Genomic DNA, 54,861 nt, shown 5'->3' on the forward strand with positions numbered 1-54,861 from the left:
GCAGGCGCCGGCCAGGGCGACCACGCAGTCGGCGAACTCGGGCAGGGAGATTTCCATGCCGCCGTAGCACTTGGGCTGGAAGGCGCGGTGCATGCCGATGCCCTTGAGCAGGGCGATGTTCTCGGCGGGCGCGGTGCGCGCCTGTTCGGCCTTGGCGGCGTTGGCGGCAATGGCGGGCAGGACGGATTTCAGGTCTTCGAGCAGGGGGTTTGGCTTTTTCATCTTGGCGGCCCTTGATTGTTATTGGAGGCGCGCCGCCGTCGCGAAGTGCTTGGCGACGGGCGGCAGGGCTCTCGTGGCGAGAGTGGCAGGGCCGATTATGGGAGCCGCCCGGCAACGCCTTGAATGCAACTTCCGCGGACTCGATTGCACTTTTCATGGGATTTAGCGGCCCCTGGAAGCGGCGAAATCGGCGCCGGGCCAGGCGCCGCGCGGCTTTCGTTAACATCTGAACGTTCTGACGGAATTTTTCCGTTATCATGACGCCCTTCCCTCATTCGCCCTCCGCCCGAGCGAGCCGCCGATGTCCGCTTCCCGTTCCTGGCCGAACAGTCTGCGCGCGCTGCGCCACCGCAACTTCCGCCTGTACTTCGCCGGCCATGCGGTCTCCACCCTGGGCACCTGGGTCCAGCAGGTGGCGCTGGCCTGGCTGGTCTACCGGCTGACCGGCTCGGCGGCGCTGCTGGGCATCACCAGTTGCGTGGCGCTGCTGCCGCAGCTGTTCATCGGCCCCCTGGCCGGAGCCTGGATCGACCGCCACGACAAGCGCCGCCTGCTGCTCGCCAGCCAGAGCCTGATGGCCCTGCAGGCCGCGGCCCTGGCCGGGCTGACCGCCAGCGGGCTGATCACCCCGGCGCTGATCGTCGGCATGTCGGCGCTGCTCGGCGTGCTCAGCGCCTTCGACACGCCGCTGCGGCAGTCGCTGCTCAGCCGCTTCGTCGACGACCGCGCCGACCTGCCCAACGCCCTGGCGCTGAACGCCTCGCTGTTCACCTGCTCGCGCTTCGTCGGCCCGCCGCTGGCCGGGCTGCTGCTGGGGCTGACCAGCGAAAGCCTGTGCTTTGCCCTCAACGCCCTGTCCTACCTGGCGCTGGTGGCCGGCCTGCTGCGGGTGCGCCTGGCGCCGGGGGTGCGCGCCAGCGGCAGCATGGGCAGCGTGTTCCGCGAGGGCCTGGACTACGCCCTGCGCACCCCGAGCGTGCGCCGGCTGATGCTCGGCGTGCTGCTGGTCAACCTCACCGCCTCCAGCTACGCGGCGCTGCTGCCGGTGTTCGCCCGCGACGTCTTCGCCGGCGATGCGCGCACCCTCGGCTGGCTGTGGGGCGCGGCCGGCTTCGGCTCGCTGCTGTCGAGCCTGTTCCTGGCCCAGCACCAGGACCCGGCGCGGCTGCCGCGGATCATCCTGCTCTCCGCCCTGGCCAGCGCCGGCGCGCTGCTGGCGTTCGCCCTCAGCCGCGATCTGCCGCTGTCGCTGGCGGCCATGGCGGTGCTGGGTTTCGGCGTCACGGTGAACAACGTCGGCACCAACATCGTCATCCAGAGCAGCGCGCCGGAAGCGCTGCGCGGCCGCGTGGTGTCGATCTACACCGCCACCCGCTTCGGCTTCGACGCCATCGGCGGCCTGCTCGCCGGGCTGCTGGCGGCGCGCTACGGCGGGCCCTGGGCGATGGCCGCGGCCGGCGCCCTGCTGCTGGTCTACTGCGCCTGGCAGGGCCTGCGCCGCCCGGCGCGGACGGAACAGCAGCCGGCCTAGCTCAGGCCGCTTCCGCCAGGGGTTGCGGGGCGTGCCGGCGGGCCAGGAGGAAGGCCAGCAGGCAGCCGATGCCGGTGCCGCCGACCACCAGGCACATCGGCCAGGGGCTGCCATCGGAAAGCGCGCCGACCAGCGCGCTGCACGCCGTGCCCAGGGCGAACTGCCCGGTCACCGCCAGCCCGGCGGCGGCCCCGGCCTCGCGCGGGAACAGCGCCAGCAGGCTGGCCACGCAGTTGGCGCCGAGCAGGCCGGTGACGCTGACGTAGAGCAGCACGCCCAGCACCAGCGCCGGCAACCCGCCCCAGCCGGTGAAGCCGCAGACCAATAGCAGCAGCCCCGCCAGCGCAGCCACGGCAGCGCCGCAGGCGAGCATCCGCTGCGGCCCGAGCCGCCCCACCAGGCGCGCATTGAGGCTGGTGGCCAGGATGATGCCGGCGATGTTCAGGCTGAACAGCCAGGCATAGGCCTGCGAGGACACGCCGAAATGCTCGATGTAGACGAAGGGCGAGGCGGTGATGAAGGCGAACATGCCGCCGAACGAAAGGCCCATGCACAGCATGTAGCCCAGCGCCCTGGGCTGCAGGAGGATGCGCCCGTAGGCGTGGAACACCTGCGCCACCGACTGCCCGCGCTGCGCCGCCGGCAGGCTCTCGGGAATCCGCCACAGCGCCGTGAACAGGCACAGCGCGGCAAAGGCGAAGAGCACGGCGAACACCGCGCGCCAGCCAGCGGCCTGGGCCAGCAGGCTGCCCAGCAGCGGCGCCACCAGGGTGGCGAGCATGGTCACCAGGTGCATCAGCGAAAGCACCCGCGCCGACTGCTGCAGGGGGAACAGGTCGCGCACTATGGCCCGCGCCAGCACCGAGGCCGCCGCCCCGCCGAGGGCCTGGAAGAAACGCCAGGCGATCAGCGCCGAAGCCGTGCCGGCGAACAGGCAGCCGAGGGTGGCCAGCAGATAAAGACAGATGCCGCCCAGCAGCAGGCGCCGGCGGCCGAAGCGGTCCGACAGCGGCCCGTAGAACAGCATGCCCAGGCACAAGCCGGCGAGGAACAGGCTGATGGTCAGCTGCACCTCGGCGGCGCCGGCGGCCAGGTCGGCGGCGATCAGCGGCAGGCTGGGGAGGTAGGTGTCGATGGACAGGGGCGCGAAGGCGACCAGCGCGGCCAGGGGCAGGATCAGGCGCTGGGGGTGGGCTGGGGTGGGCATGGGAGGGTCCGGGTGGGGGCGGAGCATAAAGTTAACAAGTTAACCAAAAGACCGGAAGCCACGGGTTTTCTGTCGGGGCAACGGGATGCTTTTCGTAGGAGCGAGCTTGCTCGCGAACAGCGGTGCCAGGTTCAGCAACGGAGCGGGATAGAAGTCCGTAACCCTCTCCCCAGCCCTCTCCCTGAAGGGAGAGGGGGCTTGTCCGTGCCGAGAAGATGACAGCTTCAGCTTGCAGCCACGGTGCTTGCCGGCTGACTCCAAACTACCCAAATGCACCGAACGGTCCCCTCTCCCTTCAGGGCGGGGCGCGCAGCCGAGGGTTAGGGAGAGGGCGCTCTCAAACCCAGCCCCCATAGTCACCGACGAACCCCGTTCGCGAGCAAGCTCGCTCCTACGAAAAGCAAGCAAAAGCCCCTACCGCCAGGCTTCTTCCTTGTCACCCGCCCTGCGCTGCCGGTACTCCCCCGGCGCCATCCCGGCATTGCGGGCGAAGAAGCGGCTGAAGTAGGCCGGGTCCTTGAACCCCAGCTGGTAGCAGATCTCGTTCACCGAGCTGCCGCTGAACAGCAGCAGGCGCCGCGCCTCCTGCATCAGCCGTTCGTGGACCAGGCGCTTGGACGGCAGTCCGGCGACGCGCCGGCAGATGTCGTTCAGCCGCGCCTCGGTCACGCCGATGCGTTCGGCGTAGGCCGTCAGCGGCCAGTGCTCGGGGTAGTGCTGCTCGATCAGCTGGTTGAAGCGCTGGAACAGGCGCAGGTCCTCGCGGCGCATGGGCTGCGCCTTGAGCGAACGCGCCGACAGGCGCAGCAGGCTGACGAAGATCAGCCGCACCAGGTCGGCCAGGGCCAGCTCGCGGCCGGGGCGCTCGCCACGGAATTCCTCGCGCAGCAGCTCGAACAGACCATCCACCCGTGCCACCTCGCCGGCGAAGGTCTCGTCCAGCTGGTCGAAGGCCACGCACACCGGGCCGATGTCCGGCCCGGCGGCCAGGCCCTGCTCCGGCGCCAGCAGCGGCCAGAGCAGTTGCTGGCGCACGGTCAGCACGTGGCCGTCGGCGTCGTTCTCGGTGACGAAGGCGTGGGGGATGGTCGGCGGGGTGAGGAAGAACAGCGGGCCCTGGCGGTGGTAGAGCTGCTCGTCGAGGTACACGCGCACCGAGCCGCTTTTGACGTAGTGCACCTGGAAGAAGCGGTCGTGGCGGTGCACCGGCATGTTGCGGCCGAAGAAGTCGGCCAGCTTGCCCAGCTCCTCGTAGTGCACCTCGGAATCGCTGTAGCGCAGGTCGTAGACCTGGCCGATGTCGATGTTGGGGATGGGTGCGCGGGCCATGGGGTTACCTGCCTGTGGGACTGTAGGAGCGAGCAAGAACCAGGCGTCCCCCTCGCTCCTACACGAAGAGCCTCAGGGCTTGATCTTCTTCAGCTCGTCCAGCAGCCCCAGCAGTTGCTGCAGCTTGTCCTCGCCGAACTGTTCGAGGATACGCCGGTAGTTGTTCTCCATGTCGCCGCTCATGGCCACGAAGCACTGCTGGCCCTTCTCGCTCAGGCACACCAGCACGCGGCGCTGGTCGTGCTCGGACTTCCAGCGGCGCACCAGGCCGTCGCGCTCCATGCGCGCCAGCACGCCGGTCATGCTCGGCTTGAGGATGCAGGCCTGCTGCGCCAGCTGGTAGATCTCCATCTCGCCCTGCTGGCGGAGGATGCGCACGATGCGCCATTGCTGCTCGGTCAGGTCGTGCTGGTTGAGCGAGGGGCGGAAGAAGGCCATGGCGGCCTCGCGGGCCTGCAGCAGGGTGAGGGTCAGGGACGGACGCGGCGTGGACATGTAGATGGGCTACTCGACTGAAAATAGGAAAGATTTTAACCAGCATAGCCCCTGCATAGGCAAACCCTGCGACGATCCGCGCGGCGCCCTGGCAGCGTCGGTCAAGGCCATGGCAGCGCCGGACAATCCCCACGCCGGCACGCCTGCTCCAATGCCCGTAGCGAAACCAGGCCCCGATGGACGAGGCTTGACCATAGTTAACATATTAACTATAACGCTAACATGTTAACGATACCCGGGTATCCACGGCCCGGGTGAAGCAGGAGAACGAAGCCATGCGTCGCGCTATCAGCGAAGCCGCAGCGGGCACCCTGTTCGGCGTCGCGCTGAACTACCAGGGCCTGTTGCACAGCCGGCTGGAGGAATTCCAGCAGCCGCCCTACCAGAAGCCGCCGGTCAAGCCGGTGCTGTTCATCAAGACGCCGAACACCCGCAACGGCGACGGCCAGGCGGTGGTCTTCCCCGCCGGCGTCGAGCGCCTGCAGCCGGGCCCGGCCCTGGGCGTGGTGCTCGGCCGCGACGCCAGCCGCGTCAGCGAGGACGAGGCCATGGCCTACGTGGCCGGCTACGTCATCGTCAACGAGTTCAGCCTGCCGGAAGACAGCTACTACCGCCCGGCGGTCAAGGCCAAGTGCCGCGACGGCTTCTGCCCGCTGGGCAGCGAAGTGGTCGGCCGCGACGAGATCGCCGACCCGCACGCCCTGCCGCTGCGCCTGCTGGTCAACGGCGAAGTGCGCCAGCAGAACAGCACCGCCAACCTGGTGCGCAGCATTCCCAGGCTGATCGCCGAGATCAGTGAGTTCATGACCCTGCACGCCGGCGACGTGCTCATCACCGGCACCCCCGAGGGCCGCGTCGACGTGCAGCCGGGCGACGAAGTGGTGGTGGAGATCGAAGGTCTCGGCCGCCTGGTCAATCACGTCGTGGCGGAGGAAGCCTGAGATGAAACACGCACGCATCCGCTACCAGGGCGAAATCCACGCGGTGACCGTGGAAGCCGACAACGCCGTGCGCCTGGCCGATGGCCGCCTGCTCGGCGAGCACGAGGTGCAGTGGCTGCCGCCGGCCGAAGGGAGCATGTTCGCCCTCGGCCTGAACTACGCCGACCACGCCGCCGAACTGGCCTTCAAGGCGCCCACCGAGCCGCTGGCGTTCATCAAGTCCAAAGGCACCTATACCGGCCACAACCAGGTCACCTGGCGCCCGGACGACGTCGCCTACATGCACTACGAGTGCGAGCTGGTGGCGGTGATCGGCAAGCCGGCGCGCAACGTCAGGCGCGAGGACGCCCTCGCCTACCTGGCCGGCTACACCGTCTGCAACGACTACGCCATCCGCGACTACCTGGAAAACTACTACCGCCCCAACCTGCGGGTGAAGAACCGCGACGCCACCACCCCGGTCGGCCCCTGGATAGTCGACGCCGCCGACGTGGCCGACCCGTCGAAGCTGAAGCTGCGCACCTGGGTCAACGGCGAGCTGAAGCAGGAAGGCACCACCGCCGACATGATCTTCGACATCCCCTACCTGATCGAATACTTCTCCAGCTTCATGACCCTACAGCCGGGCGACATGATCGCCACCGGCACGCCGGAAGGCCTGGCCGACGTGGTGCCGGGCGATGAAGTGGTGGTGGAAGTGGAAGGCGTCGGCCGCCTGGTCAACCGCATCGTCAGCGAGGCCGAGTTCTTCGCGAACCGCGCCCGTCCCTAATCGAGATAGAGAAACAAGCATGATCAAGCACTGGATCAACGGCCGCGAGGTCGAGAGCAAAGAAGTCTTCCAGACCATCAACCCGGCCACCACCGAAGTGATCGCCGAGGTCGCCAGCGGCGGCGCCGAGGAAATCGCCATGGCCGTGGCCGCGGCCAAGGAAGCCTTCCCGAAATGGGCCAACACCCCGGCCAAGGAACGCGCCAAGCTGATGCGCAAGCTGGGCGAGCTGATCGATGCGAACGTGCCCAACCTCGCCGAGCTGGAAACCCTCGACACCGGCCTGCCGATCCACCAGACGCGCAACGTGCTGATCCCCCGCGCCTCGCACAACTTCGAGTTCTTCGCCGAGGTCTGCACGCGCATGGACGGCCACAGCTACCCGGTGGACGACCAGATGCTCAACTACACCCTGTACCAGCCGGTGGGGGTGTGCGGCCTGGTCTCGCCGTGGAACGTGCCGTTCATGACCGCCACCTGGAAGACCGCGCCCTGCCTGGCCCTGGGCAACACCGCGGTGCTGAAGATGAGCGAGCTGTCGCCCCTGACCGCCAACGAGCTGGGCCGCCTGGCCCTGGAAGCCGGCATCCCGCCGGGCGTGCTCAACGTGGTGCAGGGCTACGGCGCCACCGCCGGCGACGCCCTGGTGCGCCACCCCGACGTGCGCGCCATCTCCTTCACCGGCGGCACCGCCACCGGCCGGAAGATCATGCAGACCGCCGGCCTGAAGAAGTACTCCATGGAGCTGGGCGGCAAGTCGCCGGTGCTGATCTTCGACGACGCCGACCTCGATCGCGCCCTGGACGCCGCGCTGTTCACCATCTTCTCGCTGAACGGCGAGCGCTGCACCGCCGGCAGCCGTATCTTCATCCAGGAGAGCGTGTACGACCGTTTCGTCGAAGAGTTCGCCGCCCGCGCCAAGCGCCTGATCGTCGGCGACCCGCAGGATGCGAAGACCCAGGTCGGCTCGATGATCACCCAGCAGCACTACGACAAGGTCACCGGCTACATCCGCATCGGCATGGAAGAAGGCGCGCGCCTGGTCGCCGGCGGCCTGGAACGCCCGGCCAACCTACCGGCGCACCTGGCCCGCGGGCAGTTCGTGCAGCCCACGGTGTTCGCCGACGTGGACAACCGCATGCGCATCGCCCAGGAGGAAATCTTCGGCCCGGTGGTCTGCCTGCTGAAGTTCAAGGACGAGGCCGAGGCCCTGCGCCTGGCCAACGACACCGAATACGGCCTGGCCTCCTACATCTGGACCCAGGACATCGGCAAGGCCCACCGCCTGGCGCGCGGCATCGAGGCCGGCATGGTATTCATCAACAGCCAGAACGTGCGCGACCTGCGCCAGCCGTTCGGCGGGGTGAAGGGCTCGGGCACCGGCCGCGAGGGCGGCGAGTACAGCTTCGAGGTGTTCGCCGAGATCAAGAACGTGTGCATTTCCATGGGCAGCCACCACATCCCCCGCTGGGGCGTATAAAAAGGCGGCCCGATGAGAGCGGCCGCCCAGGCCGCCTGCATCGCCGGCGTGCAGCCACAATCACAAGAATCCGGGCGCCCCAGCGCAGGCGCCCCGCACCAGGAGAATCACCATGGGCAAACTCGCTCTGGCTGCCAAGATCACCCACGTTCCCTCGCTGTACCTCTCCGAACTGCCCGGCCCGCGCCAGGGTTGCCGCCAGGCGGCGATCGACGGCCACAAGGAGATCGGCCGCCGCTGCCGTGAGCTGGGGGTGGACACCATCGTGGTGTTCGACACCCACTGGCTGGTCAACGCCGGCTACCACATCAACTGCGCGCCGCACTTCCAGGGGCTGTACACCAGCAACGAGCTGCCGCACTTCATCGCCAACATGGAGTACGAGTTCCCCGGCAACCCGGAGCTGGGGCGCATCCTCGCCGAGGGCTGCAACGCCATGGGCGTGGACGTGCTGGCCCACGACGCCACCACCCTCGGCCCGGAGTACGGCACCCTGGTGCCGATGCGCTACATGAACGCCGACCGGCACTTCAAGGTGGTCTCGGTCTCGGCGCTGTGCACCGTGCACTACCTCAACGACAGCGCGCGCCTGGGCTGGGCCATGCGCAAGGCAGTGGAAGAGCACTACGACGGCACCGTGGCCTTCCTCGCCAGCGGCTCGCTGACCCACCGCTTCGCCCAGAACGGCCAGGCCCCGGAATTCGCCGACAAGGTCTGGAGCCCCTTCCTGGAAACCCTCGACCACGAGGTGGTGCGGATGTGGCAGCGCGGCGACTGGCAGGCCTTCTGCGGCATGCTCCCGGAGTACGCGGCCAAGGGCCACGGCGAAGGCTTCATGCACGACACCGCCATGCTCCTCGGCGCGCTGGGCTGGTCGGACTATGACGGCAAGGCCGAGGTGGTCACGCCCTACTTCGGCTCCTCCGGCACCGGGCAGATCAACGCCCTGTTCCCGGTCACCCCGCAGGACGGTTCGGCGATCCCCGCCGCCCAGGCCTCCAACCCCGCCGGCAACCCGTCCGCCAGCCGCCTCTGAGGAGCCCGCCATGCCGCACTTCATCGCCGAGTACACGCACAACATCGAAGCCGAGGCCGACCTGCCCGGCCTGTTCGAGAAGGTCCACGCCTGCCTCGGCGCGAGCGGGGTGTTCCCGCTCGGCGGCATCCGCAGCCGCGCCGTGCGCCTGGACACCTGGCGCATGGCCGACGGCGCGCACGACTACGCCTTCGTCCACATGAGCCTGAAGGTGGGCGCCGGGCGCGACCTGGCCACCCGCAGGCAGGTCGCCGACGCGCTGTTCGAGGTGATCAAGGCGCACTTCGCCGGCCTCCAGGCGCGCCGGCTGCTGGCGTTGTCCTTCGAGATGAGCGAGCTGAACGCCGAGCTCAACTACAAGCAGAACAACGTCCACGCCTTCCTCAACGGCCAGGCGGGCTGAAGCCCGCCGCGCCCCCGGCCACTCGCAGAACAAAGACAAGACCATGAGCACCGCCACCCTGCCCTCCGCCGCACAGCCCTCCGCCGCCCTGCCCGCCGGCAGCGACGCCACCCACGCCCGCGTGGTCTGGCGCCTGATGCCGCTGCTGCTGATCTGCTACGTCTTCGCCCACCTGGACCGCATCAACATCGGCTTCGCCAAGCTGCAGATGAGCGCCGACCTGCACTTCAGCGACACCGTCTACGGCCTGGGCGCCGGGCTGTTCTTCGTCGCCTACGCGCTGTTCGGCGTGCCCAGCAACCTGATGCTGGAGCGCGTCGGCCCGCGCCGCTGGATCGCCTTCCTGATGGTCACCTGGGGCCTGCTGTCCACCGCCATGCTGCTGGTGCAGAGCGCGGCCGGTTTCTACAGCCTGCGCCTGCTGCTGGGGGTGGCCGAGGCCGGCTTCTTCCCCGGCATACTGGTGTACATCAACCGCTGGTTCCCGGCGCGCCGCCGCGCCGGCGTCACCGCGCTGTTCGCCATCGCCGTGCCCATGGCCGGGGTGATCGGCGGGCCGCTGTCCGGCGGCATCCTCGAGGGCTTCCACGACTTCCTCGGGCTGCGCGGCTGGCAGTGGATGTTCCTTATCGAGGGCCTACCGGTGGTGCTGCTCGGCCTGCTGGTCTGGCGCCGCCTGCCGGAGAGCTTCGAGCGCGTGGCCTGGCTCAGCGACGAGCAGAAGGCTGGCCTGCGCGAAGAGATGCAGGGCGAGGAACAGCGCAAGCAGATCACCTCCCTCGCCGGCATCTTCCGCGACCGCCAGGTCTGGCTGCTGGTGGCCATCTACTTCGCGGTGATGCTGGCGGTGAACACCCTGGCGTTCTGGATGCCCAGCCTGATCCACGGCGCCGGCATCGGCTCCGACGGCCGCGTCGGCCTGCTCAGCGCCCTGCCGTACCTCGCCGGCTGCGTGTTCATGATCGCCCTGGGGCGCTCCTCCGACCGCCGCCGCGAGCGCCGCTGGCACCTCGCCGTGCCGCTGCTGCTGGCCGCCGCCGGCCTGGCCCTGACGGGCCTGGCGCCAGGCAGCGCCTGGCTGGTGCTGGCCGGGCTGGTGCTCGCCGGCATGGGCGCCAGCGCCGCGCTGCCGATGTTCTGGCAACTGCCGCCGGCCTTCCTCGCCGACCGCGCCCAGGCCGCCGGCATCGCCCTGATCAGCTCCTTCGGCAGCATCGCCGCCTTCGCCGCGCCCTACTTCATCGGCTGGATGCGCGACACCACCCACAGCTCCAGCCTGGCCCTGTACCTGCTGGCCATCCTCATCGCCCTCGGCGCCGCCCTGGTCCTGCGCACCCCGGCCGCCGTGGTCAACCCCCGCTAAAGAGATATCGCCATGCTCGACTCCAGCCTCATCCAGGAAGCCGCCGCCCGCCTCGACGCCGCCGAGCGTTCGCGCCAGCAGGTGCGGCAGTTCTCCCTCGACTACCCGGACATCGCCATCGAGGACGCCTACGCCATCCAGCGCGCCTGGGTGGCTCAGAAGATAGCCAATGGCCGCGTGCTCAAGGGTCACAAGATCGGCCTGACCTCGCGGGCCATGCAGGTCTCGTCGAACATCACCGAGCCGGACTACGGCGCCCTGCTCGACGACATGTTCTTCGACGAAGGCAGCGACATCCCCTTCGAGCGCTTCATCGTGCCGCGGGTGGAAGTGGAGCTGGCGTTCATCCTCGGCAAGCCGCTGAAGGGGCCGAACGTCACCCTGTTCGACGTGCTGGAGGCCACCGAGTGGGTGATCCCGGCGCTGGAGATCATCGACGCGCGCATCCAGCAGGTGGACCCGCAGACGAAGGTCACCCGCAAGGTCTTCGACACCATCTCCGACAACGCCGCCAACGCCGGCGTGGTCATGGGCGGCCGCGCGGTGCGCCCGACCGAGATCGACCTGCGCCGCGTGCCGGCGATCCTCTACCGCAACGGCGTGATCGAGGAATCCGGCGTCTCCGCCGCGGTGCTCAACCACCCGGCCAAGGGCGTGGCCTGGCTGGCCAACAAGCTGGCCCCCTACGACGTCACCCTGGAACCCGGCCAGGTGATCCTCGGCGGCTCCTTCACCCGCCCGGTGGCGGCGGCGCCCGGCGATACCTTCCACGTCGATTACGATCAGCTCGGCAGCATCTCTTGCCGGTTTGGATGAGTTTGAGCTGGAAGCTGGAAGCCTGAAGCTGGAAGTCAGAGCGACTCCGGCTTCTAGCTTCTAGCTTCTAGCTTCTAGCTTCTAGCTTCTAGCTTCTAGCTTCCAGCTTCCAGCTTCCAGCTTCCAGCTTCAGCCTTCCACCAAGGACCTCCCATGCCCCCCCCCTTCAATACCTTCAAACAACGCCTGCAATCCGGCGAAGCCCAGATCGGCCTCTGGCTCGGCCTGGCCGATCCCTACTGCGCCGAGCTGGCGGCCAACGCCGGCTTCGACTGGCTGCTGATCGACGGCGAGCACGCGCCCAACGACCTGCGCAGCCTGCTCGGCCAGTTGCAGGCGGTGGCGCCCTACCCGGTGCAGCCGATCATCCGTCCGGTGCTCGGCGACACGGCGCTGATCAAGCAACTGCTCGACATAGGCGCGCAGACGCTGCTGGTGCCCATGGTGGATTCCGCCGAGCAGGCCCGTGAGCTGGTGCGCGCCATGCGCTACCCGCCGTTCGGCGTGCGCGGCGTGGGCAGCGCCCTGGCCCGGGCCTCGCGCTGGAACAGCATCCCCGGCTACCTCGACGAGGCCGACGCGCAGATGTGCCTGCTGGTGCAGGTGGAGAACCTCGAAGGCCTGGCCAACCTCGACGCCATCGCCGCGGTGGACGGCGTCGACGGCGTGTTCATCGGCCCAGCCGACCTCAGCGCGGCCATGGGCCAGCGCGGCAACCCCGGGCACCCGGAAGTGCAGGCCGCCATCGAGGACGCCATCGCCCGCATCCAGCGCGCCGGCAAGGCCGCCGGCATCCTCAGCGCCGACGAGAAGCTGGCCCGGCGCTACCTGGAGCTGGGCGCGAAGTTCGTCGCCGTGGGCGTGGACACCAGCCTGCTGATGCGCTCGCTGCGCGAACTGGCCGGCAAGTTCAAGGGCGGCGCCCAGCCCCAGGCCCCGTCCGCCCCCTCGGTGTACTGAAGCCCCGCCGCCCGCCAGGCCCGCGCGGGAAGGCGCGGCTGGCGGGCGGCGCTCAGGCAAAGATTTTCCTGGCCCTTGCAAAGCCCCGCCCCCTTTCGGTCATGATCCGCCCCGCCACCTTCCCACTCGGAGTCCCCTCGATGACCGCTCTCGTCCGCCAGCAGGCACACCTCACCCTGAACCTCGCCCAGCAGGCGCTGCAGGCCGCGCTCGCGCGCGCCGAGGAGCTGGGCCTGCGGCTCAGCATCGCGCTGGTCGACGCCAGCGGCCTGCCGGTGCTCACCGCGCACATGGACGGCGCCGCGCAGCCGTGCCGCGAAATCGCCCTGAAGAAAGCCGGCACTGCCGCCGCCTTCGACAAACCCACCGGCGACTGGCAGGCCTACCTGGAACAGAGCGCGCCGACCGTGCGCCAGGGCCTGCCGCTGCAGACCGGGCTGGTGCTGTTCGGCGGCGGCGAGCCGCTGCGCCTGGGCGAGGTGGTCATCGGCGCGGTCGGCGTCTCCGGCGCCTCCGAGGCGCAGGACATGCTCTGCGCCCGCGCCGCCGTCGAGCGCGTGGAGCAACTGCTGGCCGGCTGAGCCGCCGCTGTCAGTCCCGGACAAGTGACCGGGCAGCCAGGGTCAAGACAGGAATGGGCGCCGCGGCCCCTAATAGGGCCATCCGCGCGGCAGCGGCCGCGCCCTTTTCCCTCCGGTTCCAGGCTGCAGTCATGATCAACATCGAGACCCCCACCTACTACACCGCGACCAAGAAATACGACCTGTCCTTCCCCTCCCTGGAGGCGGACCTGGAGGCCGACGTCGTCGTGATCGGCGGCGGCTTCTCCGGCATCAACACCGCCCTGGAGCTGGCCGAGAAGGGCATCGCCAACATCGTCGTGCTGGAGGCGCGCTACCTCGGCTTCGGCGGCACCGGGCGCAACGGCGGGCAGATCATGGCCGGCATCGGCCACGACCTGGAGAAGATCAGGAAGGACGTCGGCGAGGACGGCCTGCGGCAGATCTTCGAGATCAGCGACCTGGGCGCCGACATCATCAAGGGCCGCATCCAGAAGTACGGCATCGACGCCGACTTCTGCCACGGCTACGGCTACATGGGCTTCAACGCCCGCCAGGCGAAGACCCTGCGGGCCTGGGAGAAGGAGTTCAAGTCGCTCAACTCCACCCACGAAATCCGCTACCTGGACGGCTCCGAAGTGCGCCAGATCATCGGCTCCGACGCCTACTCCAGCGCCCTGCTGCACATGGGTGGCGGCCACGTGCACTCGCTCAACCTGCTGCTCGGCGAGGCCAAGGCCCTGGCCAGCCACGGGGTGAAGATCTTCGAGTACAGCCCGGCGCTGGACGTGACCTACGGCGAGCGCATCACCGTGCGCACCGCCAAGGGCTCGGTGAAGGCCGGCAAGCTGCTCTGGGCCTGCGACAGCTTCCTCAACAAGCTGGAGCCGGAGCTGCACAAGAGCACCATCAACACCTACGCCTTCCAGATGATGACCGAGCCGCTGTCGGACGAACTCATCCAGCGCATCAGCCCGATCCGCGGCGCCTACAGCGATATCCGCCCGGTCATCGACTACTACCGCGTGACCCGCGAGAACCGCCTGCTGTTCGGCGCCGCCACGCCCTTCATCGAGCACATCCCGCGCGACCTCAAGGCGTGGAACCGGGCGCTGATGCTGAAGATCTTCCCCTACCTGGAAAACGTGAAGATCGACCTGGCCTGGGGCGGCCCCATGGCCTGCAGCCCCAACCTGTTCCCGCAGATCGGCGCCCTGCCCGGCCGCCCCAACGCCTTCTTCGTGCAGGGCTACTCCGGCTTCGGCGTCACCCCCAGCCACATCATCTGCAAGGTGCTGGCCGAGGGCATGAGCGAAGGCTCGGCGCGCTACGACCTGATCAGCTCGGTGCGGCGCATCCGCGTCCACGGCAAGGACCAGTTCCGCCCGCTGCTGCTCAGCGCCGGCAAGACCTGGCACCAGGTGTCCGGCTACTGGTCCGGGCGCCGCTGAACCCGCTTTCCACTCACTTGCACAGGAGCAAGCACATGGCACTCACCCCCATCAAGCAAGGCATCACCCTCGACCAACTGGACGCCTGGGGCACCGTGGCCGACCTCGGCTCGGAAATCCTCGAAGGCGAGGTCCGCGCCTTCGGCAAGATGACCGCCGGCGCCCCCACCGACCCGGTCAGCGCCGCCTACTTCGGCACCACCGGCGGCAAGTTCCGCATGACCTATCCCTTCAACGAACAGGCCACGGTGGTCAGCGGCGAGGTGCGGCTGACCGACGAAGCCACCGGGCAGAGCCAGCTGTACAAGGCCGGGGACAGCTGGTTCGTGACCAAGGGCACGCAGGTGCTTTGGGAGGTGTTGGGGGAGGGGTTCGTGAAGCATTACTACGCGGTGGTTTGAGGGCTGGTTCGGGAGCCTGAAGAGCACCCTCTCCCCAGCCCTCGGCTGCGCGCCCCGCCCTGAAGGGAGAGGGAGCTAGCCCGTGCCGAGAGGAGGCCTGGCTTCAGCCGGAAGCATTTGGCGTTGCCGGCTGACGCCAGAACATCCAACCCTGCCCAACGGTCCCCTCTCCCTCAGGGAGAGGGTTAGGGAGAGGGAAAACAAGCTACCCTCAGGCACCTCACCCCACCCCCACGCAGGACCCAGCCCATGCCCACCCCCGAACACATCGGCCAACGCTGCCTGCAAGCCTTCCAGCAACTGGTCCCCGCCACCCGCGCCGCCTTCTACCGCATCGACTCTGACCTGCAGGCCTGCGACTTCCAGCTGCTCGGCATGGGCCGGCAGATGCACGCCGACTACCTCGACCACTACCACCGCCTCGACCCGCTGCGCCCCGGCGCCTGCCTGGCCACCGGCCTGCCGGTGGTGCCGCTGGCGGTGGGCATGGCGCAGCAGCCCGGCGACCAGCGCGAGCGCTACCACGGCTTCCTGCGCCGGCACGGGGTGATCGACGTGGTGGAAGTCATCGCCGCCGACCGCGGCCGCCCCCTGGCCGGGCTTTCGCTGCTGCGGCGCGTTGGCGAAGCGCCCTTCTCCAGCGACGAACTCGACCGCCTGCGGGCCCTGCAGGGGCTGCTGGAGCTGGCCGCCCAGGCCCTGCCCCGCAGCCACGACGCCCTCGCCCAACTCACCCCGCGCGAACGCGAGATCGCCCTGCTGCTGCGCGACGGCGCCAGCAACAAGGACCTGGCGCGCCAGCTCGGCCTGGGCCTGGCCACGGTGAAGACGCACCTCGTCCACCTGTTCCGCAAGGCCGGCGTGGCTAGCCGCACCGAGCTGCTGGCGCGGCTGTTCCTGGATCAACCATCCGGTTGATGTTCCGCGCGCGCCCCGCCGCGCAGCATGGGGGCTCCACCAACACAGGAGTCCCACCCATGACCGCTTCTTCCGACTGGATCACCGTCGGCGCCCTCGCCCAGGGTTTCGCCCCCGAGGCCTTCATCCTGCCGCGCCTGGCCGACCTCGCCGGGCAGCGCCTGGAGCTGCACTTCGCCAACGGCTGGCGCATCGAGCACCGGTTCGACGCCGAGACCACCCGCTGGCGCGCCGCCGACGGCCACTCCGCGGGCGAGGCGCCCTACCGCGCCACCTCGGTGCGCCCCGGCATCGTGCTGGTCGACTTCATCAAGCGCGAGGACGGCCAGGCCTGGTCGGTCAGCCTGGTGCTGGACCGCCACAGCCAGTCCTTCACCGCCGTGCTCGGCCAGCTGCCCGGCGCCGCCGAGACCGGCGAAGGCCTCTACGCCCGCGCCCTGGCCGGCAAGGAACTGACCGGCGTGCAAGTGCAGATCCTCCACGGCAGCCTCGACCGCCCCTGGCAGGACGGCGCCTGCCCGCATGCGCCGAGCAGCGAACTGGTGGGCCTGCGCAACCGCTATCGCTACAGCCCCACCGAGGTCTACGAACACATCTACCTGAACGACGGCTTCTACACCTGGCAGTGCCTGGCCGGCGTCGAGGCCGGGCTGTGCGACACCGACCGCTGCCACTACTACAAGGTCGCCGAGCAGCTGTACCTGTTCGTCTGGCGCGAGAAGATCGTCCCCACCCTCGGCCTGGTGATGATCGACCTGCAGCAGCACCGCAGCGACGGCAAGATCTTCGGCTACGCCGGCAGCGGCTTCGACGAGCTGTCGAACTTCCCGGTCGCCTCCTACTGCGACGAACTCAACCGCACGGTGTACCCGTGAGCGGCCGCGTCGTCGTCATCACCGGCGCCGGCACCGGCATAGGCGCGGCCTGCGCGCGGCGCTTCGCCGAAGCCGGCGACAAGGTGGTGCTGATCGGCCGCCGCCGCGAGGCCCTGGAGCAGGTCGCCGCCCAGTGCCGCGGCCTGGTGCTGGCCGGCGACGCCGCCGACGGCGAAACCTGGCAGGGCTTCGTGCAGCGCATCGAGGCGGCCTTCGGCGGAATCGACGTGCTGGTCGCCTGCGCCGGCGGCCACGGCCTGGGCGCGGCCGGCGAGACCAGCGACCAGGCCTGGCGCGACGCCCTGCGCGGCAACCTCGACAGCGCCTTCGCCAGCGCCCGCGCCTGCCTGCCATCGCTGCTGGAACGGCGCGGCAACATGGTGCTGGTGGGCTCCATCGCCTCCCTGGTGGCCGGGCCCGGCGTGTGCGGCTACACCGTCGCCAAGCACGCGCTGCTCGGGCTGATGCGCTCCCTGGCGCGGGACTACGGCCCGCGCGGCGTGCGCGTCAACGCCCTGTGCCCCGGCTGGGTGCGCACGCCCATGGCCGATGCCGAGATGCAGCCGCTGATGCAGCACCATGGCGAAAGCCTGGACGCCGCCTACGCGCGGGCCACCGCCGAGGTGCCGCTGCGCCGCCCAGCCACGGCAGACGAGATCGCCGGGCTGTGCCAGTTCCTCGCCAGCGAGGCGGCGGCCATCGTCACCGGCGCCTGCCTGGTGGCCGACGGCGGCGCCAGCGTGGTGGACCTGCCCACCCTCGCCTTCGAACGCATGGAGAACCAGCCATGACGCGCTTCGACTTCAGCGGCCGGCGCGTGCTGGTCACCGGCGCGGCCCAGGGCATCGGCCGCCGCATCGCCGAGGGCTTCGCCACAGCCGGCGCCTCGCTGCTGCTGCTCGACCGCCAGGAGCAGGCCGTCGCAGCCCTGGCCAGCGAACTGCGCAGCCAGGGCCGCGAGGCCCGGGCGCTGGCGGTGGACCTAGCCGATCCCGCAGCCAACACCGCCGCCCTCGCCGGGCTCGATGGCCTGGACGTGCTGGTGCACAACGCCGCCTACTTCCCGCTGACCGACTTCGCCGCCATCACCCCGCAGCTGCTGCAGCGCACCCTGGCGGTGAACCTGGGCGCGCTGTTCTGGCTGACCCAGGCCGCCCTGCCGCTGTTCGCCGCGCGCGGCGGCGGCTGCGTGCTGGCCACCTCCTCGGTCACAGGCAACCGGGTGGCCTACCCGGGGCTGAGCCACTACGCGGCGTCCAAGGCCGGGGTCAACGGCTTCATCCGCAACGCCGCGCTGGAACTGGCGCCCCGCAACATCCGCGTCAACGGCGTGGAACCGGGGATGATCCACACCCCGGCCATGGCCAACCTGGGCGACGCAGCACTGGAAGCGCGCATCGCCGCCGGCATCCCCCTGGGCCGCCTCGGCCAGCCGGCGGACATCGCCGGCGCCATGCTCTTCCTCGCCTCCGACGCCGCCGCCTACATCACCGGCCAGACGCTGGTGGTGGACGGCGGCGCCACCCTCCCGGAAAGCAGTGCCGCGCTGGCCTGAACCACCCGCGGCAGGCCAGCGGCCTCACGACGCCAGCCAAGCGCCTGCTTGAGGCCGCCGATCCGTTTGTCCAGGCGTGGAGGAAAGCCCGGCTAACCCGTGGTCCAATCCAGGAGAAGGCCGGGCACCCGTGCCGGCCGACGAAGAACTGGAGGCCACGCCATGAGCACCCTGACCATCGAAGGTTGGTACAAGCCCGACCCCGACGCCAAGTCCATGCCCATCGAGGACATCCACTTCTACCTCAGCGGCACCGACCGCCGGCACCTGGAAGACGCCGAGGAAGAACTGCAGCGCACCCACGAGCGCGAGGCCTGGGTGGACGTCGACATGAGCACCCTGGAACTGGACCTGCCCGAGGGCTACGGCCCGCTGTCCGACTGCCGGATGCGCGTCTACCTGGACCAGGAGGAACGCGGCCACTTCCACCTGGTGGGCCACCGCGCCAGCGACGGCAGCCTGATCTACAGCAACGCCGTGCTCATCGACCAGCTGCTCTGACTCAGGCCACGCTCAGGGCGCTGGCGCGGTAGTCCTTGGGCGAGCGCTCGAAGTGCTTCTTGAAGGCGCGGCTGAAGTGCGCCGAGTCGGTGAAGCCCCATTTGTAGGCGATGGTGGTGATCGACTCGCCGCGCAGGATGGGGTTGGCCAGGTCGTCGGCGCTGCGCTGCAGGCGCGCGCGCTGGATGTAGCGGCAGACGCTGTCGCCCTGCTCCTCGAACAGCCGGTACAGATGGCGCACCGAGATGTTCAGGCGCTGCGCCAGGCCCTGGGGGTTCAGGCCCGGCTGGGTGAGGGATTCGTCGATGACCTTCTGCACGTAGCTGCGCAGGTTGCCGCCCTGCAGCGCCTCGCTGCCGGGCGTCTCACCGTGGGCGCCGAGGGCCGTGGGCAGGAGCGCGATGAAGGCGTTCTCCAGGGCCTCGCTTTCGGCGCCGGCGGGGTTCGAGCCGGACTCGCGGCACAGCTGGTCCACCAGCAGGTGCAACATGCGCCCGCTGGCGCAGGCGGCGGAGACCTTGCCGAACTTGCTGCGCCCGGGCAGCACCTTGTCCAGCGCCGCGCGCGGCAGGTGCAGGGAGGCGTGCTCGATGAGGCCGAAGGGGGTGATCTCGCAGCTGCCCACCGAATCCATCAGCAGCAGCTCGCCGGGGGCCAGCTGGATGTCCACGCCGTTCTGGCTGACCTGGGAGAAGCCGCTGCGCTGGCTGATCAGGAAGCAGTGGCGGTCGTCGTCCTGGTCCGCATTGAGGCGCTTGCGGGCGATCAGCCCGGCATTGGTGCGCAGGTGCGCCATGGTCAGGCCGGAGTGCGATTGCGCGTGGATCTCGCCGATGAACAGCGAACGGCTGAAGGCCAGCTGCGTCTCGAACTGACCGCAGATGGAGCGCAGCGCCGCACTCCAGCCTTCCAGCCCGGCCTGGGCGGCATGATGGGCTTGCATACGCACCTCCGTGGGGTGGCGTTGTTGTTGTCGCGAAACAGTTAACATGTTATCGAAATGCCCGCAACGGATTTCTGACAGCCGTTTCCTATGCAGCTGGCATGCCAGTGGGCGTGGATAACCTGTAAATGAAAGCAGCGCGGCAAGCCGCGCTCAGAGCTCGCCTGCGAGGCGCCCCAGGTGGAACAGCGCGCGCAGCAGGTGGTCGCGCTGTTCGCGCTCCAGGCGCAGGTAGCGGCGGAAACTGGGCAGGCGATTGACCACCTCGCTGGCGGCCATGTGCTCCAGGCGGATGCGCCAGCGCCCGGCGCCGAACTCCAGTTCCAGGCGCTTGAAGTCCAGCGGCGGCAGCGCCCGTTGCAGGTGCTCGTCGGCCGCCAGGCGCTCGGCCAGGCGCGCGCCCAGGGCCGGGTCGCCGGCACGCTGGCGGCATTCCACGCCCTGGCGCCGCAGCACACCCTGGTGGCGCAGCTCGAAGCGCGCCTCGCCGGCGTGCGCCGCCGGCCCCTCGACGACGAACTCGGTGAGCACCAGGTGCATGAGGAACTGAGCCTGGGGCCGCTCGCGCAGCTCGAAGACCAACCCGCCGTCCACCGTGCTGAAGCGCCCGGCGCCGGGCTCCAGCGCTTCGAAGACCAGGCCGCCGAGGTTGCGCCGGGCCTGCTCCAGGGTCACCCCCGGGCGGTAGCCCGAGGGCGGCCGGCGCAGCCAGTCAGACAGCCTTGGAAGCATGGCCGTAGAACTCGCTGGAATGGATGCCGGGCTCGGCGCGGAACTCCTTCTCCAGCACCTCTTCCACCGGCACCGGGCGGAACGGGTTGACCTTCTGCACCAGCAGGGTCCAGAACAGCGCGTAGGCGGCGGTGAGGCCGAGCATCACGGCGAAGGGCACGTAGATGTCGGCGGGGTTCATGCCCGGCGGGGTGATGTACCACATGCCGATGAGGATGCCGACGCTGGAGACGATCTGCGGCAGCGGGAACAGCGGCGAGCGGTAGGCCCGCGGCAGGTCCGGGCGGCGGATGCGCAGCAGCACCACGGAGAGGGTCACCAGCAGGTAGGCGGTGCTCCAGGCGCAGACCGCGGCCAGCACCAGGTTCATGATGTGGTCGGTGTTGCCGCGCAGCCACAGGGCGTGCAGGCAGGGGATCAGCACCGCCACCAGGATGCACAGCACCGGCGTCTTGAAGCGCGGCTGCAGGTAGGCGAAGCACTTGGGCAGCGCGCCATCCACGGCCATGCCGTACATGATGCGCGGCACCCCGGCCATCAGGGTGTTGATGGTGGCGGCGCCGGCGAACAGGAAACCCACGCCCAGCCACAGCGGGCCGACCTGGCCCATCACCTGCTCGGCGAAGCGCGGGATGGCCATGGGCGTGTCCAGCAGGTGCACGCCGGCGGCCGGGTCGAGCAGCACGTTCTCCACCTGGCGCTTCATCGCCGCGCCGTAGATGAACATGCACGAGGCCACGCCGAACAGGCCCAGGGCCATGGCCCGCGGCATCACCTTGGCCGAGTTGCGCAGGTCCGGCGCCAGCGGGGTGACGAACTCGCAGCCGACGAACATGAACATGGCCATGCCCACCAGCGAGAGGATGGTCTGCAGGTCGGTGCCCACCAGCGAGGCGCCGAACCAGCCGTCCAGCTGCACCGCCGGGGCGGCCAGCAGGCCGAGCACGCCGAACACCATCAGGGTGCTCCACATGCCGAAGGTCAGCACCACCTCGGCGCGGCCGAAGGCGTTGACGCCGAACACGTTGAGGATGCCGAACACCACCACGAAGCCCACGCCCAGCAGCCAGGAGCCGCCGGCGGACTCGGCCAGGGTGTTGAGGTGCTCGAAGTTCACCAGCGCCATCACCCCGGAAAGGATGGTCTCGGCGGTGCCGGCGAAGACGTGGACGATCAGGTAGGCGGCGATGGTCCCGGTGATGGCGAAGAAGCGTCCCATGCCGCAGGAGATGTAGTCGTACACCGAGCCGCTGGTGGGCAGGATCGAGGCCGCCTCGGCGAAGGTGGTGGACTGCGCCAGCATCATCAGCACGGCGATCACCATGGCCGCGGCGAAGGCGCTGCCGCCGATGCCGAAGCCCATGGTGGCGGTGAGGATGACCGGGCTGGCCATGATCAGGCCGATGGTGCTGGCCAGGGCGGTGGGAAAACCGACAGTGCCGCGCTTGAGGTGCGCGTCGAGCTGCTGCTGGATGGACATGGTGGTGGGCCTCTAAGCAGATGTTCTGGTTTGTTGTGGCTTAGGCATGAAGGGGCGGCGCCCCGTGGTCCGTCGCGGCCGCTCATCGTTGGACTGGCCGCGCCCCACCCTCCCCTCCGCTGGGGCGCCGCAAGGCTCGCGGCGTGGTGGAACATGGCCATCATGCTGCGCCCGCCGCCGGCCGGCGTCTTGCCCAGGGTTGCCGGCGGACTTGTCCAGGGCTGCCAGGGCGGCAGTGAGGGTCATGCCCGCCTGGCAGGCTCGGACAAGCCGCCGGCGCGCGCCGCGGCTAGCCTGGGCCATCGACCATCGCAGCCCAGGAGTTGCCCATGTCCAGCCCGCTGATCCCGATCCTCCCGGAGGTGCAGGCCTACCTCGCCCGCGCCCACGCCTCCTTCATCGACGGCGAACAATGCGCGCCGCGCGGCGACGCCCGCCGCACCCTGCGCAACCCTGCCGACGACAGCCCCCTGGCCGAGGTGCGCCTGGCCGACCTGGAGCAGGTCGACGCCTGCGTGCAGTCGGCCCACCGCGCCTTCCGTTCCGGCATCTGGAGCGGCCTGGCGCCGAGCGAGCGGGAGCGCCTGCTGCTGCGCTTCGCCGAACTGGTGGAGCGCCACACCGAGGAACTGGCGCAGCTGGAAAGCCTGGAACAGGGCAAGTCGATCCACATCGCCCGGGCCATCGAGGTCGGCGCCTCCCTCGGCTACATGCGCTACATGGCCGGCTGGGCCACCAAGATCGAGGGGCAGACGCTGGACGTGTCCATCCCGATGCCGGCCGGCGCGCGCTTTTCCGCCTACACCCGGCGCGAACCGGTGGGCGTGGTGGCCGGCATAGTGCCGTGGAACTTCCCGCTGATGATCGCCCTGTGGAAGGTCATGCCGGCCCTGGCCTGCGGCTGCGCCATCGTCATCAAGCCGGCCGACGAGACGCCGCTGACCGCCCTGCGGGTGGCCGAACTGGCCATCGAGGCGGGCATCCCCGCCGGCGTCTTCAACGTCCTGCTCGGCGGCGCCGAAGCCGGCGCGGCGCTGGTGGCGCACCCGCTGCTGAACAAGGTGTCCTTCACCGGCTCCACCGCGGTGGGCAAGCTGGTGGGCGGCGCGGCCCTGCAGAACATGACGCGCTTCACCCTCGAACTGGGCGGCAAGAACCCCATGCTGGTGCTGCCCGACGCCGACCTGGACAAGGCCATCGCCGGCGCCATCGGCGGCGGCCTGCTGAACCAGGGCCAGGTCTGCGCGGCGGCCTCGCGGCTGTTCGTCCACGCCAGCCGCCACGCCGAGTTCGTCGAGCGCCTGGGCGAACAGGTGGGCAAGCTGAGCATCGGCCCGGGCCTGGACCCGCAGGCCCAGGTCAACCCGCTGGTCTCGCGCCGCCAGCAGGACAGCGTGCTGCGCCACCTGGCCCTGGCCCGGGAACAGGGCGCGCGCTTCATCTGCGGTGGAGGCCGCCCGGACCTGCCCGGCTACTACGTCGAACCGACGGTGCTGGCCGGGGTGAACGCCGGCATGGCCTGCGCCCGCGAGGAAATCTTCGGCCCGGTGCTCTCGGTGCTGAGCTACGACGACCTCGACGCCGCCGTGGCGCAGATCAACGACAACCCCTACGGCCTGGCGGCGAGCATCTGGAGCAACGACCTGGGCCGGGTGATGGACCTGATCCCGCGGATCGAGGCGGGCACGGTGTGGGTCAACAACCACGTGCCGGTGGACCCCAACCTGCCGTTCGGCGGCTACAAGCAGTCGGGGCTGGGACGGGAGTTCGGACGGGCGGCGATCGAGGGGTTCACGGAGGGGAAGTCGGTTTGTATTGCGTATTGAGGTGAGGGGGAGTTTGCCGGGGATATTAGTGTCTTGGGTTGACTCCGCTCCCTCTCCCTAACCCTCTCCCTGAAGGGAGAGGGGACCGTTCGGTGAATGTGGATATTTCGGCGTCAGCCGGAAATGAAGGTTCAGGTTGAAACCATTCCTATCCGCCGGCACGGACAAGCCCCCTCTCCCTTCAGGGAGAGGGCTGGGGAGAGGGCGCTCTTGAACCCAACACCGATACCCCCGGCAAACCCCATTCGCGAGTAAGCTCGCTCCTACAATGGAGTGCCACACCACCCCACGTAGGAGCGCGCCCTGCGCGCGAATCGCGGGCAGGGCCCGCTACAGGTGCGGGAACGCGCGGCTCAGAAACTCAACAACCACAGCGACAACCCCGGCACCAGCACCAGCAGCACGATGCGCAGCAGGTCGGAGGCGAGGAACGGCAGCACGCCCCGGGCGGTTTCCATGTAGGGCACGTCCTTGGCCAGCTTGTTGACGATGAACAGGTTCATCCCCAGTGGCGGGTGGATCAGGCCGATTTCCACCACCATCAGCGCCAGGATGCCGAACCAGATGGACTTCTCCCCCGCCGTCAGGTCGAAGAACTCCAGGCCCATGATCATCGGGTAGAAGATCGGGATGGTCAGCAGGATCATCGCCAGCGAGTCCATCACGCAGCCCAGCAGCAGGTAAATCAGCAGGATCACCGCCAGCACCAGCAGCGGCGCCAGGCCGCTGTCGCGGACCCAGGTGGCCAGTTCCACCGGCATCTGCGTCAGCGCCAGGCCGGAGTTGAGCAGGTCGGCGCCCAGCAGCACCAGGAAGATCATGGCGCTGGCCTCGGCGGTGCCGGTCAGGCTCTTGCCCAGGCCGTCCCAGCGCATGCCGCCGCGCAGCGCCGCCAGCAGGCCGCAGGCCGCGGCGCCGATGGAGGCCGCCTCGGTGGGGTTGGCCCAGCCGCCGTAGATGCCGACGATCACCACCAGGAAGATCGCCAGGATCGGCAGGATCTGCACGAAGGCCGCCAGCCTTTCGCGGCCGCTGGCCTTGGGCGCCGGCTGGCAGGCATTGGGATCGCGGGCGACCTGGATGCGGATCACCAGCATGTAGCCGATCACCGCGACCAGCGCCGGCAGCATGGCGGCGACGAACAGCTTGGCGATGGATTCCTGGGTCAGCACCGCGTAGATGATCAGCGGCACCGACGGCGGTATGAGGATGCCCAGGGTGCCGCCGGCGGCCACCGAGGCCGTGGCCAGGCGCCCGGAGTACTTGTGCCGCGCCAGCTCCGGCAGGGCCACCTGGCCCATGGTCGCCGCGGTGGCCAGGGACGAGCCGCAGATCGCCCCGAAGCCGGCGCAGGCGCCCACCGCCGACAGCGCCAGGCCCCCGCGCCAGTGGCCGATGAAGGCCGAGGCGCAGCGGAACAGCGCCTTCGACAGACCGCCGTGGGTGGCGAACTGGCCCATCAGCACGAACAGCGGGATCACCGCCAGGTCGTAGTTGGACAGGCGCGCGTAGGCGAGGTTGTTGAGGGTATAGAGCAAGGCGCTGAGGTCGCCCTGGTTGATCACCAGGAAGCACAGCGCGCCGGCCAGGAACATCGCCACGCCGACCTGCACGCGCAGCACCAGCATCGCCAGCAGGCCGGCGAACATCCACAGGCCCAGGGCCATTGCGCTCATCGTCCGGCTCCTTCTTCCAGCAGCGCCAGCAGACTGCGGCACAGGGCGCACAGGCACAGCAGCGCCAGGCTCGGCACCACCAGCGCCAGGGGGATCCAGTGCGGCACCGCCAGCAGGGTGCTGCTGTCCTCGTGGGCATGGGCCTCCAGCACCTGCAGGCCGGTGCGCCAGGCCAGCACGGCGGCGACCGTGGCGAACAGCAGGTGCGCCACGGCATCGAGCCCGCGGCGCACGGCCAGGGGCATCCAGTTGGAGAACATCTCCACGCGGATGTGGCTGTTGCGCATCTCGCACAGCGGCAGGAAGGCGGCGATGGCCACCGCCGCGCCCATTTCCAGCAGCTCCATGTCGCCGGTGACCGGCGTCGACCACAGCTTGCGGCCGACGATGGACACCAGCGACATGCCCACCAGGGCCAGCAGCAGGGCGCCGCCAAAGTAGGCGAAGCCCTGCGCCAGGGATTCCAGCAGGCGCACCGGCAGGCCCTTGCCGCGGGCCGGCACGGCGCCTTCGAGGGACAGCATCTCGCTCATCGCGGCCACCCCTTACAGCTCGACGCCGGCGGCCCGGGACAGCTCGCGCAGCCGGTCGGCCAGTTGCCCGCCCGCCAGGCCCTTGCCCTCGGCGTCGGCCACCCACTCGGCGGTGACCTTGTCGCCGGCCTCGCGCAGGCTCTGGTAGGCCGCCGGCTCGAAGCTGGCGACGCTGTCCCTGGCGACCATGTCGCGGGCCCGCGCCAGTTCGTTCTCCCAGGCTTCGCCGAAGCGCTGCACCAGGGCGTCGCCGCTGTTGCGGTCGAGGATCGCCTTGAGATCGTCGGGCATGCGCTCGTAGCTGCGCGGGTTCATCAGCATGCCCAGCAGGGTGATGGAGAAGGTCGGGCGGCCTTCCGGCACGTCGGTGTGGTGCTGCGTCACCTCGTCGAGCTTCAGCGCCGGGATCAGTTCCCAGCTGGCCAGGGCGCCGTCGATCACGCCCTTGGACAGCGACTCGGTGAGCTGCGCCGCCGGCATGCTCACCGGCGCCGCGCCCAGGCCGGTGGCCAGGCGGGCGCTCATGCGCGAGGAGGCGCGCAGCTTCAGGCCCTTGAAGTCTTCCAGGCTGCGCACCGCCTTGCCGGTGGTGTGCAGCTGCATGCCGCCGTCGCTGTGCAGGGCCAGCACGCGGTAGCCCTTGTAATCCTCCTGCAGGGCCTGCTGGTAGAACTGCCAGATGATCTTCGAGGCCTGCACGCCGTTGGCCGGCAGCATGAACGGCAGCTCCACCGACTCGCTGCGCGGGAAGCGCCCGGGCGAGTAGCCGGGAGCGGTCCAGACGATGTCCACCACGCCGTTGCGCACCTGGTCCGGCAGTTGCCCCGGGGTGCCGCCGAGTTGCATGGAGGGGTAGATCTGGCACTGGATGCGCTGCTCCGACTCGCGGGCCAGGGTGTCGCACCAGGGCTGGATGACATGCTGCTGGGCATTGGAGCTGGCCGGGAGGAAGTGCGCGATCTTCAGCGTCACGCGCTCGGCCGCCACGGCCGGGGCCAGGCTGCCACAGGCGAGCAGCAGGGCCAGGAAAGAGGATTTCTTCATGCCGTTACCTCGGTGTTGTTCTTATCGTCGGGTGGACACCTGGCGGCGCCCGGGGGCTAGATTCAGGCACATAGTTAATATTTTAACAATACGCCAAGCGAATCAGGCGGCGGATTGCCATCCGGGCAAATGTGACAAAATGTTATGAGACGTCCCTGAAAGGCCTATGAACACCGGGATGGAGGCTTTCTCAAGCAGGCAACGGCGCGCATTCCGCGGAAAACGGCCGATCCGCAGGAGGAAAGTTCCGGGTTGCTTCGGTATATCGTTAACAAATTAATTATGTGGTACAACCTCTCCCCGCTCGCTCCCGCCGAGGAGCGAAGAACAAAACAAGAACAACAAGGGGAAGAGCATGTCCGCCACACACATTCAGAAGCGCATTCCGTTCCGCCTCGGCCTGTTGGCCACCGGCCTGCTGCCGCTGGCCGCCCAGGCCGATTTCATCGACGACAGCAGCGGCCGCCTGGACCTGCGCAACTTCTACCAGCTGCGCGACTACCGCCAGGACAACGCCGCGCAATCCCAGGCCGGCAACTGGTCCCAGGCCTTCGTCCTGCGCCTGCAGTCGGGCTTCACCGAAGGCCCCATCGGCTTCGGCCTGGACGCCACCGGGCTGCTCGGCGTCAAGCTCGATTCCGGGCGCGGGCGCAGCGGCGACGGCACCCTGCCCTTCGGGCCGAACTCCCGCGAGCCGGTGGACGACTACAGCCACGCCGGGCTGACCGCCAAGCTGCGCTATTCGAAGACGCAGCTGAACATCGGCCTGCTGGAGCCGCAGCTGCCGGTGGTGTTCCGCGACGACGTGCGCCTGATGCCGCAGACCTTCGACGGCGCCCTGCTGACCTCCAACGAGATCGACAAGCTGACGCTCACCGCCGGCCAGCTGTGGAAGTCGCGCACCCGCGAGTCGGCGGGCAACGACGACATGTACATCATGGGCCGCAGCAAGGCCTTCGCCAGCGACGAGTTCAACCTCGCCGGCGCCAGCTACGCCTTCACCCCGAACCTGACCGCCAGCTACTTCTACGGCCAGCTCAAGGACATCTACCAGCAGCACTACTACGGCCTGGTGCACACCCTGCCGCTGGCCGAGGGCCTGTCGCTGCGCAGCGACCTGCGCTACTTCGACAGCGACGACGACGGCAAGGCCATCTCCGGCCCGGTGGACAACCGCAACCTGAGCATGATGTTCACCCTGCGCGCCGGCGCCCATGCCATCGGCGTGGCCTACCAGAAGATGATCGGCGACGACGGCTTCCCCACCCTCAACGGCTACACCCCGCCCTACTCGCACAACCTGATGACCATCCAGACCTTCACCCAGCCGGGGGAGAAGTCCTGGCAGCTGCGCTACGACTACGACTTCGCCTCCCTCGGCGTTCCCGGCCTGAGCTTCATGACGCGCTACACCCGCGGCGACGACATCCGCCGCGGCGCGGGCCTGGAGGACGGCCACGAGTACGAGCGCGACAGCGACCTGGCCTACACCCTGCAGGAAGGGCCGCTCAAGGGGCTGTCGCTGCGCTGGCGCAACGTGACCGCGCGCAGCAGCCATGGCGCGGACATGGACGAGAACCGCCTGATCGCCAACTACAGCATCCCCATCTGGTGAGCCTCAGGCGGCCGCCCGCCGCCGCGCGCGCGGATCGCCCGGCAGGTAGGCGCCGGTGACCAGGCGCCAGGCCTCGGAAGTGCGCTTGCCGGGCACCCCGTCGATCTTGACGAAGACGCCCGGGAAGCTGTTCAGCCAGGTCTGCAGTTCCTCCACCCGGCGTACCTCGGCCGGGTCCTCGGAGAGGCTCATGGAGTAGTTCACCAGCAGCGGTTGGGCAGCGCTCGGCTTCGGCTGGTCGACGAACTCCAGCAGGCCGCGCTCGGCCATGCGCCGCAGCAGCACCGCGGCGCCGCACTGCCTGGATTGGGCGCTATCGGACCAGGTGCCGTCCTGCACGTACTTGCCGCTCTGGTAGTGGTTGCAATAGCTCCACAGGTAGGGCGAGAGCACGTGGGGGTGGTACAGCCGGTAGCCGAAGCCGTTGTAGGCCTCCAACTGGTAGAGGGTGCCGGCCAGGCTCCAGTCGGTGGCGGCGCCCAGGCGCTTCAGGCGCAGGGCGTCCTCGGCACTTTCCTCCCAGGTGAACGGCGGCTTGCCCTCCTTCGGCCGCCCCGCCGGCACCTGCACGGTGCGCGCCGTCAGCGGGTCGCCGTTGTGCAGGTGGCGGTCGAAGCGCAGGCCGCTTTCCATGCAGTGCACCACGCCGATGAAACCCCAGGGGATGCCCAGGGCCTTGCCGACCTCGGCGTAGCGCGGCTGGTTGTCCTCGATGCGTTCGACCAGCGCCTCCACCTCGGCGGCGCGCGCCGGGCGGATCTGGCAGCTGTTGAAGAGTTGTTCGTATTCGCCGCGCAGCGCGGCGGTCAGCAGTACCTTGGCCATGGCAGCAATCCCGTGTTGTGGTCCGACTCCGTTCAGGTCGTACCACGGCACGCGCCACCGGCCCTCAAGTGAAAGTGAAGGCCGCCAGCGGCAGCCGTCAATGGCGGGCGACGAACGCGGTGCGTCACTCGTCGCGGCGCAGGTCCGGCGGGATCGGCACGTCGGGCATCGGCCCGGGGCGCTTGCCCTTGCCGGCGCGGAACTGCCTGAGCTGGTAGACGTAGGCCAGCACCTGGGCCACCGCCAGGTAGAGGCCGGCGGGAATCTCCTGGTCCAGCTCGGTGGAGTAGTAGACCGCACGGGCCAGGGCCGGCGACTCCAGCACCGTGACCTTGTGCTCCTGGGCCACCTCGCGGATCTTCAGGGCGAGGAAGTCGTTGCCCTTGGCCAGCAGGCGCGGCGCGCCGCCGGCCGCGGCGTCGTACTTCAGGGCCACGGCGAAGTGCGTCGGGTTGGTGATCACCACGTCGGCATCGGGCACCGCCTGCATCATGCGCCGCTGCGCCATCTCGCGCTGCAGGCGGCGGACCTTGGCCTTGACCTCGGGCTTGCCCTCGGAGTCCTTGTATTCGTCGCGCACTTCCTGCTTGGTCATCAGCAGCTTCTGGCGGTTGTCCCAGAGCTGGTAGGGCACGTCCACGGCGGCGATCAGCAGCAGGCTGCAGGCCATCCAGAAGGCGCTCCAGCCCACCACCTTGACGCTTTCCACGATGGCCGTCTGCAGCGGCTGGTGCAGCAGCGCCAGCAGGGCTTCCTTGTCCGAGCGCAGCACCAGCATCGCCACCGCCAGCACCACGACGAACTTGATCAGCGCCTTGAACAGCTCCAGCACCGACTTGGCGGAGAACATCCGCTTGATCCCTTCCAGCGGGTTCATGCGGCTGAACTTGGGCGCCAGGGCCTCGCCGGAGAACAGCCAGCCGCCCAGGGAGATGGGCCCGATCAGGGCGGCGCAGAGCAGCACCAGCAGGATCGGCCAGAGCCCCTCGGCGGCCCCGCGCGCGGCGGTGCCCAGCAGCTCCAGCATGCTCTCGCTGCGCATCGCCGTCTCGCGGGACATCTCGAAGCTGTTGCGCATCACCCCCATCAGCACCTCGGCCAGGTGCGCGCCATAGACCAGCAGCGCGCCGGCCCCGGCCATCAGCACGGAGAGGGTGTTGAGCTCGCGGGAACGCGGCAGCTGGCCTTTCTTGCGGGCCTCGCGGCGACGTTTCTCCGTGGGTTCCTCTGTCTTGTCCTGGCCGCTCTCGCTTTCCGCCATCAGCGCGCTCCCACCAGTTCACGCAGCAGCGCCAGGGCCTCGCGGACGAGGTCCTGGTACTGCGAGAGGATTTCGGCGGTGCCGATCCAGACGATGATGAAGCCCATCACCAGGGTCAGCGGGAAGCCGATGGAGAAGATGTTCAGTTGCGGCGCGGCGCGGGTCATGGCGCCGAAGGCGAGGTTCACCACCAGCAGCGCGGTGACCGCCGGCAGGGCGATCAGCAGGCCGCCGCCGAGCACCCAGCCGAGCTTGCCGGCCACGGTGTACAGGTGCTCGCCCGACAGGCCCTGGCCCACCGGCAGGGTGACGAAGCTCTCGGCGATCACCTCCAGCACCACCAAGTGGCCGTTCATGGCCAGGAACAGCAGGGTCACCAGCAGGCTGAAGAACTGCCCCATCACCGGCACCGAGATGCCGTTGGCCGGGTCCACGGTGGAGGCGAAGCCCAGGCCCATCTGCATCGACAGCAACTGCCCGGCGACCACGAAGACGTGGAAGAACAGCTGCAGAGTGAAGCCGAGCAGCGCGCCGATCAGCACCTGCTCGCCCACCAGCAGCATGGCGCGCAGGTTCAGGGCGTCGACCTGGGGCATCGGCGGCAGCGTCGGCACCAGCACCACGGCGATGGCCAGCGACAGGTACAGGCGCACCCGCGCCGGGACCATCTGGTTGCTGAAGATCGGCATGGTCATCAGCAGCGCGGCGATGCGGAACAGCGGCAGCACGAAGCTGCCGACCCAGGCGCCGATCTGCGCGTTGGTGAGTTCCAGCATCAGCCGATCAGCGTGGGGATGCTGGTGATCAGGCCCTGGGTGTACTCCATCAACTCGCGCACCAGCCAGGGGCCGAGGACGATCAGGGTGCCGAGGGTCACCAGCAGGCGCGGCAGGAAGCTCAGGGTCTGCTCGTTGATCTGCGTGGCGGCCTGGAACATGGCCACCACCAGGCCCACCAGCAGGCTCGGCAGCACCAGGATGGCGACCATCATGGCGGTCAGCCAGAGTGCCTGGCGGAACAGGTCGACGGCGACTTCCGGGGTCATGGCGCGCCCTCCTCTCTAGTCAAACGGTGCCGAAGCTGCCGGCCAGGGTGCCGATGATCAGCGCCCAGCCGTCCACCAGGACGAACAGCATGATCTTGAACGGCAGCGAGATGATCAGCGGCGACAGCATCATCATGCCCATCGCCATGAGCACGCTGGCCACCACCAGGTCGATGATCAGGAACGGGATGAAGATCATGAAGCCGATCTGGAACGCGGTCTTCAGCTCCGAGGTGACGAAGGCCGGGACCAGGATGGTCAGCGGCGTGGCGTCGGCGTTGGCGATGTCGGTGCGCTTGGACAGGCGCACGAACAGGTCCAGGTCCGACTGCCGCGTCTGCGCCAGCATGAACGACTTCAGCGGCACCTCGGCGCGGCTCAGCGCCTCCGGAGCCTGGATCTGCTCGTTCAGGTAGGGCTGCAGCGCGGTGCTGTTGACCTTGTCGAACACCGGCGCCATGACGAACAGGGTGAGGAACAGCGCAAGGCCCACGAGGATCTGGTTCGACGGCGTGGTCTGCAGGCCCAGCGCCTGGCGCAGGATGGCGAAGACGATGATGATCCGGGTGAAGCTGGTCATCAGCATGACGAACGCCGGGATGAAGCTCAGCGCCGTCATGATCAGCAGGATCTGCAGGCTGACCGAGTATTCCTGCTGGCCCTGCGGGTTGGTGGTCACGGTGATCGCCGGGACCTGCAGCGGGTCGGCGGCGAAGGCCTGGGGCGCGAGCAGCGCCAGCAGCACGGCCAGCAGCGGCAGGCAGCGGCGCAGTGCCCGGGCGAAGGCGGGGAAGCTCATTGCGGGCGGCCCTTGTCCTTGTTCAGCAGCTCCAGCAGGCGCTGGGCGAATTCCGGCGGCGCCGGCTGCTCGCCGACCTCGACGCCGCGCACCGGCTCCTTGAGCACGTGCAGCGGGGTGATGCGCCCGGGGGTCAGGCCGAGGAGGATCTGCTCCTCGCCCACCTGCACCAGCAGCAGGCGGTCGCGCGGGCTCAGGGCCTGGCTAGCCACCAGCTTGATCGCCTGGTTGCCGCGCGGGCCGATCTGCTGCACCCGGCGCACCAGCCAGGCGAGCAGGAAGATCAGCGCCACCACCAGCACCAGGCCGAACAGCAGCTGCAGCAGTTGGGCCCCGGCGCTGCCGGTGATCAGGCTCGGCGAGGCGCTGGCGTGGACGATGGCCGGCGCCGGCGCGGTGGCCGGCTCCTCGGCGGCCTGGGCCAGGGGCAGCAGCCCCGCCAGCGGCAGGGCGCAGAACAGCGCGAGCAGGCGGGCCATCATCAGCGCAGCTTCTTGATGCGTTCGCTGGGGCTGATCACGTCGGTCAGGCGGATGCCGAACTTCTCGTTCACCACCACCACCTCGCCGTGGGCGATCAGGGTGCCGTTGACCAGCACGTCCAGCGGCTCGCCGGCCAGGCGGTCGAGCTCGATCACCGAGCCCTGGTTGAGCTGCAGCAGGTTGCGGATGGTGATGTCGGTGTGGCCGACCTCCATGGAGATGGTCACCGGGATGTCGAGGATGACGTCCAGGTTCGGCCCTTCCAGGCCGGCGATGGTCGGCGCCCGCGGCGCCATGCCGAACTCCTCCATGGGCGCGCGCGGCGCCACCGGGGCGGCCGGCGCGGCGTTGCCGGCCATCATCGCGTCGATGTCGTCCTGGCTGGCGTCGCCCGCCTCGGACAGGGCCGCGGCCCATTCGTCCGCCAGGGCCTGCTCCTCGGGGGTCACTTTGTCTTCATCTGCCATTGTCGGGTCCTCTGGGGGGATGCGCTCAGCGCGGGCGCTCGAGCGGATCGAGAATCTGGAAGGCCAGGTTGCCCTTGTGCGAACCCAGCTTGACCTTGAAGGAAGGCACGCCGTTGGCGCGCATCACCATGAATTCGGGCATCTCCACCGGGATCACGTCGCCCGGCTGCATGTGCAGGATGTCGCGCAGGCGCAGCTGGCGGCGCACCACGGTGGCGTCCACCGGCACGTTGACGTCGAGGATGTCCTCGCGCAGGGCGTTCTGCCAGCGCTCGTCCTGGTCGTCGACGTCGGACTGGAAGCCGGCGTCGAGCATCTCGCGGATCGGCTCGATCATCGCGTAGGGCACGGTGATGTGCAGGTCGCCGCCGCCGCCGTCCAGCTCGATGTGGAAGGTGGAGACCACCACCACCTCGCTGGGGCTGACGATGTTGGCCATGGCCGGGTTCACTTCCGAGTTGACGTACTCGAAGGTGATCGGCAGCACCGCGCTCCAGGCCTCGGCCAGGTCGACGAAGGCCTGCTCGATGACCATGCGCACCACCCGCAGCTCGGTGGGGGTGAACTCGCGGCCCTCGATCTTGGCGTGGCGGCCGTCGCCGCCGAAGAAGTTGTCCACCAGCTTGAACACCAGCTTGGCGTCGAGAATGAACAGCGCGGTGCCGCGCAGCGGCTTCATCTTCACCAGGTTGAGGCTGGTGGGCACGTAGAGCGAATGCACGTACTCGCCGAACTTCATCACCTGCACGCCGCCCACGGCGACGTCGGCCGAACGCCGCAGCAGGTTGAACATGCTGATGCGGGTGTAGCGGGCGAAGCGCTCGTTGATCATCTCCAGGGTCGGCATGCGACCGCGGACGATGCGGTCCTGGCTGGTCAGGTCGTAGGACTTGACCGCCGTGGGGTCGGAATCGACTTCGGTTTCCACCAGGCCGTCGTCGACGCCGTGCAGCAGCGCGTCGATTTCGTCCTGGGAGAGCAGATCTTGCACAGCCATGGCGGCTTACCTACTGGAGTACGAAATTGGTGAAAAGCACCTGTTCCACGGTCAACTGACCGGTGGCCTTCTTGGCCAGTTCCTGGATGCTGGCGGTCGCCTGCTGTCGCAGCATCTCCTTGCCCACCGGGGTGGTCAAGGCGTCGAAATTCTGGCTGGAGAACAGCATCACCAACTGGTTGCGCACCAGCGGCATCTGTTCGCGCAGGGCGTCCAGCTGGGCCTGGTCGCGGCCCATCAGGGCCACGGCGACCTGCAGGTAGCGCTGCCGCCCGCCCTGGTTGAAGTTGACCACGAAGGACGGCGCCAACACCTCGTAGAGCGCCGGTTTCTTGCCGCTGCCGGCCTCCGCGGCCGGCGCCTCGGCCGGCTTGGCGCCGCGGCTGAGGAAGAACCAGGTGCCGCCCACCGACGCCCCGACCGCCAGCAGGAAGGCCAGGCCCAGGATGATGATGAGCTTGAGCCGGCCCTTGCCGGCGCCGCCCTCGGCGGGTGGAGTGGTCTGCTGATCGTTCTTAGCCATGCCAGAAATCCGTCACTTGCGCGGTCCGTTGCCTGTCCATAAGGATAGGAGCAAGGGCTGTGCCAGGTCATGCCCGGCCGCCGCGGCGGATATTACAGGCTGCCGATGAGCGGAGCGAGGGGCGGCGTGCGGGATGGCGGAAGTGCGAGGCTTTGCGTTTGCGATGCCCATGCGACCGTGGCGATGGGTATCGCTTCGCTCAACGCCATCCTACGAGGGTGCTCCGCCGGCTCGCTCCTACGAAAGCGCTGCCAACCGGTGGCGCAGGAACGGCAGGGCCGGCGTCAGGCGTAATAATCCACCATCCCCAACCCACCCAGCTGCGGCCGCGCGCGGATCTCGCTGACGCCGCTGAGCACCGGCTCGTCGTCGCCTTCCGTGCCCGCCGTGGCCGCGCCGCCGCGGGCGTTGCCCTGCTGCTGGCCCTGGCCCTGCCAGCCGCGGGCCAGGGACTGGTCGGAGACGTTGACGTTGACCTGGTTCATGCCCTGCTGGCCGAGCATCTCGCGCAGGCGGTGCTGCTGGCTGTCCAGAGCCTCGCGCACGCCGGCGCTGGCGCTGGCGAAGGTCACCTGGGTCTGGTCGCTGGTCATGTGGATGCGCACTTCCAGGCGCCCGAGGTCGGCCGGCTCCATCTGGATGTCGGCGGACTTCAGGTTCTGGCTGGACATCCACATCACCCGGTCCACCACCTGGTCGGTCCAGCCGTTCTGCTGCATGGCCACCGGCTGGCCGGGCACCTGCGGGTTGACCGGGCGGCTGGTGAGCGCCTGCTGGGTGCCGTTGAGCGCCTGGGTCATGGCCTCCAGGCGATGGGCGAAGCTCTCGTTGCGCGTCTCGGTCTTGGGCTGGGCCACGTCGTCGGCCAGTTGCCCGGCCAGTTCGCCGGCGGCATCGGTGGCCTTGGCCTCGGTCGAACCCTGGGCGTCCTTGAGGCCGGCCAGCAGGCTGGTCATGTCCAGCTTGGCGTCGCCCTTGCCCTGGTCGTCGGTCAGCTTGAGGTTGATTTCACCCTTGCCGGCGGTGGGCAACTGCAGGGCCTGGGTCACCTCCTCGGCGCCCGCTTCCGGCAACAGGGCCACGCCCTGGGCCTGGTTGAGCTTCTGCAGGTCGCCATCGCTGTTGGCGGCGTTGAGCTGGGCCTGGCCGAGCTGCGCGGCGCTGTCCTGCGCCGGCGGCTGCGCGCCCATGGCCAGCGCCAGCAGCGGGTCGAGGCTGGGGTCGGGCGGCTGCTGGCCGTCGTCCTCCGCCGACGCCTGTTCCTGGGCCGGCAAGGGCTTGCCACCATCGGCAACCTTTGGCTGCTCGCTGCCGGCTTCCGGCGCCTTGGCGCTGTCCTTGGCCGGCGCGTCGTCCTGCCCGCGCGGCTTGTCGCGGCTGGCCTTGGTTTGGGCCTGCGGGCGCTCCTTGGCGGCCGGCCGGCTCTCCTGGGCGTACACGTCGGCGAAGCTGGAACCCTTGTCGTTGCTGGTGTTGGCCGAATCCTGCGCGGCCCTGGACGGGGATGTCCGGGGGCTCGCTGGCGCGGTCGGCGAAAGTAGGATGTCCGGGGCGACAGCCATCGGCGATCTCCGTTCTCGTTTGCGTCGATGACACGGAGATAGCAAGGGCCGGGCCAGTTTCCCGGATCGCTCGTCAGGAACGCTGCAGGCGCTGCTGGCGCAACAGGATGCGGACGATGGCGAACTCGCGTTCGACCTGCTCGATCAGCCCGGCGGCCTTGGCCATGTCGCCCTGCCGGGCGGCGTCTTCCAGGCGCTTGCACAGCGCGGCCAGGGCCGGCGCGCCCATGTTCCCGCAGCTGCCCTTGAAGCTGTGCGCGGCATGGCGCAGGGCCTGGCCGTCGAGTTCCGCCAGGGCCTCGTGGAGGTTGCGCAGGCGCTCCTCGGAATCCGCGACGAAGGTGTCCAGCAACAGCGGAAACTCTTCCGCCATCACCTCCCGCAAAGCCTTCAGTACGGCATCGTCGAGATGCACATCGGACATTCGCTCACTCCCTGGCTACCCGTGGCCAGGGCCGGCGCACGGGAGGTGCCGGATTATGCCTGAGCGGACCAGAAAAACTCCACGGACACCGACTTGCCGTCCGCCGACCACTGGCAGCGGTCGGCCAGGCTGCGCACCAGGGTCAGGCCTCGGCCGCTGAAGGAGCCTGGTGCGCACTGCGCCTGGGCCTGCAGCACGGCATTGACGTCGAAGCCGTTGCCGCTGTCCTCCACCCGCACCAGCAGGCGGCCGCCATCGCCATGGGGGGAGAGGTCGATGTGGAAGCGCACGAAGCCGTGGTCGAGGCTTTCCAGGCGCCTGCGGCGTTCCTCGTAGTAGCGGGCGAAGCCCTGGGCGTCGCACTTCAGGCGCGACTCCAGGCCCATCACGCCGTGCTCCAGGGCATTGGAATAGAGCTCGGCGAGCACCGTGTACAGCGCCCCGCCGCGGGGGCGCAGGTCATGCACCTCCATCAGCAGCTGCAACAGGAACGGCAGGGGGTTGAAGTGACGCAGCGTAGGGGAGCGGAATTCGAAGCTGCAGGACCAGTCCTGGGTGCCGCCCAGCCCGCTCTCGGAAAACGCCAGCGGCGGCCGCTGCAGGCTGGCATCGGGCACCAGGGCCACTTCCAGCATGCTCAGGTCGTCCTGGGCCTCGCCGCGGAAGCGCACCAGCGCCGCCTTCACCCCGTCGAACAGCCGCGAAGCGTCGCGCTGCTCCTCGAACACCTGGCGCAGGCGCTGCTCGCCGAACATCTCGCCCTGCGGGTTGCTCGCCTCCAGTACGCCGTCGGAGAACAGCAGCACGCGGTCGCCGTCCTCCATGGGGAAGACTTCGCAGCGCTCGTCGAAGGCCGCCGGCTCCAGGATGCCCAGCGGCAGGTGGCGCGACACCAGGGGCTGCAGTTCGCGGCCCTGGCGGAACAGGTAGCCGTCGGGCAGGCCGCCGTTCCACACCTCCAGCAGGCCGCGCTGGAAGCTCAGGTTGAGCATGCTGGCGCAGCAGAACACCCCCACCGGCAGGATGCGCTTCAGCTTGGCGTTCATCTCGCGGAGGATGTCGGCGATCGGGTAGCCCTTGGCGGTCATGCCGTAGAACACCTCGGCCAGCGGCATGGCGCCGATGGCCGCCGGCAGGCCGTGGCCGGTGAAGTCGCCGAGCAGCACGTGCATGCCGCCGGAGGGCTTGTAGGCGGCCAGCAGCAGGTCGCCGTTGAACAGCGCGAAAGGCGACTGCAGGTAGCGGATGTTCGGCGCGTTCAGGCAGCCGGAATGCGCCACCTTGTCGAACACCGCCTTGGCTACCCGCTGCTCGTTGAGCAGGTGCTCGTTGTGCCGGGCGATCAGGTCGCGTTGCGCCAGTACCTCGCGCTGCAGGTGGTGCAGGCGGCCCATGGCGCGGATCTTGGCTTCGAGGATCACCCGGTTGTAGGGCTTGGAGAGGAAGTCGTCGCCGCCGGCCTCCAGGCTCTGCACCAGGGCCTCGGTCTCGCTCAGCGAGGTGAGGAAGATGATCGGCACCAGTTCCTCGCCGGCCTGGCGGCGGATCCGCCGGGCCGCCTCGAAGCCGTCCATCACCGGCATCAGGGCATCCATCAGCACCAGTTGCGGGCGCTCCTGCTCGAACAGCGCCAGGGCCTCCAGGCCGTTGGCGGCGGTCAGCACGCGGTGGCCCTGGCGGCTGACGATGGTGGACAGCAGCAGGCGGTCGGCGGCGTTGTCGTCGGCGATCAGGACCGTGAGGAAGTTGGCCATGACCGCCACGGCTCAGGAAATGCGGAACAGTTGTTCGAAATTGGAGATGGAGAGGATCTTGCGCACATCCGGGCTGCAGTGCACCAGGCTGATCTGCGCATGTTCGCCGCCGGCGTGGTCGCGCAGCAGCAGGAGCATGCCCAGCGCCGAGCTGTCCAGGTAGGTGGCGCCCTTGAGGTCGACGACGTAGCGCCGCGGGGTGGTCTCGACGCGCTCGTAGGCGTCGCGGAATTCCTGGTGCGCACCGAAGTCGAAGCGGCCCTGGACGACGATGGTCAGTTCCTGGCCGTCGGCCGAAGGTACGGATGTGATGGCCATGGAGGCCTCCCTGCTGAATGGACTGCGCATGCTGGGGAAGATTTAGCAGCTAGTCCGCGGCCCGGCAACCTCGGCGAGCGCCGGTACGCAAAGGTTCGCTCCGGCCGACAAATGGACCGCCGGTCATTGCCCGGTCAAGGAATGGCTTTACCCTGTAAAGGTGCGAAGGGGACCGCACCTGCCAAGGAGCATTTCGAAGATCTAGGGGGGAGCCATGATCATCCACCGTCTGCTGCTGGGCGCCACGCTGTGCGCCAGCCTGGCCGCCAATGCCCAGGTCATGCAGCGCCAACTCGGCGACTTCGACCTCAAGTTCGCCACCTCGCCGGCCCGCAGCATGGCCCAGGGCCTGGTCCAGCCCGGCGGCCTGGACAGCCTGCACGGCGGGCTCGACGCCAGCCACGCCTCGGGCTGGTACTTCGGCGGCTGGGCCGCCAACCTGGAGCCGGACAAGCCCACCGAAGTCGATTCCTACGCCGGCTTCAAGCGCCCGCTGGGCAATGGCCGCCTCGGCTACGAGCTGGGCAGCATCCGCTACGTGCACCCGCAGCGGCCGGACCTGGACACCCAGGACGTCTACGGCGGCCTGTCGATCTTCGGCAGCCGCCTGGGCGCCGCCTACAGCAACAGCGCCGGGCGCAGCAGCGCCACGCTGTTCGCCGACCTGGGCCTGACGCCGCCGCTGGGCTTCGACCTGACGCTGAAGTACGCCAGCTACAGCCTGGAGAACCCGGTGAGCGTGACCAATGGCTACGTCAGCGGCTTCAACGACTGGTCGGTGAACCTCAGCCGCCCCTGGCTGGGCCTGGACCTGAACTTCTCCTACAGCGGCAGCAGCCTGAGCGGGACGGACTGCACCGCCTATTCCGGCCACAACGCCTATTGCGACAGCGCCGTGACCTTCAAGGCGTCGCGGTCGTTCTTCTGAGCCTGCGCGGATAATCGCGGACGGAGTCCGCTCCTACGGCTCCAGGAGACACGGGCGTAGGAGCAACCGTCTTGCCGGCTGCACCGAGATGCGCCTCAACGGATGGGTTGAGCCTTGGCGAAACCCATGCGGTTCCGGTGATGGGTATCGCTTCGCTCAACACCATCCTACGAAAAGCCATGCTCGCTCATGCGGTAGGACCTTGTCCGCGATGGCCGGACGTATCGGCGCGATTCGCGGATGAGATCCGCTCCTGCGGGTTGCCCCATACGCCACAGCCATGTAGGAGCGCGCCCTGCGCGCGATTCGCGGGCAGGGCCCGCTCCTACGATCACCGGGGAGGCATGGCATTTCCCTCGACCGCCTACAACCGCTCCCGATACTCCCCCGGCGTCACCCCGAACCAGCGGCGGAAGGCGCGGAAGAAGTTGCTCGGCTCGGAGAACCCCAGCAGGTAGGCGATCTCCAGCAGCGTCATGTGCGGCGTCGCCAGGTACTGCTGGGCCAGCTCGCGGCGGGTGTCGTCGAGCAGTTGCTGGTAGCTGCTGCCCTCCTCCTGCAAGCGCCGCTGCAGGGTGCGCTCGGACAAGTGGAGGATTTCCGCCACCACCTCGCGCCGCGGCTCGCCCTGGGGCAGCAGGCGGCACAGCACCTGGCGCGTCTGGTGGCTGAAACGGCTGCTGCCGAAGCGCGCCAGGTACTCGCCGGCGAAACGGTCGTGCAGGCGCGCCAGTTCGGCGTTGGCCGTGGGCAGCGGCGCGTTCATGTCCTCGTGGGAAAACAGCATGGCGCACTGCCCGTGGCCATGGCTGAGCGGCGCCTGGAACAGCGCCTGGTAGGGCGCCAGGTCGACCGGCGGTTCGCCCGCCAGGCGGACCTCCAGCGGGCGGATGTCGCGCCCGGTGATCCAGCGCACCAGGGCGATCATGCTGGCCAGCGAACTTTCCGCGCTCTGCCGTGGCGGCAACAGGCGGTCGCCATGCACCTGCACGCTGAACAGGCAGCCCTCGGGCAGGCGGCGGAAACTCACGTCCGCCCCCTCGGCGATGATCCGCTGGTAACGCTCCAGGCGCTCGAAGGCCTCGGCCAGGGTGCGGCTGGACATCATCGAATACCCCAGCACCGGAAACGCCGGGGTGTGCACGCGGGCGAAATTGAGGGCGATGGCCGGATTGCCGCTGCGCTGCACGGCCAGTTGCCACAGGCGCGTCATGTCGTCCTGGGGGAAGCGCGCGTCCGGGTCGGCGAGGACGGCAAGGTCCAGGCCCAGCTCGGCGAACAGCTCGCGGCTGTCCAGCCCCTCCAGCTCGATGGCAAGGAGGATCCCACGAACCCAACTGGACAGGGTGGTACGCTCAGGCATCTCGGTTCTTCTTGTTGTCAGCGCGCGCAAGGAATGGCGGGGTTGGATACTAAACTGGCTGCAGGGGTCATCTGCAAGTCATCGGCCGCCTTCGTAGACTGCGGCCATCACAACAACAGGAGGTGCGCCATGACCACCCACACCGCCGAGCGTTTCCACAGCTTCGCCGAGTTCTACCCCTTCTACCTGCAGGAACACAGCAACCCCACCTGCCGCCGCCTGCACTACGTGGGCAGCCTGCTGGTGCTGGCGATCCTCGCCTACGCCATCGCCAGCGGCAACCTGCTGTGGCTCATCGCCCTGCCCTTCGCCGGCTACGGCTTCGCCTGGGTCGGCCACTTCGTCTTCGAAAAGAACCGCCCGGCCACCTTCAAGTACCCGCTGTGGTCGTTCATGGGCGACTGGGTGATGCTCAGGGATGCCTTTACGGGGCGGATTCGGTTCTGAGGTTGCTCTGCTGTAACAGATTGCCCTTAAAAAATTAGCGCTATTGCAAAGCAATAGCGCTATGGAGTTACTGCCTCTCTCAGAATCTTCAGAGTTCTTATGAAGCCACCGTCATTACAATGATATCAGCAGAGCTGGAATCCCCCCCCTCAAAGAAATCACTAAAGTGGATATGGTCAGACGTACCCTCCACCAAACCTTCTATCTTGTTAGCCGCCAACATAAGCATATCAGCCAAGCTTCGAAGCTCTGAAGCTGTGGCAACAATAGAAACCTCTTGAAGCGCCCGCAACGTACCAGCATCTTCGTACCCATATAGCTTCATGTGGGCCTCCTATATGCATCTATCAGAATTTTCCATCATGCACTGACTATCATAAGGATTTTGGGCACAGTATTCTCGCATAACTTCATCATAAGATGGCCATGGATAAGGAAGGCCAAGCTTGAAGCCTCGCTTCCTCAAGAACTCTAACAATTTCTTATTCCGAGATGCCTTTTTCGGATCTGTTCCATGACTTCCTGAACCATCTTTATTTATTACCACCTCGGGTTTTCCCTTCTGATTAATGTGCGCATGTTCTTGCTGCCCAGGCACATGAGGATTGTCGATTCGCACTGTTATCTGTGTTCCCGGAACCTTGCCAGGAACACCAGAACTAGCAAGCCCATAACTATCTAAGAAGCTTATAGGATTTCCATTTACATACCCGTAAGTATTCAACCCACCCTCAAGCCCAATCGGATCACTCTCCACATACCGTCCGGTCTGCGGGTCGTAGTCCCTGAAGTAGTTGTAGTGCAGGCCGCTCTCGGCGTCGTAGTACTGCCCAGGGAAGCGCAGGTTCACCACGGTGTTGTCCGGGCTGCTGGGCTGGCCGTTGCCGAAGGCATCGGACTGCCATTGCCAGGCCAGGCGCTGGTCGTCGTCGCTGGCCAGCCGCGGGGTGTCGAGGTGGTCGCTGTGCAGGTAGAGCACGCGGGGGTTGCCCGGATGGCCCTGGTCGTCGTAGGCCGTGCTCAGGGTGGCCAGGGGCAGGCGGTCGAGCCACAGGTAGTACTGTTCGCGGCGGGACTGGCCATTCCGATCGTAGGCGGCTTCGCCGAGCAGTTGGCCGTCGGGGCCGTAGAGGTAGGTGGTGAAGCCTTGCGCGGTCAGCTTGGCGATGCGCTGGCCGTGGGCGTTGTAGCGGTACTGGGCGACTTCCTGGCCGTCGATCCGCACGTTCGCCAGGCGGCCCTGGGCGTCATAGCCGAGCAGGCGGCTGGCGCGGTCCTGGAGCAGGTTGCCGGCGGCATCGCTGGTCACCGTGTGGCCATTGAGGGCGGTGAGCCGGTTGCTGTCGCTGGCGTAGCGGTAGCTATCCTGCAGGGATTCGCCGTCGGCCAGGCGCGTGGCGCTCTTCTCGGTGCGGTTGCCCACGGCGTCGTAGCCGTAGCGGCGCTCGGCCTGGCTGCTGCGCTCCGTGGTCAGGCGGTCCAGGGGGTCGTACTGGTAGTCCAGCGTGCCCCAGAGGCTGTGGGCCAGTTGGGTGATGTTGCCGTTGGCGTCGTGCCGGTAGTCGCTCTGCCAGGGGCCGATACGCTGGCGGACCAGTTGGTAGTCCTGGTCGTACTCGCGGGCCAGGCTGATGCCGTTGGCCCAGCTCAGGCGTTGCAGGGGGCCGAAGGGCAGATAGGCGATATCGCTGGCCAGGACGAGGGGCGCCTGGCTGCCTACGCCCAGGGTGACGCTGCTCACCTGGCCGCCGGCATTGCGCGGGTAGCCGAGGGTGTAGCCGGACGGATAGCCGATGCCAACCAGGCGGTCGGCGGCGTCGTACTGGAAGCTCAGGGACGCTTCCAATACCTGGCCGTTGATGCTCAGGCTGCGCGCCTGCTGCACCAGGTTGCCGCGCGCGTCATAGCGATAGGCGAGACGGCCGCTGCCATCCTCGATGGCCGTCAGGCGGCCGATGCCGTGGTTGCCGTCGGCACTGCCGTCGTACTGGTAGCGCACGTCGAAGGCCGGGGTGGCCGGGTAGCGGCGTTCGCTCAGGCGGTTCAGGGCGTCGTAGCTGAACTCCACCACCACACCACGGGCATCGGTTTGGCGGATGACGTTGCCGGCGGCGTCGTATTCGAAACGGGTGGTACCGCTATCGGGGCTGATGCGCTGGATGAGGTTGCCCAGGCCGTCATACACATAGCGCGTCGTGACGCCGCGGGGATCGCTGACCTGGGTGAGGTTGTCCTGGGCGTCGTAGGTCAGGTGGGTGACGCCATCGAGGGCGTCGGTATGGCTGACCAGGCGATCGAGGGCGTCGAACGCCTGGGTGCTGGCGTACTGGCGCGGGTTGGTCCGGCCGGTGGGGTTGTCGTTGAGATCGTACCGGTAGCTGTGGGTCTGGCCAGCGGCGCCGACCGCGCGCAGCAGCCGGCCAAGTTCGTCGTACACCCACTGCTGCTGGCGCACCAGGCTGCCGCTGGCGTCCTTCAGCCGCTGCGCCGTGCGGTTGCCCTGGGCGTCGACGTCGTATTCCAGGCGCTCGCCGAGGTTGTTGGCGATGGCCACCAGGCGCCGCGCGTCGTCGTAGGTGTAGGCCAGCCAGCTGCCGTCGCCGCGGGTCAGGCGGGTGATCTGCCCAACCGCGTCGTATTCGAAGCGGGTGGTGCTGCCGGCGCTGCCGATGGACGCCAGACGCGCGTCGATGCCGCTGTAGGTCAGGGTGCTGACCACGCCGTTGGCGTCGGTGAGGGTGCCGGGGTTGCCGCGCTCGTCGTGGTCGGCCAGGCGAGTGACGTGGCCCAGGGCGTTGGTCACGGCGGTGAGGTTGCCCTTGGCGTCGTAGCTGTAGCGGGTGATGTCCTGCACGTCGGTGCGCGGGCCGTCGGCGCTTTCGATCAGGCCCAGTTCGTTGTAGGTGTAGGACCAACTGCGTTCGGCAGCCTGGGCGGGATGCCCAAGCAATATCGCCAGGGACAGGGCGCCGAATAATTTCGTTTTCATGTCAGCCTCCTTGCTCAAAGCGCTTCGGTGGTTTGCGCGATGACGCGACCACGGTTGTCGTACTGGTAGCGGGTGACCTGCCCCGGCTCGGTGATGCTCAGCGGCAGCGCGAAGGTCGGATGCCAGGTTGTGGTGATGGTGCGTGCCTGCGGCGTGCCGGCCGCTTCGGTGCGCGAGACTTCCAGGCCGCGCTCGTCGTACTGGTGGGTGGTCAGGTTGCCGTTCCAGTCGGTTCGGCTGGCCGGCAACCCATTGGCCAGGTAGGTGACCTGCTGGCTGGCGGCCGGGCAGTGGGCGCTGGCTTCGCCGTCCCGGCGGGTGACCAGGCGGCGCTGGTCGAAGGTCTGGTAGTGGTAGAGCGTCGACTTGCCCAGCGGGTTGGTGATCCGCACGCGGTTGGCATCGAGATAGGCGAATTGCACGGTGCCGGCCTCGCCGGCATGGCTACTGGAGGTGGCGCGCCCCTGGCCGTCATAGGTCCAGGTGGCGAAGCGCAGGCCGCGGGCGTCGGTGATTCCCGTGAGCAGGTGCGGGCGCTCGGCGACTTCGTAGTGGTAGTGCTGTTCTTCGTCGCCGCGCAGGACGCTGGCGAGGCGGCCGTGCTCGTCGTAGCGGTAGCTGATGCTCCAGTTGCCGAACTGCAGGTTCGCCAGCCGTTCACCGGCATAGCCGAGGGTGATCTGGCGGCCGCCCGCATCGCTGATCCGGACCAGCCGGCCAGCCGCATCCCGGGCGAAATGCAGGCTGCCGCCGAGCACCGGATCGAGGCGTTTCAACTGCCCGAGCGCATCGTAGGTTTCGACGCTGGCGTCGGCGCCGGTGAGGCTCCAGCCGCCCTGGTCGGGTAGCTCGACCAGCGTGAGTCGCTCGTCGGCGGAGGCCGTCCACTTGCCCGCCACGCGGGTGAAGGCCACTGCCCGGCCATCGTCGCGATAGGCCTTGAGCCGGTCGGCCGTGAGCTTGGCGATACGCTGGTTCCAGCCATGGCTCCAGCCGACGCCGAGGTCGCCGGCCTGGTTGCGGCTGCTCCAGTAGTTGCGGCTGAACCCCAGCCGCGAACCGGGCACGCTCAGGTCGACCTCGATCTGCACCTTCTGCCCGGTGGCGCCAAGGATAGGATTGCTGTCATTGCATTCGTTGCTCTGGCATTGCGCGCAGCACTGGCCCCCTTCATCCAGCACGCCGCTGGGGCACAGGTCCGGCCCGCCGGAAAGGTAGACGGAGGAGAAGTGATAGGTGTCGGGAAGCCAGCGACCGAACAATTTGCGTTCGATCGTGAAGCGGCAGAAGGCTTCGCCACCGATGTCGGTGAGCGAATAGTTGTTGATGCGCCATTGCTGGCGGGGATTCTGCTCACGCTTCTGGAGCAGCAGGCGGATGCCCTCGCCCTGTTCGCAGGCCGCTTCGGCCGAGGTCCAGGCGGTCCTCGTCGCGTCGTGCCACTGGTATTGCGCCAGGCTGGCCTGGCTGGCTAACAAGGCTCCCAACCCTGGGAGCAGGCAATGCAGAACTAGACGGGGGCGCATGCTTGGGTCCTCCATGAACAGTGGAGGCCCCAGTCAAGCGATGGCGGCAGGCGAAGAACGTTAACGCCTAGCCACTCCTGAAATCAGCAAAACATCCCACGCCGATCGAGGCCCCTGCCTACGCGCAGGACGCCATCTCTGGCAGATGCATCTAGAGGCGCCGGATCAGTAGCTCCCGCGCCTTCGCCATTTCCTCCGCCGGCAGTTCCGCCCAGAGCACCGGCTTGCCGGCGATGAGCGCGCCCAGGGCGGCGCCGTCGCGGTAGAGCACGCGGTTGCCGGCGACTGCCGGTACCTTGCTGCCCGGCAGCAGGGTGCCGGCGAGGTTGAGCGGGTCCACCGCCGAGAGCACCAGGTATTCGCCGTCCTTTTCGCGCCGGCGCACTTCACGCAGCAGGCCGACGGCCTCGGGCAGGGCGAACTGTTCGCCGGTGAGGCCGGCGACGAAGCGCCCGCCGCGGATTTCCCCGCGGGCTTCCAGGCGATGGTAGACGCGCAGCAGGTCGCGCCAGGGCGGCAGCCAGTCGGCCTCGCGCTCCAGCACGCGCCAGCAGACCACGCCGTAGCGGCGCAGCAGGGTCATGGCCACGTGTTCCAGCACTTCCGCCTGCAGGCGCGGCGGCTGGCCTTCGATCAGCTCGTTACGCGGGCGGCGCAGCAGCGCCCAGCGGCCGGCGTCGGCCATGCCGAACAGTGGGGTGCGCGCCCGGCGCTCCTGGCGGCTGCGCTTGGCCGCTGGCAATAGCAGCGCGCGCAGGCCGGCGAAGCTGTCGGCGTTCACCCGGCCCACCGCCACCAGTTCGCCCAGGGCCACTTCCAGTTCGCTGCGCAGTAGGTGCGCCTCGCTGGTGAGCTCGTCGAAGAACAGCGCGCCCTGCTCCTGCAACGCTTGCAACACCTTCTGCGCCTTCGAGGACAGCTCGGCCTCCGGCGCATCGGCGCAGAGCGCGCCCCACAGCGGCAACTGGCGGCGCGGCAGCAGGACGATGGGCGTGCTGCGCAGCGGCCCGGCGCCGCTGCGCCCGCGCGCCGTGCCGCGGCTGGGCAGGCGCGCCCAGACCAGGCGGCCGGCGCGGCACAGGTCGTCCAGCCAGTTGATGCCGTAGTCGGCTACCCGCGCCGGCAGCAGGTCGCTTTCCCAGGCCCCGGCGGCGGCCTGGAAGCCTTCCAGCTGGCCGAGCACGCCAGCCAGGGCCTCGGCGCCGCGTGCCCGGGTGGTTCTGGAGACGCGCTGCCAGTCGAACAGGAAGCGCATGAAGTCGGCGCGCTCCACCGGCTCGATCTCGCGGCGCAGGCGGCGCACCGTGTAGCGGTGGATGCGTGCCAGCAGGTGGCGCTCGCACCACTCCTCCTCGTCGGCGCCGGGACTGAAGCGGCCACGCAGCACGTAGCCCTCGCGCTCCAGGCCAGCCAGGGCGAAGGCGATATCGGCGGGCGGCAGATCGAGGTCGACAGCCAGTTGCGCCTCGGTGCGCGGGCCGAAGCCGGTCAGGCGCGCGCGCAGCAGTTCCAGGCGCGCGTCTTCGGCGGACCAGCCTTCCTGCAACGCCAGCGGCAGGTCCAGCTCGGGCGCCAGCCGTGCCTGTGGATAGACCGCCCGCAACTGGCTGAGGCGTTCGGCGGCCACCCAGAGGTCGGCCGCGCCGCTGCGCAGGCGCGTCGCCCGCCCGGCCCTGGCCAGGCGCCCGAGCAGCAGTTCCCAGCCCAGGTTGGCACGGGCTTCCCCGCCGAGGATGCAGCCCAGGCCGGTCAGCGCCTCGTGCATCTCGTCGGCGTCGCGGGCCTCGGGCCAGGCTTCGGCGCGCACCGCGGCGATGGCCTCGGGGTCGAGAGCGCCGAGGTCGTCGGCCGATTCCGGGTCGCTCCAGCGCCGGCTCAGCACGGCCTGGGTGCGGCGTTCTTCCAGCGGGGCGTCGTCGAGGTAGGCGTAGGGGCTGGCGCTCAGCACTTCCGCCGCCAGCGGCGAAGGCGCCGGCAGGTCGCGGGCGTACAGCGCCACCTCGCCGGCTTCCATGCGCCGCATCAGGGCCAGCCAGCCCTCGCAGTCCATGGCTTCGTGCAGGCAGTCGTCGAGGGTCTGGGCCACCAGCGGGTGATCGGGAATCTCGCGCTCGCCGACGATGTTCTCCAGGCATGCCACCTGGTCGGGGAACACCGCCGCCAGCAGGTCCTCGCTGCGCATGCGTTGCAGTTGCGGCGCCACCTTGCGCCCGCCGCGGAAGCGCGGCAGGGCCAGCGAGGTGGTGGCGTTCCAGCGCCAGCGCACGCCGAACAGCGGCGCGTCGAGCAGGGCCTGGATCAGCACGTGTTCTGCGCTCTTCGAGTTCAGGTAGCGCCACACCTCGTCCAGCGGGAAGCTGTGGCTGGTGGACAGCGAGAGGATGATGGCGTCCTCGGTGGCCGCCGCCTGCAGCTCGAAGTTGAAGGTGCGGCAGAAGCGCTTGCGCAGGGCCAGGCCCCAGGCGCGGTTGATGCGGCTGCCGTAGGGCGAGTGCAGCACCAGCTGCATGCCGCCGGATTCGTCGAAGAAACGCTCCAGCACCAGCGCCGACTGGCTCGGCAGCACGCCGAGGGCGGCGCGGGCGCGGGCCAGGTATTCCACCAGTTGCCGGGCCGCGGCTTCCTGCAGGCCCAGCTCGTCCTCCAGCCAGCGCAGCGCCGGGGCCAGGGGCGCGTCGCTGCCCTGCCCTTCGGCGAGCAAGGCGTCCAGGCGCTCGCGCAGGCGCGACACGCTCACCGACAGCTCATCGCTGCGCCCCGGCGCCTCGCCCAGCCAGAACGGGATGTTCGGCGGCAGGCCCTGGGCGTCCTCGACGCGCACCTTGCCCGGCTCCACGCGGAGGATGCGATAGGACACGTTGCCCAGCTGGAACACGTCGCCGGCCAGGCTTTCCACGGCGAAGTCCTCGTTCACCGTGCCCACGGTCAGGCCCTGGGGCTCCAGCAGCACCTGGTAGTCGCCGGCGTCGGGAATGGTGCCGCCGGAGGTCACCGCGGTCAGCCGAGCGCCGCGCCGGCCACGCAGCAGGCCGTGGACGCCGTCGCGGTGCAGGTAGGCGCCGCGCTGGCCGTTGCGGCTGGCGTAGCCCTCGGCGAGCATGCGCAGCACGGCGTCGAAGCGCTCGCGCGGCAGGCCGGCGTAGGGCTGGGCGTGGGTCAGCAGCTGGAACAGCTCGTCCTCACGCCATTCGCGGCAGGCCACTTCGGCGACTATCTGCTGGGCCAGCACATCCAGCGGCGCGTAGGGGATCGCCAGGGCATCCAGTTCGTCGCGGCGCACGCTGTCGAGCAGCGCCACGCATTCGATCAGTTCGTCGCGGGAGGTGGGGAACAGCCGCCCTTTCGGCGTGCCGCCGACGCTGTGCCCGGAACGCCCGACGCGCTGCAGGAAGGCGGCGATGGAGCGCGGCGAGGCGACCTGGCAGACCAGCTCGACGTCGCCGATGTCGATGCCCAGTTCCAGCGAGGCGGTGGCCACCAGCACCTTCAGGCGCCCGGCCTTGAGCCGCTGCTCGGCGCCCAGGCGCTGTTCCTTGGACAGGCTGCCGTGGTGCGCGGCGACCTTGTCTATCCCCAGGCGTTCGCCCAGGTGGCGGGTGATGCGCTCGGCCAGCCGGCGGGTGTTGACGAACACCAGGGTGGTGCGGTGTTCCTCGGCCAGCGCGGCGAGGCGGTCGTAGACGCTGTCCCAGACCTCGTGGGACATCACCGCCTCCAGCGGCGCCGGCGGCACTTCGATGCCCAGGTCGCGGGCGCGGCTGTAGCCGATGTCGACGATGCGACAGTCGGCGTTGCCGCAGAGGAACCGCGCCACCGCCTCGATGGGTTTCTGCGTGGCCGACAGGCCGATACGCACCAGCGGCTCGGCGCACAGGGCCTGCAGGCGCTCCAGCGACAGCGCCAGGTGGCTGCCGCGCTTGCTGCCGGCCAGGGCGTGGATTTCGTCGACGATGACGCTGCGCGCGCCGGCCAGCATCTGCCGCCCGGAATCGGAGCCGAGCAACACGTAGAGCGACTCCGGGGTGGTCACCAGGATGTGCGGCGGCCGCCGGCGCATGGCCTCGCGCTCGCCCTGGCTGGTGTCGCCGGTGCGCACCGCGCTGCGGATATCCACGGCCGGCAGGCCCTGGCGCTCAAGCTCGGCGCGGATGCCGGCCAGGGGTTCTTCCAGGTTGATGCGGATGTCGTTGGACAGCGCCTTGAGCGGCGAGACGTAGACCACGCAGGTGCGGTCCGGCAGCTCGCCGCCGTTGGCCAGGCCCTCGCGCACCAGTTGGTCGATGGCCGAGAGGAAGGCGGTGAGGGTCTTGCCCGAGCCGGTGGGCGCGGCCACCAGGGTCGAGCGCCCGGCGCGGATCGACGGCCAGGCCTGCACCTGGGCCGGGGTGGGCGCGGCGAAGTGGCGGGCGAACCAGGCGGCGACGGCGGGGTGGAAACCCTGCAGGACGTCGGCGGGCGTGGCGCTGCTGGCGAGTCGGTTCATGGGCACCAATATGGTGGCGGCGGGCGAGGCCCTCAAGCACCGCCGATCGTGGCTGGCCTGGCGCGGCGCAGGCATCGCGCGGCCAGGTCACGGGGGACCGAAGGAAACAGCCTCAGCACTCTACACAAACGACAGCGCCCCTCGGAGATCACCTACAAGCAGTACGGGCATGTCATAACAACGCCTCCCCTTATCATCTCGGCGCATCACGAATCGCGCACTGACTTCCTACCAGGACAGGGCGCCCAGCCCGCCCTGGAGGACATTTCGTTTGGCAATTTTCGGCAAGCTCTCCGACTTCCCGCTCGCGGAAGTCCTCTCGGTCATCGGCAAGCGCGCAGGCCAGCTGACGCTTGAAGAACCGGACGGCAGGCGGCTCCGCCTGCGGCTGCAGAACGAACGGCTGCTCGGCCTGAGCCTCGAGCAGCCGATCGGCGAGCCGGGCGAGATCAAGCGCGCCCTGCAGTCGATCGGCGACGCCAGCTTTCACTTCGAACCCACGCCGCCCATGGAGGCGAAACCCGGCCAGCACCTGCCCATCGACCAGGTGCTCGCCAGCCTGGCGCCCTCGTCCCGGGCGGAGCCGTCGGTGCATCCGGACACGCGCTTCGTGCTGATCCGCGGGCGCACGGTGACGCTGCCGGCCGAACTCGATGCCTTCCTGGCCAGGGCCATGCCTCTGCTGGCCGAGGGTTGCAGCGCGCGGCAACTGGCCCAGGCGCTGAAGCTGGAAGTCCGCGAGACCTGCGCATCCCTGCAGCACCTGCGGGAGATCAAGAAAATCTGGCCGGTGCGCGCCCACGAGAGCGCCGGTGCATCGACGAAACATGCCAACCCCACCCTCGCCAGCCGTCTGAAGAGGCTCTTCCGCCCATGAACCAGGACAGCGCACCGCCGATCAAGGTCGTCGTCTCCGGGCCCGTGGGCTCGGGCAAGACCACCCTGATCCGCAACCTCTCGCAAATCCCCGTCGTCGACACCGAGGTGCCCAGCAGCGAAGCCATCGGCAAGGCGAACACCACTGTGGCGCTGGACTTCGGCCGGATCACCCTGGGCGCCACCGACATCCATCTGTTCGGCACGCCCGGCCAGGAGCGCTTCAGCTTCATGTGGGAACTGCTCAGCGAAGGCGCCGACGGCCTAGTGCTGATGCTGGCCGCCGATCACCCGGAGCAGTTCGGCCAGGCCCGCAGCATCCTCGAGGCGATCACCAGCGTGCAGCCGGTGCCCTTCATCGTCGCCCTCACCCACTGCGACGCCGACGACCAGGCCTGGGTGCCGGCCGAGGTCGCCGCCTACTTCGACCTGCCACCGCAGCACGTCATCGCCACGGACGCCCGCGACAGGCAGAGCGCCTGGGACGTCCTGGTACAGCTGCTGGCCAACGACGATCCATCACCCGACCCCCACCACGGAGAAACCCCATGACCCGACAAGAACGCCTGCAAGCCGAACTCGACCGCCTCCGGCAGTCGGTCCCCAGCATCCGCGGGGTGCTGCTCGGCAGCCTGGACGGCATGCCCATCGTCGACGCCATCAGCGACCATGGCATCGAACCGGCGCGCATCGCAGCCATGGCCGCCGCTGCCCTGGGCGTGGGCCGGCGCATCGGCGAAACCCTCAAGAGCGGCGCGATGAAGGAACTGAGCCTGCTGGCGGAAGACGGCCGGGTGTTCATCCACCTGGCCGGCGACAAGGCCTGCCTGGCGATCGTCGCCGCGCGCGACAGCAACGTGGGCCTGATCAACCTCGAAGTGGCGGACAGCCTCGCCACCCTCGACAGCATTCTCTGAGGAGCCCCCCATGCATGCAGACCGACTGTCCTGGGCCACCAAGGACGCCGCCATCGTTCACGAACTGATCGCCCTGCTGGACCTGTCCGACAAGGAATGCGCACTGCTCGCAGGCCTCGCCGAACAGGCCAAGGCCATCAGCCCGGCGCTGATCGAAGACTTCTACCAACGCCTGCTGAGCCAGGAGGCCACCCGCGAATTCATCACCGACCAGAAGCGCCTGGGGGAATCCCTGGCCACCTGGTTCTGCGAGCTGTTCGGCGGCGTCTACGACGACACCTACGCGCTCAAGCGCCTGAACATCGGCCTGATCCACGTGCGCATCGGCCTGCCGGTGCGCTACCCGCTGGTCATGCTCGACCTGATCGCCCGCTACGGCGAAGAGGTGGCCGGCCAGGCCGGCGCCGAGGCGCTGACGGCCTTCCGCAAGGTCCTGGCGCTGGACGTGGCGACCTTCAACCAGGCCTACGAGAACAACCAGCTGCAACACCTGGCCGACCTCACCGGCAACGAACGGCTGGCCCGCCGCCTGCTTTCCGGCGGCTGAGCCGGGCGCCCCGGCTCGGCATCGCGGACGGAGTCCGCTCCTACGCTGTTTTCGATCGCTCCGAAGGTGCTCTTCGTAGGATGGGTTGAGCTTGCGAAACCCATGCGGTTGCGCTGATGGGTATCGCTTCGCTCAACGCCATCCTACGAAAAGCCGTGCTTCCTGGAGCCGTAGGAGCGGATTCATCTGCGATCGCCCTCTCCCCAGCCCTCTCCCGCAAGCGGGAGAGGGGGCTGTCCGGTGTGGGCGGATAGTCTGGAGTCGGCCGGGAATCCGGGTTCGCGAGCAAGCTCGCTCCTACAGGAGCCGAACCCCGATGTCAGGACTCCCCGCCCTGCCCCAGCCCATGCTGGCGCAGCTTGTTGGCGATGGTGGTGTGCGACACGCCCAGACGCTTGCCCAGCAGCCGGCTGCTGGGGTGCTCGCGGTAGAGGCGCTCCAGCACCGCGCGTTCGAAGCGGCCGACGATGGCGTCGAGGCCGCCTTCCAGGGAAAAGTCGCCCAGCGGGTGCGGCGCGCCGTAGTCCGGCAGGCGGATATGCTCGACCTTGATGGTGCCGCCCTCGCACAGCGACACCGCCTGGAACAGCACGTTCTCCAGCTGGCGCACGTTGCCCGGCCAGTGGTAGCGGCCCAGGCGGTCCATGGCCTGGGGCGCCAGTTGCGGCAGCGGGCAGCCGATCTGCCGGCTGGCCTGGTCGAGGAAGTGCTCCACCAGCGGCGTCAGGCCGTCGAGGCATTCGCGCAGCGGCGGGATGTGCAGCGACAGCACATTGAGGCGGTGGTACAGGTCCTGGCGGAACTCGCCCTTGGCGCACAGCTCGGACAGGTCGACCTGGGTGGCGCAGATCACCCGCACGTCCAGGTACACCTCCTCGTCGCTGCCCACCCGGCGGAAGCAGCCGTCCTGCAGGAAGCGCAGCAGCTTGGCCTGCAGGCGCGGGCTCATCTCGCCGACGCCGTCGAGGAACAGGGTGCCGCCGGCGGTCAGCTCCAGCAGGCCGAGCTTGCCTTCCGGGCGCGCGCCCTCGAAGGCGCCGGGGCCGTAGCCGAACAGCTCGGTTTCGGCCATGGATTCCGGCAGCCCGGCGCAGTTCAGCGCCATGAATGGCGCCTGGCCGCGCGGGCTGGCCAGGTGGCAGGCGCGGGCCAGCAGTTCCTTGCCGGTGCCGGTCTCGCCCTCGATCAGCAGCGGCGCGTCCAGCGGCGCCATGCGCCTGGCCTCGCGCACCACCGCGGCCATCACCCGCGAGCTCTGGAAGATGCTGTCGAAGCCGCGCAGCTCGTGCTTGCGCACGTTGTAGATGCGCTCGCCCACGCGGTCGGCGCGGTGCAGGGTGAGCACGGCGCCGGCCAGGGCCTCGCTTTCGTCGTGTTCGGATTGCAGCGGGGCGATGTCGGCGAGGAACACATCGCCCTTGATCTTCACCCGCAGGCCGTTGATCCGCGCCTTGTTGGCGCGCACCAGTTCCGGCAGGTCGAGGTCCTCGGCGTAGCGCGCCAGGGGAATGCCCGGCACCTCGTCGACGCGCACCCCGAGCAGCTGCGCGGCGGCGCGGTTGCCGGCGACTATCTGCCCGGCCATGTCGATGGACAGCACCGGGAAGTCCAGCGCCGCCAGCAGCGCGTTGAGCTCCAGGTGGCGGCGCTCGCTGGGCATCAG

Annotated in this window: 53 protein-coding genes and 1 pseudogene (1 of these 54 only partly in view); 25 read left to right on the forward strand and 29 right to left on the reverse strand. The window is 68.8% G+C overall.

Going from position 1 to position 54,861, the window contains the following annotated elements:
- Positions 1-222: pseudogene (locus tag QSJ95_RS29805) on the reverse strand (p-hydroxyphenylacetate 3-hydroxylase oxygenase component); the annotation flags it as partial.
- Positions 223-523: 301 nt separating this feature from the next.
- Here QSJ95_RS29805 and QSJ95_RS29810 point away from each other — a divergent pair.
- A complete protein-coding gene (locus tag QSJ95_RS29810; protein ID WP_064583819.1) occupies positions 524-1,753 on the forward strand; it encodes an MFS transporter in 1,230 nt (409 codons plus the stop codon).
- A 1-nt stretch (position 1,754) separates the two neighbouring features.
- Here the strand turns inward: QSJ95_RS29810 and QSJ95_RS29815 are convergent, their stop codons facing one another.
- The 3 genes from QSJ95_RS29815 to hpaR form a co-directional block, all read right to left on the reverse strand.
- Positions 1,755-2,960 (reverse strand): Bcr/CflA family multidrug efflux MFS transporter, encoded by a 1,206-nt coding sequence (locus QSJ95_RS29815; RefSeq protein ID WP_285647267.1) that lies wholly within the window; start codon positions 2,958-2,960, stop codon positions 1,755-1,757.
- Positions 2,961-3,374: 414 nt separating this feature from the next.
- Entirely contained in the window at positions 3,375-4,289 is a 915-nt protein-coding gene (gene hpaA / locus QSJ95_RS29820; RefSeq protein ID WP_009621686.1) for a 4-hydroxyphenylacetate catabolism regulatory protein HpaA, read from the reverse strand.
- 72 nt (positions 4,290-4,361) lie between these two features.
- On the reverse strand, positions 4,362-4,784 hold the full coding sequence (hpaR, locus tag QSJ95_RS29825) for a homoprotocatechuate degradation operon regulator HpaR (RefSeq protein WP_043270783.1): 423 nt from the start codon (positions 4,782-4,784) through the stop codon (positions 4,362-4,364).
- 275 nt (positions 4,785-5,059) lie between these two features.
- On the opposite strand from hpaR, the gene QSJ95_RS29830 reads away from it, so the two are divergent.
- The 16 genes from QSJ95_RS29830 (at position 5,060) to QSJ95_RS29905 (ending at position 18,816) form a co-directional block, all read left to right on the forward strand.
- Complete coding sequence (locus QSJ95_RS29830; protein WP_285647273.1) at positions 5,060-5,725, forward strand: fumarylacetoacetate hydrolase family protein; 666 nt, start codon at positions 5,060-5,062, stop codon at positions 5,723-5,725.
- A gap of 1 nt (position 5,726) precedes the next feature.
- Entirely contained in the window at positions 5,727-6,497 is a 771-nt protein-coding gene (locus tag QSJ95_RS29835) for a fumarylacetoacetate hydrolase family protein (RefSeq protein ID WP_285647275.1), read from the forward strand.
- Between the two features lie 19 nt (positions 6,498-6,516).
- A complete protein-coding gene (hpaE, locus tag QSJ95_RS29840) occupies positions 6,517-7,977 on the forward strand; it encodes a 5-carboxymethyl-2-hydroxymuconate semialdehyde dehydrogenase (RefSeq protein ID WP_285647276.1) in 1,461 nt (486 codons plus the stop codon).
- A gap of 112 nt (positions 7,978-8,089) precedes the next feature.
- Positions 8,090-9,013 (forward strand): 3,4-dihydroxyphenylacetate 2,3-dioxygenase, encoded by a 924-nt coding sequence (hpaD, locus tag QSJ95_RS29845; RefSeq protein WP_285647278.1) that lies wholly within the window; start codon positions 8,090-8,092, stop codon positions 9,011-9,013.
- A gap of 10 nt (positions 9,014-9,023) precedes the next feature.
- The gene (locus QSJ95_RS29850) at positions 9,024-9,416 is read left to right on the forward strand and encodes a 5-carboxymethyl-2-hydroxymuconate Delta-isomerase (RefSeq protein ID WP_285647280.1); all 393 of its coding nucleotides are present in this window, start codon (positions 9,024-9,026) and stop codon (positions 9,414-9,416) included.
- A 43-nt stretch (positions 9,417-9,459) separates the two neighbouring features.
- The gene (locus QSJ95_RS29855; RefSeq protein ID WP_285647282.1) at positions 9,460-10,779 is read left to right on the forward strand and encodes an MFS transporter; all 1,320 of its coding nucleotides are present in this window, start codon (positions 9,460-9,462) and stop codon (positions 10,777-10,779) included.
- A 12-nt stretch (positions 10,780-10,791) separates the two neighbouring features.
- On the forward strand, positions 10,792-11,595 hold the full coding sequence (gene hpaH, locus QSJ95_RS29860; protein ID WP_009621671.1) for a 2-oxo-hept-4-ene-1,7-dioate hydratase: 804 nt from the start codon (positions 10,792-10,794) through the stop codon (positions 11,593-11,595).
- A 153-nt stretch (positions 11,596-11,748) separates the two neighbouring features.
- A complete protein-coding gene (hpaI, locus tag QSJ95_RS29865; RefSeq protein ID WP_043270793.1) occupies positions 11,749-12,555 on the forward strand; it encodes a 4-hydroxy-2-oxoheptanedioate aldolase in 807 nt (268 codons plus the stop codon).
- Positions 12,556-12,695: 140 nt separating this feature from the next.
- On the forward strand, positions 12,696-13,136 hold the full coding sequence (locus QSJ95_RS29870; protein WP_043314767.1) for a GlcG/HbpS family heme-binding protein: 441 nt from the start codon (positions 12,696-12,698) through the stop codon (positions 13,134-13,136).
- A 131-nt stretch (positions 13,137-13,267) separates the two neighbouring features.
- Positions 13,268-14,566 (forward strand): NAD(P)/FAD-dependent oxidoreductase, encoded by a 1,299-nt coding sequence (locus tag QSJ95_RS29875; RefSeq protein ID WP_009621664.1) that lies wholly within the window; start codon positions 13,268-13,270, stop codon positions 14,564-14,566.
- Positions 14,567-14,601: 35 nt separating this feature from the next.
- Entirely contained in the window at positions 14,602-14,967 is a 366-nt protein-coding gene (locus QSJ95_RS29880) for a cupin domain-containing protein (RefSeq protein ID WP_253390894.1), read from the forward strand.
- A 249-nt stretch (positions 14,968-15,216) separates the two neighbouring features.
- The gene (locus QSJ95_RS29885; RefSeq protein WP_285647289.1) at positions 15,217-15,885 is read left to right on the forward strand and encodes a response regulator transcription factor; all 669 of its coding nucleotides are present in this window, start codon (positions 15,217-15,219) and stop codon (positions 15,883-15,885) included.
- Between the two features lie 59 nt (positions 15,886-15,944).
- Positions 15,945-16,760, forward strand: a complete 816-nt coding sequence (locus QSJ95_RS29890; protein ID WP_285647290.1) for a molybdenum cofactor biosynthesis F family protein — start codon at positions 15,945-15,947, stop codon at positions 16,758-16,760.
- The gene (locus QSJ95_RS29895) at positions 16,757-17,551 is read left to right on the forward strand and encodes an SDR family NAD(P)-dependent oxidoreductase (RefSeq protein ID WP_285647291.1); all 795 of its coding nucleotides are present in this window, start codon (positions 16,757-16,759) and stop codon (positions 17,549-17,551) included. Before QSJ95_RS29890 ends, QSJ95_RS29895 begins: the two co-directional genes overlap by 4 nt.
- Entirely contained in the window at positions 17,548-18,315 is a 768-nt protein-coding gene (locus QSJ95_RS29900; protein ID WP_285647293.1) for an SDR family oxidoreductase, read from the forward strand. Before QSJ95_RS29895 ends, QSJ95_RS29900 begins: the two co-directional genes overlap by 4 nt.
- A gap of 162 nt (positions 18,316-18,477) precedes the next feature.
- On the forward strand, positions 18,478-18,816 hold the full coding sequence (locus QSJ95_RS29905; protein WP_009621654.1) for a hypothetical protein: 339 nt from the start codon (positions 18,478-18,480) through the stop codon (positions 18,814-18,816).
- A 1-nt stretch (position 18,817) separates the two neighbouring features.
- Here the strand turns inward: QSJ95_RS29905 and feaR are convergent, their stop codons facing one another.
- The 3 genes from feaR to QSJ95_RS29920 form a co-directional block, all read right to left on the reverse strand.
- Complete coding sequence (gene feaR, locus QSJ95_RS29910; protein WP_285647295.1) at positions 18,818-19,759, reverse strand: transcriptional regulator FeaR; 942 nt, start codon at positions 19,757-19,759, stop codon at positions 18,818-18,820.
- Positions 19,760-19,912: 153 nt separating this feature from the next.
- The gene (locus QSJ95_RS29915) at positions 19,913-20,491 is read right to left on the reverse strand and encodes a DUF3156 family protein (protein ID WP_285647297.1); all 579 of its coding nucleotides are present in this window, start codon (positions 20,489-20,491) and stop codon (positions 19,913-19,915) included.
- Positions 20,472-21,971: an APC family permease gene (locus tag QSJ95_RS29920; RefSeq protein WP_261748075.1), complete on the reverse strand. Its 1,500-nt coding sequence runs from the start codon at positions 21,969-21,971 to the stop codon at positions 20,472-20,474. The genes QSJ95_RS29915 and QSJ95_RS29920 overlap by 20 nt, the downstream gene beginning before the upstream one ends.
- A gap of 329 nt (positions 21,972-22,300) precedes the next feature.
- Between QSJ95_RS29920 and QSJ95_RS29925 the strand changes: the two genes are divergently transcribed.
- Positions 22,301-23,797: an aldehyde dehydrogenase family protein gene (locus QSJ95_RS29925; protein ID WP_285647300.1), complete on the forward strand. Its 1,497-nt coding sequence runs from the start codon at positions 22,301-22,303 to the stop codon at positions 23,795-23,797.
- Positions 23,798-24,150: 353 nt separating this feature from the next.
- Here the strand turns inward: QSJ95_RS29925 and QSJ95_RS29930 are convergent, their stop codons facing one another.
- From QSJ95_RS29930 to QSJ95_RS29940, 3 genes are read right to left on the reverse strand one after another with little or no spacing between them, the layout of a single operon-like run.
- Positions 24,151-25,473 carry a TRAP transporter large permease gene (locus QSJ95_RS29930; protein WP_058490589.1) on the reverse strand — a complete coding sequence of 441 codons (1,323 nt, stop codon included), beginning with the start codon at positions 25,471-25,473 and terminating at the stop codon, positions 24,151-24,153.
- The gene (locus QSJ95_RS29935; RefSeq protein WP_261748073.1) at positions 25,470-26,006 is read right to left on the reverse strand and encodes a TRAP transporter small permease; all 537 of its coding nucleotides are present in this window, start codon (positions 26,004-26,006) and stop codon (positions 25,470-25,472) included. Before QSJ95_RS29935 ends, QSJ95_RS29930 begins: the two co-directional genes overlap by 4 nt.
- Positions 26,007-26,018: 12 nt before the next feature.
- Entirely contained in the window at positions 26,019-27,050 is a 1,032-nt protein-coding gene (locus QSJ95_RS29940) for a TRAP transporter substrate-binding protein (protein WP_285647302.1), read from the reverse strand.
- Between the two features lie 355 nt (positions 27,051-27,405).
- Between QSJ95_RS29940 and QSJ95_RS29945 the strand changes: the two genes are divergently transcribed.
- Positions 27,406-28,665 carry an OprD family porin gene (locus tag QSJ95_RS29945; RefSeq protein ID WP_069863945.1) on the forward strand — a complete coding sequence of 420 codons (1,260 nt, stop codon included), beginning with the start codon at positions 27,406-27,408 and terminating at the stop codon, positions 28,663-28,665.
- Between the two features lie 3 nt (positions 28,666-28,668).
- Here the strand turns inward: QSJ95_RS29945 and QSJ95_RS29950 are convergent, their stop codons facing one another.
- From QSJ95_RS29950 to QSJ95_RS30010, 13 genes are all read right to left on the reverse strand, one after another.
- Positions 28,669-29,490, reverse strand: a complete 822-nt coding sequence (locus QSJ95_RS29950) for a hypothetical protein (RefSeq protein ID WP_064583845.1) — start codon at positions 29,488-29,490, stop codon at positions 28,669-28,671.
- A 124-nt stretch (positions 29,491-29,614) separates the two neighbouring features.
- Positions 29,615-30,751: a flagellar biosynthesis protein FlhB gene (gene flhB / locus QSJ95_RS29955; protein ID WP_285647303.1), complete on the reverse strand. Its 1,137-nt coding sequence runs from the start codon at positions 30,749-30,751 to the stop codon at positions 29,615-29,617.
- Entirely contained in the window at positions 30,751-31,527 is a 777-nt protein-coding gene (gene fliR / locus QSJ95_RS29960; protein WP_269962676.1) for a flagellar biosynthetic protein FliR, read from the reverse strand. The genes flhB and fliR overlap by 1 nt, the downstream gene beginning before the upstream one ends.
- Positions 31,527-31,796, reverse strand: coding sequence for a flagellar biosynthesis protein FliQ (gene fliQ, locus QSJ95_RS29965; protein WP_009621633.1), 270 nt, complete (start codon positions 31,794-31,796; stop codon positions 31,527-31,529). Before fliQ ends, fliR begins: the two co-directional genes overlap by 1 nt.
- Positions 31,797-31,815: 19 nt before the next feature.
- Positions 31,816-32,595 carry a flagellar type III secretion system pore protein FliP gene (gene fliP / locus QSJ95_RS29970; protein ID WP_058490602.1) on the reverse strand — a complete coding sequence of 260 codons (780 nt, stop codon included), beginning with the start codon at positions 32,593-32,595 and terminating at the stop codon, positions 31,816-31,818.
- Positions 32,592-33,074: a flagellar biosynthetic protein FliO gene (fliO, locus tag QSJ95_RS29975; RefSeq protein ID WP_285647327.1), complete on the reverse strand. Its 483-nt coding sequence runs from the start codon at positions 33,072-33,074 to the stop codon at positions 32,592-32,594. The genes fliP and fliO overlap by 4 nt, the downstream gene beginning before the upstream one ends.
- Positions 33,075-33,076: 2 nt before the next feature.
- A complete protein-coding gene (gene fliN, locus QSJ95_RS29980) occupies positions 33,077-33,544 on the reverse strand; it encodes a flagellar motor switch protein FliN (RefSeq protein WP_009621630.1) in 468 nt (155 codons plus the stop codon).
- Positions 33,545-33,569: 25 nt separating this feature from the next.
- On the reverse strand, positions 33,570-34,541 hold the full coding sequence (gene fliM, locus QSJ95_RS29985; protein WP_009621629.1) for a flagellar motor switch protein FliM: 972 nt from the start codon (positions 34,539-34,541) through the stop codon (positions 33,570-33,572).
- 10 nt (positions 34,542-34,551) lie between these two features.
- The gene (gene fliL, locus QSJ95_RS29990; RefSeq protein ID WP_009621628.1) at positions 34,552-35,064 is read right to left on the reverse strand and encodes a flagellar basal body-associated protein FliL; all 513 of its coding nucleotides are present in this window, start codon (positions 35,062-35,064) and stop codon (positions 34,552-34,554) included.
- Between the two features lie 284 nt (positions 35,065-35,348).
- The gene (locus QSJ95_RS29995; RefSeq protein ID WP_285647306.1) at positions 35,349-36,626 is read right to left on the reverse strand and encodes a flagellar hook-length control protein FliK; all 1,278 of its coding nucleotides are present in this window, start codon (positions 36,624-36,626) and stop codon (positions 35,349-35,351) included.
- Positions 36,627-36,699: 73 nt separating this feature from the next.
- Complete coding sequence (locus QSJ95_RS30000) at positions 36,700-37,050, reverse strand: Hpt domain-containing protein (RefSeq protein WP_009621625.1); 351 nt, start codon at positions 37,048-37,050, stop codon at positions 36,700-36,702.
- 53 nt (positions 37,051-37,103) lie between these two features.
- Complete coding sequence (locus QSJ95_RS30005) at positions 37,104-38,804, reverse strand: ATP-binding SpoIIE family protein phosphatase (protein WP_285647307.1); 1,701 nt, start codon at positions 38,802-38,804, stop codon at positions 37,104-37,106.
- 12 nt (positions 38,805-38,816) lie between these two features.
- Positions 38,817-39,122, reverse strand: coding sequence for an STAS domain-containing protein (locus QSJ95_RS30010; protein WP_009621621.1), 306 nt, complete (start codon positions 39,120-39,122; stop codon positions 38,817-38,819).
- A gap of 214 nt (positions 39,123-39,336) precedes the next feature.
- Here QSJ95_RS30010 and QSJ95_RS30015 point away from each other — a divergent pair, with 214 nt between their 5' ends.
- Positions 39,337-40,050: a TorF family putative porin gene (locus QSJ95_RS30015; protein ID WP_009621618.1), complete on the forward strand. Its 714-nt coding sequence runs from the start codon at positions 39,337-39,339 to the stop codon at positions 40,048-40,050.
- Between the two features lie 364 nt (positions 40,051-40,414).
- On the opposite strand, the gene QSJ95_RS30020 is transcribed toward QSJ95_RS30015, so the two are convergent.
- Positions 40,415-41,413: an AraC family transcriptional regulator gene (locus tag QSJ95_RS30020; RefSeq protein ID WP_061562331.1), complete on the reverse strand. Its 999-nt coding sequence runs from the start codon at positions 41,411-41,413 to the stop codon at positions 40,415-40,417.
- Positions 41,414-41,542: 129 nt separating this feature from the next.
- Between QSJ95_RS30020 and QSJ95_RS30025 the strand changes: the two genes are divergently transcribed.
- Positions 41,543-41,860: an Mpo1-like protein gene (locus QSJ95_RS30025; protein WP_009621613.1), complete on the forward strand. Its 318-nt coding sequence runs from the start codon at positions 41,543-41,545 to the stop codon at positions 41,858-41,860.
- A gap of 97 nt (positions 41,861-41,957) precedes the next feature.
- Here QSJ95_RS30025 and QSJ95_RS30030 read toward each other — a convergent pair whose 3' ends face one another.
- The 4 genes from QSJ95_RS30030 to QSJ95_RS30045 all read right to left on the reverse strand — a co-directional run bounded on the left by QSJ95_RS30030 (position 41,958) and on the right by QSJ95_RS30045 (position 50,858).
- Positions 41,958-42,185, reverse strand: a complete 228-nt coding sequence (locus QSJ95_RS30030; protein WP_043314788.1) for an Imm32 family immunity protein — start codon at positions 42,183-42,185, stop codon at positions 41,958-41,960.
- Between the two features lie 9 nt (positions 42,186-42,194).
- Entirely contained in the window at positions 42,195-44,849 is a 2,655-nt protein-coding gene (locus QSJ95_RS30035; RefSeq protein ID WP_285647310.1) for an RHS repeat-associated core domain-containing protein, read from the reverse strand.
- A 14-nt stretch (positions 44,850-44,863) separates the two neighbouring features.
- Positions 44,864-46,375: a DUF6531 domain-containing protein gene (locus QSJ95_RS30040; protein WP_285647311.1), complete on the reverse strand. Its 1,512-nt coding sequence runs from the start codon at positions 46,373-46,375 to the stop codon at positions 44,864-44,866.
- Positions 46,376-46,526: 151 nt separating this feature from the next.
- The gene (locus tag QSJ95_RS30045; RefSeq protein WP_285647312.1) at positions 46,527-50,858 is read right to left on the reverse strand and encodes a DEAD/DEAH box helicase; all 4,332 of its coding nucleotides are present in this window, start codon (positions 50,856-50,858) and stop codon (positions 46,527-46,529) included.
- Between the two features lie 271 nt (positions 50,859-51,129).
- Here QSJ95_RS30045 and QSJ95_RS30050 point away from each other — a divergent pair, with 271 nt between their 5' ends.
- Genes QSJ95_RS30050 through QSJ95_RS30065 form a run of 4 tightly spaced genes read left to right on the forward strand, consistent with a single transcriptional unit; the run spans position 51,130 to position 53,198 of the window.
- Entirely contained in the window at positions 51,130-51,735 is a 606-nt protein-coding gene (locus QSJ95_RS30050; protein ID WP_043312856.1) for a DUF4388 domain-containing protein, read from the forward strand.
- Positions 51,732-52,286, forward strand: a complete 555-nt coding sequence (locus tag QSJ95_RS30055; RefSeq protein WP_051878943.1) for a GTP-binding protein — start codon at positions 51,732-51,734, stop codon at positions 52,284-52,286. The genes QSJ95_RS30050 and QSJ95_RS30055 overlap by 4 nt, the downstream gene beginning before the upstream one ends.
- Complete coding sequence (locus QSJ95_RS30060) at positions 52,283-52,651, forward strand: roadblock/LC7 domain-containing protein (protein WP_009621606.1); 369 nt, start codon at positions 52,283-52,285, stop codon at positions 52,649-52,651. The genes QSJ95_RS30055 and QSJ95_RS30060 overlap by 4 nt, the downstream gene beginning before the upstream one ends.
- A 10-nt stretch (positions 52,652-52,661) precedes the next feature.
- Positions 52,662-53,198 carry a protoglobin domain-containing protein gene (locus tag QSJ95_RS30065; RefSeq protein WP_043270837.1) on the forward strand — a complete coding sequence of 179 codons (537 nt, stop codon included), beginning with the start codon at positions 52,662-52,664 and terminating at the stop codon, positions 53,196-53,198.
- A gap of 319 nt (positions 53,199-53,517) precedes the next feature.
- Here the strand turns inward: QSJ95_RS30065 and QSJ95_RS30070 are convergent, their stop codons facing one another.
- A protein-coding gene (locus QSJ95_RS30070) for a sigma-54-dependent phenylalanine hydroxylase transcriptional regulator PhhR (RefSeq protein ID WP_043312852.1) crosses the window boundary here: on the reverse strand, positions 53,518-54,861 show its 3' portion. It continues 219 nt past the right edge of the window; only the last 1,344 of its 1,563 coding nucleotides appear in the window; its start codon lies off the right edge, out of view — the gene reads right to left on this strand; it ends in the stop codon at positions 53,518-53,520.

Origin of the sequence: Pseudomonas sp. NBRC 100443 (genome assembly GCF_030268185.1) — a bacterium.
GTDB classification, from domain to species: Bacteria; Pseudomonadota; Gammaproteobacteria; order Pseudomonadales; family Pseudomonadaceae; genus Pseudomonas; species Pseudomonas citronellolis.

Bases quoted from the DNA above. Each gene is read 5' to 3' on its own strand.
- QSJ95_RS29905 (WP_009621654.1), top strand. From the start codon at position 18,478: ATGAGCACCCTGACCATCGAAGGTTGGTACAAGCCCGACCCCGACGCC.
- fliR (WP_269962676.1), bottom strand. From the start codon at position 31,527: ATGCTGGAACTCACCAACGCGCAGATCGGCGCCTGGGTCGGCAGCTTC.
- QSJ95_RS30030 (WP_043314788.1), bottom strand. From the start codon at position 42,185: ATGAAGCTATATGGGTACGAAGATGCTGGTACGTTGCGGGCGCTTCAA.
- fliO (WP_285647327.1), bottom strand. From the start codon at position 33,074: ATGGCCCGCCTGCTCGCGCTGTTCTGCGCCCTGCCGCTGGCGGGGCTG.
- QSJ95_RS30015 (WP_009621618.1), top strand. From the start codon at position 39,337: ATGATCATCCACCGTCTGCTGCTGGGCGCCACGCTGTGCGCCAGCCTG.
- fliQ (WP_009621633.1), bottom strand. From the start codon at position 31,796: ATGACCCCGGAAGTCGCCGTCGACCTGTTCCGCCAGGCACTCTGGCTG.
- hpaD (WP_285647278.1), top strand. From the start codon at position 8,090: ATGGGCAAACTCGCTCTGGCTGCCAAGATCACCCACGTTCCCTCGCTG.
- QSJ95_RS29810 (WP_064583819.1), top strand. From the start codon at position 524: ATGTCCGCTTCCCGTTCCTGGCCGAACAGTCTGCGCGCGCTGCGCCAC.
- QSJ95_RS29925 (WP_285647300.1), top strand. From the start codon at position 22,301: ATGTCCAGCCCGCTGATCCCGATCCTCCCGGAGGTGCAGGCCTACCTC.
- QSJ95_RS29835 (WP_285647275.1), top strand. From the start codon at position 5,727: ATGAAACACGCACGCATCCGCTACCAGGGCGAAATCCACGCGGTGACC.
- QSJ95_RS30060 (WP_009621606.1), top strand. From the start codon at position 52,283: ATGACCCGACAAGAACGCCTGCAAGCCGAACTCGACCGCCTCCGGCAG.
- QSJ95_RS30000 (WP_009621625.1), bottom strand. From the start codon at position 37,050: ATGTCCGATGTGCATCTCGACGATGCCGTACTGAAGGCTTTGCGGGAG.
- hpaE (WP_285647276.1), top strand. From the start codon at position 6,517: ATGATCAAGCACTGGATCAACGGCCGCGAGGTCGAGAGCAAAGAAGTC.
- QSJ95_RS30020 (WP_061562331.1), bottom strand. From the start codon at position 41,413: ATGCCTGAGCGTACCACCCTGTCCAGTTGGGTTCGTGGGATCCTCCTT.
- fliN (WP_009621630.1), bottom strand. From the start codon at position 33,544: ATGGCAGATGAAGACAAAGTGACCCCCGAGGAGCAGGCCCTGGCGGAC.
- QSJ95_RS30065 (WP_043270837.1), top strand. From the start codon at position 52,662: ATGCATGCAGACCGACTGTCCTGGGCCACCAAGGACGCCGCCATCGTT.
- fliP (WP_058490602.1), bottom strand. From the start codon at position 32,595: ATGAGCTTCCCCGCCTTCGCCCGGGCACTGCGCCGCTGCCTGCCGCTG.
- QSJ95_RS29930 (WP_058490589.1), bottom strand. From the start codon at position 25,473: ATGAGCGCAATGGCCCTGGGCCTGTGGATGTTCGCCGGCCTGCTGGCG.
- QSJ95_RS29890 (WP_285647290.1), top strand. From the start codon at position 15,945: ATGACCGCTTCTTCCGACTGGATCACCGTCGGCGCCCTCGCCCAGGGT.
- QSJ95_RS30035 (WP_285647310.1), bottom strand. From the start codon at position 44,849: ATGAAAACGAAATTATTCGGCGCCCTGTCCCTGGCGATATTGCTTGGG.
- QSJ95_RS29920 (WP_261748075.1), bottom strand. From the start codon at position 21,971: ATGTCCATCCAGCAGCAGCTCGACGCGCACCTCAAGCGCGGCACTGTC.
- hpaR (WP_043270783.1), bottom strand. From the start codon at position 4,784: ATGTCCACGCCGCGTCCGTCCCTGACCCTCACCCTGCTGCAGGCCCGC.
- QSJ95_RS29945 (WP_069863945.1), top strand. From the start codon at position 27,406: ATGTCCGCCACACACATTCAGAAGCGCATTCCGTTCCGCCTCGGCCTG.
- QSJ95_RS29870 (WP_043314767.1), top strand. From the start codon at position 12,696: ATGACCGCTCTCGTCCGCCAGCAGGCACACCTCACCCTGAACCTCGCC.
- QSJ95_RS29995 (WP_285647306.1), bottom strand. From the start codon at position 36,626: ATGGCTGTCGCCCCGGACATCCTACTTTCGCCGACCGCGCCAGCGAGC.
- hpaH (WP_009621671.1), top strand. From the start codon at position 10,792: ATGCTCGACTCCAGCCTCATCCAGGAAGCCGCCGCCCGCCTCGACGCC.
- QSJ95_RS30005 (WP_285647307.1), bottom strand. From the start codon at position 38,804: ATGGCCAACTTCCTCACGGTCCTGATCGCCGACGACAACGCCGCCGAC.
- QSJ95_RS30010 (WP_009621621.1), bottom strand. From the start codon at position 39,122: ATGGCCATCACATCCGTACCTTCGGCCGACGGCCAGGAACTGACCATC.
- flhB (WP_285647303.1), bottom strand. From the start codon at position 30,751: ATGGCGGAAAGCGAGAGCGGCCAGGACAAGACAGAGGAACCCACGGAG.
- QSJ95_RS30055 (WP_051878943.1), top strand. From the start codon at position 51,732: ATGAACCAGGACAGCGCACCGCCGATCAAGGTCGTCGTCTCCGGGCCC.
- fliL (WP_009621628.1), bottom strand. From the start codon at position 35,064: ATGGCTAAGAACGATCAGCAGACCACTCCACCCGCCGAGGGCGGCGCC.
- QSJ95_RS29940 (WP_285647302.1), bottom strand. From the start codon at position 27,050: ATGAAGAAATCCTCTTTCCTGGCCCTGCTGCTCGCCTGTGGCAGCCTG.
- QSJ95_RS30025 (WP_009621613.1), top strand. From the start codon at position 41,543: ATGACCACCCACACCGCCGAGCGTTTCCACAGCTTCGCCGAGTTCTAC.
- QSJ95_RS29935 (WP_261748073.1), bottom strand. From the start codon at position 26,006: ATGAGCGAGATGCTGTCCCTCGAAGGCGCCGTGCCGGCCCGCGGCAAG.
- QSJ95_RS29900 (WP_285647293.1), top strand. From the start codon at position 17,548: ATGACGCGCTTCGACTTCAGCGGCCGGCGCGTGCTGGTCACCGGCGCG.
- hpaA (WP_009621686.1), bottom strand. From the start codon at position 4,289: ATGGCCCGCGCACCCATCCCCAACATCGACATCGGCCAGGTCTACGAC.
- QSJ95_RS29830 (WP_285647273.1), top strand. From the start codon at position 5,060: ATGCGTCGCGCTATCAGCGAAGCCGCAGCGGGCACCCTGTTCGGCGTC.
- fliM (WP_009621629.1), bottom strand. From the start codon at position 34,541: ATGGCTGTGCAAGATCTGCTCTCCCAGGACGAAATCGACGCGCTGCTG.
- QSJ95_RS29880 (WP_253390894.1), top strand. From the start codon at position 14,602: ATGGCACTCACCCCCATCAAGCAAGGCATCACCCTCGACCAACTGGAC.
- QSJ95_RS29850 (WP_285647280.1), top strand. From the start codon at position 9,024: ATGCCGCACTTCATCGCCGAGTACACGCACAACATCGAAGCCGAGGCC.
- QSJ95_RS29875 (WP_009621664.1), top strand. From the start codon at position 13,268: ATGATCAACATCGAGACCCCCACCTACTACACCGCGACCAAGAAATAC.
- QSJ95_RS29950 (WP_064583845.1), bottom strand. From the start codon at position 29,490: ATGGCCAAGGTACTGCTGACCGCCGCGCTGCGCGGCGAATACGAACAA.
- hpaI (WP_043270793.1), top strand. From the start codon at position 11,749: ATGCCCCCCCCCTTCAATACCTTCAAACAACGCCTGCAATCCGGCGAA.
- QSJ95_RS29815 (WP_285647267.1), bottom strand. From the start codon at position 2,960: ATGCCCACCCCAGCCCACCCCCAGCGCCTGATCCTGCCCCTGGCCGCG.
- QSJ95_RS29915 (WP_285647297.1), bottom strand. From the start codon at position 20,491: ATGCTTCCAAGGCTGTCTGACTGGCTGCGCCGGCCGCCCTCGGGCTAC.
- QSJ95_RS30040 (WP_285647311.1), bottom strand. From the start codon at position 46,375: ATGCGCCCCCGTCTAGTTCTGCATTGCCTGCTCCCAGGGTTGGGAGCC.
- QSJ95_RS29855 (WP_285647282.1), top strand. From the start codon at position 9,460: ATGAGCACCGCCACCCTGCCCTCCGCCGCACAGCCCTCCGCCGCCCTG.
- QSJ95_RS30045 (WP_285647312.1), bottom strand. From the start codon at position 50,858: ATGAACCGACTCGCCAGCAGCGCCACGCCCGCCGACGTCCTGCAGGGT.
- QSJ95_RS29885 (WP_285647289.1), top strand. From the start codon at position 15,217: ATGCCCACCCCCGAACACATCGGCCAACGCTGCCTGCAAGCCTTCCAG.
- feaR (WP_285647295.1), bottom strand. From the start codon at position 19,759: ATGCAAGCCCATCATGCCGCCCAGGCCGGGCTGGAAGGCTGGAGTGCG.